Source organism: Paenibacillus sp. DS2015, assembly GCF_050433705.1.
Taxonomy (GTDB): Bacteria; Bacillota; Bacilli; order Paenibacillales; family Paenibacillaceae; genus Paenibacillus_AQ.
Map to the genome: position 1 here is coordinate 115,343 of NZ_JBNPWS010000010.1, position 47,259 is coordinate 162,601.

Genomic DNA, 47,259 nt, shown 5'->3' on the forward strand with positions numbered 1-47,259 from the left:
TTCACTTAATTGCAGCAATGCTAACAATTCATTTATTTCTTGTTCCTTGTTCTCGAAATCAATTCCATATAATTTGTCGAATAGATACACATCGCTAAATACTACTGAAACCATATCTCGAATAGCACCCGCCTCAACCTTCTCGTTGTTAACCCAAATCTCTCCGCCATCTGGAATATAAAGTCCCGATAACAATTTAATGAGTGTAGTTTTGCCGCTACCATTACCACCCGTAATGAATGTGACTTCTCCAGCACTAAATCGGCAATCTATAGGACCTACAGCGAAACACAACCCTTCATCCATAATATATTGATAAGTAACGTCTCTCAATTCTATTTGTTGTACCTTTATTTTTTCTACTTCTCCTACTTCTTCCCCTATTCCCGCACATGCTTCTTTACTCGTCTCCAATTGTTTATTCAACTCTTGAATACGCTGCCAGGCAATACGAATTTGCATAAGCTCAGGTATAGCATTCAACGTGCTTACAATTGGACCTGTCATGTAAAGGAATACAAACGCAAATCTTCTCACCGTATCAAGCTCCAAAGTTGATACCACAATCGGAAATACAAAAACAACCATCCCGATCACACCGACGAACAATAACTCTCCAATAATACTTACATTGGTGAAATTCACTTCCGCCTTAACACGATAATGACGGTACGAATCACAGTTCTCTACCATCTCATCCTTAAATTGCTTTCGTCTTTTGCGGTGCAAGGTCAGCTCTTTAAATCCATACACAAGGTCAGTAATATACTTAAAAAATATATTTTGGATGTCCCGGGAGCGCTCCCATAGCTGGTTCGATTTTTTGCCAATATACATATAAAATCCTGCTGTAATTAGGATAGCTACGACAGATAAGATTAATCCAATCCAGCTCAGATAACCCAGATAAATAAAGCAGAATAAGACGGTTAACACGTTCGTTACAACGGCCAGGATCAACCCTACGAAACGATTAATTCGCTCGGTATCATTATTTAATCCCGCTAATATTTTGCCGCCATCTATTTCTTCAATATTCTCATATGAACTCTCCAAAAGATTATGAATGAGATCAATTCTCTTATCAAAAATAATTTGATTAGAAATTTTGATCAGCTTGGTCATAATGATTTTTTGAGAAACGATATATATGAGGATACTCAGTGCAAAATACAAACCAATGCGTTCCTTACCCCCACCAAACAAAGCTTCGTTAATCAGAAAAATAATAGATGCATTTCCTAAACCACTCGTTATGCTAAGAACGAGTAAAAACCCATAAGGGATTTCCTTAGGCTTAGGATATAACCAGATTAACAGTACATTTCCATAAATCAATAATATAACTAAGGCCAGCGAATACATCGCAACCATGATGCTAGCGGGCGCCCACACCTGAATAAAGTGAATTGGCAACCCTTGAAAGAGCGTGTTTGTGACGATATAACTAAGGGTATACAAGAACACTCCCATAAAAAGGACGGAACAAGCGATTACAAACAACGCCTTAGCGCCCACTTGGAGTCTACTTCGTTTTTTTCGATAGATTTGTCGTATCGTTCTACTAGCGAAATATAGCAATACGACCACAATTAGAATGCAGACAATCACGATGATTGACGCAAGAGAATCCATCTCCGTATATTGATCTGACTGTATGAGCTTCGGTTCTTCCCCTTTCATTAATGCTGCGATACCATTGGCGATTGAACCTGTATAAGCTGAATTCAGATTTGCTAATACTGCAATACCCATACCTGCATCTGGACTTAACAAGATGGAAGAGGAATAATTAGGATTATTGCCATCATGAGAAATGAGCTGAGCACCGTCTACCCTGAAAAATCCCCAACCGAAACGATAAGCTCCGCTACTTTGATGGGACTGTTCAATAATCGCAGACAGTTCGTCGTGCTTCTTGAGCCCTAATTGGTACTGTAACCAACTCGCCATATCCGTGCCGTTCGAAATAATATATCCGGCAGGTTTATTTCCCCTGTAGATCGGAGCCTCATAGACCCTTGATTTAAAGAACGCCCTCTTGTAGCCTTGGGCTAAATTACGCTTGGCCTCTTCGTGGAACAAGTAGGTATTGTTCATACCTAAAGGTGATAGAATCTGTTCTTGCATATAGTCCTCATAGGGTACGCCTGCCACGGTCTGCACAATTAAACCTAGAATATCGTAATTGATTGTTGCATATTCGAATTGTAACCCTGGCCGATAAGCGAGTTCCGTGCCTACCAATGTTTGAACCGTTTGTAAGAGCGCATTCTCAGAGTCCGATGGAGGAATGTTCGCAATTGACTTAAAGGGTATACCACTCTTATGCTGGATTACTTGCTCAATCGTAACGCGAGCGGTTTGTCCGTTAACCTTCATTTTCAGCCAGGGCACATATTGTGTGATGTCATCATCCAGCTTCAGCAAACCTTCATTTTCCAACTTTAGAATCGCCAGCCCTGTAAATGCCTTGCTGTTTGAAGCTAGCTCAAACAACGTCTGTTTCGTTACAGCTTCACCCTTGTCCACATCAGCATTTCCGTATCCTTGCTGATATACAGCATTCCCCTTTACAAGCGTTAAAGATAAGCCAGGAATATCACTTGATTCCAACGCCTGTTCTATAAACGCATCAATGCTCTGTAGTAAGCTAGAATCTAGGGCATCACTCTGCGTCTGATCAACAACTTTCCCCGCTTCTGCTTCCATTTCTAATGTGTTAACATTTAGCGTTCCTAACAGCATGATCGTAACAACAATCGCTATAAGTACAATGCGATAAGAGCGTGTTCCGTTCAAATTATTGACCTCCAATTTCATCAACCATAGATGTTACTGCCGGAAAGAGGGACTGAACATGTGTGAAATATTTCCTAAGTCCATCGTGTATTTCCTTTAGTTCTACTTCTATATCAGCTAAATACGACGCCTGTTGTTCCTCTAAGATCATTATGCTATCGGATGACATTCTCTCCAGTGTGGGAATAAGATCCTGCAGGAAGAGAATCGAATGATCATCATTTTGATAGCCTTCGTGAAGATCAACAATTAAATCATGAATAAATAAAAGCCTATATTTCCATGCATTAAACATCTCGCTTAAGAATGGACCAAGAGCAAGCTCATACTCGCCTCTATTAGAGAAATCTCTGATCGTTTGCATCAAATGCGATATCGCATCCAGCCCTACAATTAAAGTGTATTGCTCTTCTTCCTCCTGAACTTCAGTTCTATAAGAGTGCAGATAAATATCCAGATTCCTTCTCAACAGCGCGGTTGCATACTTCAGCATGTCAAGTTGCTGCAACTTGTCCGTGTTGATTTCAATCACCTGATGGGGGACGACCGTTTTTTGCGCAGGGTGATCGATAAATGCCATTTTTCCAATCCCTGCAAACGACTTCTTGAACTCCTCCTTCTTAATAGCTCCGAAATAATTGAACGAACTGTCGTATACGATACATTCATGCTCCGTCATATCGACCAGCACATAAATATGAGACCTGCCGATTCCTAAATCTTCATCGCTTCGGTTCAATATTTCCAGCCATTCCTCCTTGGGTGTGTAGTAATCATGCGAATATGGCAAATAATACGTCGTTCCGTTTACAATCACGACTTCATTCTTGACCAGCTTCTCAGCGCACCATTCTAACGCTTCGTCTTCCACATCAAAACTAATCGAGCTGAAAGACACATTCAGGTCAGCAAAAAAGGACGGAAGTTCGAGCATTTCATCGAGATGGGGCTGCGAGGAGTGATATACGATTCGATCCTCGATGTGATTATTGTAATATTTGTAGAACAGTAGCCCATCTCCCCTAGAATTGGTAATTAAGCTTTTTGGAAATCGTAGGTTTTGCTCATAATTAAGCTTTTCCATGACTGCACCGATCGAACATGGATAATAGTACGGATACTCCTCAGGCCGAAGGAATTCTTTATTGTATTTTCTATGCTGGCTATCAAGGCTCTCTGTAGTTGCTGCTGTTTGTCCTTGCGAAGGGATGACCTTTAAGACATGCTCCGAAAGTTCATGGATTGTTCTATATTTCATCATATGTTTCAAGGAAAGTGGAAGATTATTCTGCCTTGCTTGCTCCACCGCTTGAATCGCCTTGAGAGAATGTCCCCCAAGCTCGAAGAAAGGGTCATGTACACCGATCTTCTCCACACCGAGAATGTCTTGCCATATCTGGACCAACGTTTCTTCAGCCGCATTTCTTGGACCCTCGTACACAGTAGTACCTTGCAGTACTAACTGCCCATCGGGTTTAGGTAGCGCATGACGGTCAATTTTCCCATTAAAGGTTAATGGCAGTTTCTCCAATGGCATGAAATAGGTTGGGATCATGTACTCAGGCAAGCCTCTACCCAGATAGGCCCGCAGCTCGGTTGGTGAGAGCAATTCATTCTTATAGGTGACGACATATGCACATAACACCTTCTGCCCATACGTTTCTTCGTGGGCAAGGATAACAGCCTCTCGAATTCGATCATGATCAAGAAGCTTCGATTCTATTTCGCCAATCTCGATGCGATGCCCGCGAACCTTCACTTGTTGATCACTGCGCCCAACATATTCAATCCTTCCGTCGGGGAGCCATCGCGCTAAATCTCCGGTTCTATACATCCTCTCACCAAGGATAAATGGATGGCTAATAAACTTCTCAGCGGTTAGCTCTGGTAATTGGAGGTAGCCTCTGCCTACGGCAACACCAGATACACATAACTCACCTACGATACCGATGGGCAGTAATTGAAGCTCTGGACTCACAATATAAACCTTTGTATTATGGATCGGTTTACCAATGGGAGGAATCTCCTCTATCGTCTGCTCTGGGACTATAGTATGGGTTGTAATGACATGAGTTTCCGATGGACCATAATGGTTGTGCAGCCTTATTCCGCTCTCTTTGAGATAAGTTTGTAATGCATCTCCGATGATAAGCTGTTCTCCTGCGGTAATGATGTGGGACACCGAAGGTAGAGAGGGTGTAGACGAATCTCCAAATATAAACTTCAGATAAGATGTAGATAATAGTACAACTTGAATTTGCCGTTCGTTGATATATTCCAGCAACCTACTCTTACTCATCTTGATCTCTTGACTGACAATATGTAGCTCACCACCCGCAAGCAGTGTCGAGAATATTTCCTGATAACATACATCAAAACTCATGCTTGTGCTTTGCAATACTTTTTGATGGAATGGGATATTTGCTTTCTCAATTTGGAAATTGATCAGATTGACCAAATTCCGGTGTTCAAGCATAACGCCTTTCGGCTTACCTGTTGTCCCCGATGTATAAATAACATACAACAAATGCTCCGGACCGCTTATTGCTTCTATATTGCTACCGTTACCCGAAAGAACGAAAGAGGTATTCATCTCTATCACTTCCCCCTGAAACCGGGCTGGAACTTTATAAACTAACTCTGTGGTTGTCAAAAGGAACCGTGTTGCACAATTTTCAAGCATGAACTGAATCCGTTCATCAGGATACAAGGGGTCTACAGGCACAAAAGCTCCGCCAGCTTTTAAGATCGCGATCACCCCGATGATCATTTCCAGAGATCGTTCAACGATTATCCCAACCATCGTGTCTGCTTCTACACCTTTGGTGCGTAGCATTCTAGCCAACTGGTTCGCTCTTTCATTTAATTGCCTGTACGTCAATCGTTCTTCCTCGAATTTAACAGCTACTCGATCCGGTATTCTATCCACCATGTCTTCAAACCATCCGTGGATCGTTTGTTCCCTCTGATAGTCCGCAGCTGTGTCATTGAACTGCTCAAGCAATTGCTGCCGCTCGTCATTTGATAACAGCTCCAGCTCAGATAACTTGTTCTCGGGTGCTTGCACGATATGCGTAAGTAACTGCTTGAAATGATGTATGATCCGCTCTGCCGTTTCAGGGGTAAACAATTGTGTTGCATACTCAAGCTCCAGCTCTATCGTTTCACTCTCTATCACTTGCAACGTCAGGTCAAATTTGGACATCCGATTCTCATATGGATAAGGCGTAATACTCAGGTCAGAGATGGCCTGATACTTCCCCCCTTGTTCGATGTTTTGCATAACAAATAGTACATCAAACACCGGATTACGGCTAAGGTCTCGTGGCAGATGAAGTTGCTCGACTAATTGTTCAAATGGATATTCCTGATGCTCATACGCCTGTAGCGAATCCTCCCTCACTTCCCGCAAAAATACGAGGAACGTTTTCTCCCCTTCAGGTCTGCTACGCATCGCCAAAGTATTGACGAACATACCCAGCATACTACCGAGGTCCGCATGTGGCCTGCCGGCAATAGGAACGCCAACGATCACATCCTCTTGGCCACTGTATTTGGATATTAGCACTTGGTATGCCGCTAGCAGCGCCATACTTAAAGTGACTCCTTCTCTGGCGCAGAATTGCTTCAACTCCTGGGTCAATTTCCGCTCCAGCTTAAGCCCGACGCGATCTCCTTCAAAGCTCTGTAGTACCGGACGCAAATAGTCCGTCGGCAGATTCAGCACGGGCAACTCGCCCCCAAGTTGCTGCAACCAGTACGTTTCCTGCTGCTTCATCCGCTCCCCTTGAAGCTGCTGACCTTGCCATGCCGCATAGTCCTTGTATTGAATACGTAGCGGCAGTAGCTCTTCTCTCCGGTACAACTGTAGCCATTCCCGCACAAACAGATCCATCGACACGCCGTCCGAGATGATATGGTGCATATCTACAAGTAGGATGGCTTCTTCATGAGAAATAGCGATTAACCCTACACGTAATAGCGGCGCCTGACTCAGGTCAAACGGACGAATAAATCTCGAAATTTGCGCCCGAACAGCACGCTCTTTACTCTCTGCAGCGTTTCCTTGGGTCTCTTGACTTTCCTCTCCTGATACCCAACTACCAAGTTCCATCTCCTCGATTTCAAAAGATACACTCGGGTGCACGTGCTGTACCGGCTCGCCCTTCACGATCGCAAATGAAGTACGCAGTGCATCATGTCGTCGTGTCATCTGGATAAAAGCCGTCGCGAGCCGCGTCTTATCCCAATTTCCTTTTAAACTGAAAATGCCTGACATGTTGTAGCTCGTAAACAACCCTTCGAGCTGCTCTAGCACGTATATTCTCTTTTGCGCTGACGATACCAGATAGTATGCTTGCTGGGGTACCGGCTCAATTGAGCTGTAAGCACTGCGTTCCATGCCACCCATATGCTCAGCCATCGCCTCCAGGGTAGAATAAGTAAACAGATCGCGCAATGGAATGTCCACCTTCAACTCTTTATGAATGCGGGCGGCCAAGCTCATCGCTTTCAAAGAATGACCCCCTAGCTCAAAGAAGTCGTCATGAATACCGACTCGTTCTACCCCCAGGATATCCTGCCAAATACTGGCGAGCGTTTCCTCTCGCTTGTCCCGCGGCGCGGCATATACAGCATTGGTGCTCCAGTGTTCCTGCGGACTGGGCAGCGCCTTGCGGTCAATCTTTCCATTGGAGGTTAACGGTAACCGCTCAATCGGAACGAACGCCGAAGGAATCATGTACTCTGGCAGGCTTTGAGCTAGGTATGCCTTAAGCTCCGTATGGGTCAGCGGATCTTGTCCTTGCCATGCAATATACGCACACAACGCCTTGTGACCATCGCCGTCGTCGTAGGCGATAACGGCGCACTCTTGAACTTTCATGTGCGCGAGCAACTTCGCTTCTATTTCCCCGATTTCAATCCGATGGCCGCGAATTTTCACCTGTTGATCCATTCGGCCGATATAATCCAGCATGCCGTTAGGTAGCCAGCGAGCGAGATCGCCAGTACGATACATCCGCTCTCCAACGACAAACGGATTGACTATGAACTTTTCTGCGGTCAGATCAAGCTGATTTACGTATCCTCGAGCCAGTCCATCACCAGCAATACATAGCTCACCTGCTACTCCGATAGGCTGAAGCTGGTCATGAGCATCTACGATATACACCTGTGTATTCGCTATCGGTGAGCCGATATACACTTCTTCATTCTGAAACTCATACACCGTGGACCAAATCGTGGATTCCGTAGGTCCATACATGTTATACAGCTGTGCCTCAGTTGTATTCTTTATGTCTTTGATTAGCTCCCTTGTGCTTGCTTCCCCACCAATCAATATTTTCTTCAGTTGTACAAGCCAAGTCTGATCATCTTTCTGAATGATCATTTGCAAACGTGAAGGGGTCGTCTGAATAACATCAACGTTGTTTCTTTCTACAAGATCTTGTAAACGCAGCTCTAGGGCTTCCTGTTCGCTAGCGATGACCACTTTCATTCCGTAGCAAAGTGGCAAATACAACTCAAGCGCAAATATATCAAAGGATAACGTAGTCAAGGATAAAAAGCTGTTGTCTGAGTCAACCCCTAATCTCTCCTTCATTCCTTGTAAAAAGTTTATGACGGAGCGATGTTCGATCATCACACCTTTCGGGTTCCCTGTTGAACCGGACGTATAAATGACATAGGCCAAATGCTTCGACCCATTCAATGGACCCAAGTTGGTCGCTTCTGCCTCATTCCATTCCGATTCCCTGTTCGCAACATCTATCGCTTCCCCTGTAAACCTTACCTTGTCAAGTAAGTGGGCTTGCGTAAGCAGCAGCTTAGCTTGACTATCCTCCAGCATATACTGAATACGTTCCTCAGGATATGCTGGATCAATAGGCACATACGCTCCGCCAGACTTCAGAATAGCCATGAGACCAATGACCATCTCAATCGATCGATCAACCATGATCCCTATCAACTGATCCGCTTGAACCCCCTTAGAGCACAGCGCTCGCGCAAGCCGATTGGCCCGTTTGTTCAGCTCACAATAGGTAAGTTCTTCTCCACCACTAATGACGGCCACGTGATTTGGCGTTCGTTCAACCTGCTCCTCGAAGAGCTGATGAATCGTTTGCTCCCGTGGGTAGTCGGCAAAAGTCTGGTTGAACTCGTATTGTAGGTTATTAGTCATTTCAGCGGGTAACAGCACGGTCTTAGTCACTTGACTCGAGCCGTGTTCAGTCATTTCCTGCAGCGACCTGATGAAGTAACCCAATAATTGTTGTACCGTTTCTTCCTTCATCTGTTTATAGCTTATCGTACAGCTGAGTTGATCATTTGCCGATGATATCGCGAAATCAAGCCACGTATTCGTATTTTCGTACCCATTCACATTTAGTAATGGCTGTACATCAGCCTGTTGATCAACTTGGTTATATATATGAAAGTCAGTAAAGTTAAAATAGGTATCGAACAGCGGATTATCGAATCCTACGGATGCTTTGTGCTCCAGACTATTCACAATGTCAAACAGGGGCAATCTTCCATATAGCTTTAATTCCGTCAGTTTCTTGTCTATTTGCATCACAAAGGTTTCCCATGTGAGTGACTTATCCAGCTTAAAACGAAAAGGAATCGTATTTAAAAAACAGCCTAACACTTTGTCCCCGTCTTTCATTAACGGTCGATTGTTTTCAATCAATCCTACGAGAATATCACTCTCATAGGTCAACATATTCGCCATGCTAACATACGCCGTAAAGCAGATCGCTTTGATTGAAATTTGAAGCTTGCTTGCGAGCTGTTTAACCTCATCCTGCAATGAGCTATCAAGCGTATAATGGATTGTTGTCAGCTGTTCATGATCAAGCTTGTCTATCGGAAGTTCCAATCGTTTATAGTCTTCCAGATCCTGTTTCCAATAAGAAGAAACTGCAACATTTTCCTTCAGTACCATTTGATCAATAATATAATCTTTATAAGAGCACTCAAGCGTTTCTGGTACATATGCTGCATTTTCTTTTAGCCTGAGATATGTGTTGACTAGCTCGGTAATAAACGATGCTGCGCTCCACCCATCCAGAATGGCATGGTGAAATATCCAGCAAAATGCGATATGCTCATGACCCAGGTAATACAGCTTAGCTCTCCACAAAGGGGCAGCATCCATGGGGAAAGGATGATTAAGATCCTCGCTTAGAGACTTTTGTAATAGCATTTCCTGTTCTTCCTTGCTGCTCTGTCTCAGATCTGCCTCCTCAACCTGAAGGTCTACCGTTCGATGAACGAGTTGAACGCCTACATCGCTCAGATCGAAATGAAAGCTGGTTCTTAAAATGGAATGCTTCTGTACTAACAGCTCCAGTGCCCTTTGAAAAAGGGATAGCTGAAATTCAGGTTCCTTTAGTTGATACACGAACTGCTCGTGATACATGGATTGATGACTGTGCTTTAATGAATAAAAGGCCATCCCCTGTTGAATATCACTCATTGGATAAATATCTTCGATTTGATGCTCGGCTATTTTAACCATGTAGTCCCCTCCAATAGCTCCTGTTTGAACTTATCCAGTTTATTTTTCACCTCATTAATTTGTTGAACATCCTCCATGCTGTTCGTTTGTGTTCTCTTATCCGCAATGATTTGTGATAAAGACATAATGTTAGGGGCGACATATAAGTCCATTAAGGCGATATCCACATGAAACATGTTTCGAATCGTGTCTATTAGCCGAATCGCTTTTATCGAATCTCCACCAAGATTGAAGTAATTATCTGTAATTCCCATATGCTCAATGCCCAGAACTTGCTTCCAAACCTCGATCAATTGGACCTCCATCTCATTTCGAGGCGCGTAATACGATTCAAGCTCAAGATGTTCCTGTGGCCTAGGTAGCGCGGCCCGATCCAATTTACCACTTAGATTTAATGGCATTTCCTCCAAAAGGACAATAAAGCTAGGTATCATATGAGCAGGCAGCTGATGTGCTAGTTGTAACCTTATTTCTGCCGTATTGATCTCGCTACTTGCCGTTACATATGCGCATAGATAGGATTCCTCATCATTTCTCGCTACCACAACAGCCTCTTTAATGGTGACAAGCTGCTGTAATTGAAACTCAATTTCTCCCAACTCAATTCGATACCCGCGTATTTTCACCTGATGATCCAATCTTCCTAAATACTCGATATTCCCATCCGGCAACCATCTTGCGACGTCTCCCGTTCGATACATGATTTCTCCAGGTTTAAATGGATTCGGCACGAACCTTTCTTGCGTCAGTTCAGGTCGGTTCAAGTACCCTCTGGCAAGACCTGCACCGGAAATATATAACTCTCCCGCAACCTGCAGTGGAACCAATTGCCGATGTTTGTTCAGGATATATAATTGAATATTATCGATAGGTCTGCCTATCGGGATGCTGTGGTGATTCGACTTGCGATCTCCGCAATCAAAGTATGAGACATCGACTGTCGCTTCTGTCGGCCCATATAAATTAATTAATTTCGTCCCATTACTTGCCGTTAATACATGGTGAAAGTGCTCAACAAGTTGCACACCTAATGCTTCCCCACTTGAAAACACATGCCTTACGGAGGAGAGTTGGTGAGCCTCCTGCAGAGACTCGGTATGTTCGACAAATCCCTGCAACATGGACGGGACAAAATGCAAAGTGGTTACCTTGTGCTTGGCGATTGCTCTCACGATCTGTTGGGGCTCTTTTTCCTTACGAGGTGGAAGCAAACATAGCTGTGCCCCCGCTATCGCCCACCAAAACAACTCCCATACAGACACATCAAAGCTGAATGACGTTTTTTGTAAAATGACATCAGCTGCATGTAATGGATACTTTTTTTGCATCCATTGGATACGATTAATGACGGATTGGTGCTCAATCATGACGCCTTTTGGTGTACCAGTTGAGCCAGAGGTATACATGACGTACGCTAAACGGCTAGAGGTTGAGGCAGATATCAGATTACTGCTAACACCTTGAGCGAGTTCAACATCTTGGATGCGAATGATTTCTCCTCTTGCTACTTCCAATTGGACCTCCTCTAGATGACTCAACACAAAGGCAGTTCCAGAATCCTCCAACATGTACTGGATACGCTGTGGCGGGTACTCCGGATCAATGGGTAGGTATGCACCACCAGCCTTTAATATCGCCATAATCCCGACGATCATTTCCAGTGAACGCTCAGCCATAATCCCGACAATTGTATCCGCTTCTACACCCTTGTCCCGCAGTATTCTAGCCAGACGGTTCGCTCTTTCATTTAATTGTCTGTATGTCAGCCACTCTTCCTCCAGTACAACTGCCACTCGGTCAGGTGTTCTTTCTACCTGCTCCTCAAACAACCCATGTATCGTCTTCTCCTTCGAATAATCCGCTATCGTGTCATTGAACTGTTCGAGCAATTGCTGCCTCTCTTCTCCCGACAGTAACTCTATTTCCTCCAACTTGCTCGCCGGTGTTTGCACGATTTGTTCGAGTAACCATTTGTAGTGCTGCATGATCCGTTCCGCCGTCTGCGATGCAAACAATTGGGTCGCATACTCCAGTTCTAACTGTATCGTTTCTCTCTCTATTGCCTGAAGTGTAAGATCTAACTTGGACATCTGGTTCTCATACGGATATGGGGAAATATTCAGCTCGGTTATGTCTTCCATTTTTCCCGCTTCTCCGGTGTTTTGCATGACAAACAGCACGTCAAACACAGGGTTGCGACTAAGATCTCGTGGCAGTTGAAGCTGCTCGACTACTTTCTCAAATGGATAGTCCTGATGCACATAAGCTTGTAGTGCGTTCTCCTTCACTTCCCTCAAAAAATCCATGAACGTTTTGTCACCCTCAGGTCTGCTACGCATCGCCAAAGTATTGACAAACATACCTAACATATCACTTAGATCCGCATGTGGCCTGCCCGCAATGGGAACGCCGACGATGACATCCTCCTGACCGCTATATTTGGCGAGCAACACTTGGTATGCCGCCAACAGCACCATACTTAACGTGACGCCCTCTCTAGCGCAAATCTGTCTCAGCTCATCCGTCAACTCCCGCTCCAGCTCGATCCTGACACGGCCTCCTTCAAAGCTTTGCAGTGTCGGACGCGGATAGTCCGTTGGCATATTTAGCACTGGCAGCTCACCCCACAGTTGCTTCAACCAGTAAGCTTCCTGCTGCTTCATTCGCTCTCCTTGAAGCTGCTCACGCTGCCATACCGCATAGTCTCTGTATTGAATACGTTGCGGCAGTAGCTCTTCTCCACGGTATAGCTGCACCCACTCCTGCACAAACAGCTCCATCGACACTCCATCCGAGATAATATGATGCATGTCAACAAGCAGGATCGCTTCTTCTCCAGAAAGATGGAGCAGCCCCACTCGCATGAGTGGCGCTTGACTTAGGTCAAACGGACGGATAAAACGCTTAATATGTGACTGAATGTCTTGCTGGCGGCTCTCTGTGGCCGTTCCTTGATCCACATCGTTCCAACCTTCCTCCGGTTCACCATATGCACGCTCTGGATCAGGTTCTAGATTCAGCTTTGGCTCTGTCTTCTCATCAACCAGCTCCGACATCAAATCTATTTCCTCTATCGTAAATGGAACGCTCGGATGTACATGCTGTATCGGCTCGCCATTCACAAGCGCAAACGAGGTGCGTAGTACGTCATGACGTTGAATCATCCGTTCGAAGGCCGCTGTAAATCGAGCATTGTCCCGAACTCCACTCAGATGAAAGGCGCTGGACATATTGTAGCTCGTAAACAGCCCTTCAAGTTGTTCAAGCACATACACTCGCTTCTGCGCGGACGATACCGGATAATGTGATTGCTCTGGTAACGTTTCTATTGAGCTATACACGCTAATTTCCAACTTGCCTATATGAGCTGCCATTGCCTCGAGTGTTGAATATGCAAACAAATCGCGCAGTGGAACATCCACATTCATCTCTTTATGAATACGGGCGGCCAGACTCATCGCTTTCAAGGAATGGCCCCCCAGCTCAAAGAAGTTGTCATAAATGCCTATCCGCTCTACACGGAGAATGTCCTGCCAGATGTGGACTAGCGCCTCTTCTCGCTTATCCCGCGGAGCGGCATATGTCACTCCGGTATTCCTCCCTCCTTGTGGGCTGGGCAGCGCCTTGTGATCAAGCTTTCCATTGGGCGTTAACGGTAACCGATCCATCGATACGAACGTCGAGGGAATCATATACTCCGGTAGGCTTCGAGCTAAATAGGTCCGGAGCTCAACTGAAGTCAGCGGATCTTGCCCTTGCCAAGCAACATACGCGCAAAGCGCCTTGTGACCGTTGCCTTCATCGAAGGCGATGACGGCAGTCTCTTGAACTTTCCCATGTGCGAGCAGCTTCGCTTCAATCTCACCGGTTTCAATCCGATAGCCGCGAATTTTTACCTGCTGGTCGTTTCGTCCGATATAACTTAGGTTTCCACCTGGCATCCAGCGAGCAAGATCGCCAGTGCGGTACATTCGCTCGCCAACGACAAACGGATTGTCTGTGAACTTTGCCGCGGTCAACTCAGATCGATTCATGTATCCACGAGTTAATCCATCACCGCCAATACATAACTCTCCAATTGCTCCTATAGGTAGAAGCTGGTTGTACTTGCCTACAATGTAGCACTGCACATTTGGCAGTGGACGACCTATCGGGATGTACGATTCCTGACGATCATGCTCTACACTATCCGCTTGGGCAACAACAGCTTCACGCTGCTGCTGTTCCTGCTGGAAGTCCACTCGATTAACCGGATATATTACCGCATCCACACAAGTTTCAGTCGGTCCATACACATTCCAAATCGTCAAATTCGGCTCGGGAAAGACATCCCACAGGGTGTTGACCACATGACGCGATAAGGATTCTCCACCGATCAGGAGGTGCTTGAGCCGACTTATACCCGCTGGTTCTGCTCCTTTGATGGTCTGTTGTGCGGTCAAAAAAGCAAGATGGCTCGGTGTACCATCACACACATGAATACCATGCTCTCTCATATAAGCCATAAATGTATCTGGCTCTTTTCTACATGTATCTGGTAAAACATGCAGAGTGTGCCCGAACAACAAGGCGCTTCCAATTTGCTGCACTGAGGCATCAAACACATAGGAGGCCAACAACGCTACCTGCAAATGATCAGAGGTATTCCCGTATATTTCACGCTGTAAGCCGTTAACCAAATTCATTACTTGAGCATGCTCAATCAGGACGCCCTTCGGTTCACCTGTCGAGCCGGAGGTATAAATGACATAAGCCAGATCAAGAACCCCATTAAGCGATTCAGGGTTCGAACAACTCTGCAGGAACAATGCTTCATCATCAATAAGGAGCTCTTCCATTTCCCCATCACAAGATAAGCGCCCGGATAAATGGCTCTGCGTTACGATCAGCAGTGCCTGACTGTCGTGCAGCATGAACTGAATTCGCTCGATTGGATCATCCGGATGGATGGGCAAATATGCGCCGCCCGCCTTGACGATGGCCAGCAAACCTACAATCATGTCCAAGGAACGCTCTGTCATCAGACCTACCACTATATTCGCCTTCACGCCCTTGGCGCGTAGAACATGCGCCAGCTGGTTTGCTCGTTCGTTAAGCTCTTGATAGTTGAACTGTCTGTTATCCCATACCACTGCAGTGCGTTCAGGAGTGAGCTCCACCTGCTCCTCAAATCGGTGTTGGATCGTTTGGTGCTTGGAATACGTTTGCCGGGCAGCGTTGAATGCGATGAGCTGTTCCTGCCTTTCTTCGAGTGTAACAACTTGAATATCATGAATAAGTAAGTTCGGAATATTTACAACTTGAGCGACTATTTGCCGCAGATGGTCCTCAATTCGACTTATCCTCAATGGATCGTATACCTGAGCATTAAATACGAGCTTAACCTCCAGCTCTTCGCCCGGCACAACCAACACATTGAAGTCATAGCTTGTTTGTTCGAACACTTCGGCGTCCATCATCGTGAATCTATCTCCCGACGCTTGTCCTGCCTCCACAATTTGTTGTGCAACAGGATAGTTCTCAAACACAACAATATGCTGGAACAAATTCTGCTTTAACAAACTCATCCCTTGAATTTCAGCCAGAGAGTAATAATCATAGGTGCCTGATTGTAGAGCCTGCTCCTGCACCTGCTTCACTAACGCGGCAAAGGTCGTATTGTGATCACTTTGGATACGTACTGGGATCGTATTAATAAATAAACCTACCATCGTTTCGATACCCGCTAACTCCATGGGTCTCCCCGAAACAACGCTACCGAATAGGACATCGTCCGTCCCATTATAGGCTTGCAACAGGATGCCCCAAATCGTTTGAAACACCACATTCAACGTGACTTGTTGTTGTTGAGCAAGCAGGAGGAGATGCGTTGTTTCCTTGGTACCCAGGGTGAAAGCAACCTCTTGTTTTATATAAGATGCACCCGTGTTTGGTTGCCTTTCCGTGAAATAAGGGATTGTCGCCGTCTGCTCATACCCTGCAATATAACCAGCCCAATAATTCACCGCCGCTTCGTCATCTTGGTTTTGTAGCCAATTCACATAATCGCTGAAAGGGTTAACAGCCGGCAAATGAACCTTTTTCCCTTGAATGAGAGATTGATATATGTGCAGAAAATCATTCATGATAATCGACATGCACCATCCATCCATCAGAATATGATGATGCGTCCAAATCACTTTATAGCTTTGCGCCTCTGTTTTTAATACCGATACTCGGAGTAAGATATCCTTCGATAAATTGAATCCTTTTGTTCGTTCCTTTTGTTTGCGTTCACGAACGATCTCAAGCTTTTCTGATTCAGAATAGCTTAATAGGTCCTCGAAAGGCACCGCCAGTTTTCTTTCTTTGAGGACAACCTGCATGTTTCGCGACAGTTTTTTGTACTTAAAAACTGTTCTTAGCACCTCATACCGTTCGATGAGAAGATTTACGCTATCTTCAAACCGTTGCAGGTCCACATGTCCGTGCAAGGTGAACACAAACTGCTCTATATAAGCCTCGGCATTGTCCCCTTTTACATAAAAGTAGAGCATTCCTTCCTGCATATTGGTTAAAGGATATATTTTATGAATGTCTTGTTTCTTCATTATCTATCTCCTCCAAGCCCGTCTATTCTTCCAACAGAAGCTCCAATTCATCTAAGTCCATTTGAATGCCGTAGTCACTCGGAGTAAGTTCCGCATCTTCTTTGCCCACACAATGAATGACCACTTCCTGCAAGCTTTGCTCCATATACACCACGAGCCTCTGCATCGTGGCATCATCGTACTCGTAACTGTTATATTTCAACTCCATTGTTAACTGTCCTGAAGCGACGATTGCCGACACATCTAAAGCGTAGAACATTGCAGCTAGCGGACTTACGGTTTCTCCCACAGATATTGAGGAAGCAGCAAACGTATTCCGCTCGATATCCTGATCCATTTGCCCCAGGTAGTTAAACAGAATTTCCGGTTGTCTGTCCGATCCGAAATGGTTCCCTATATATTTGAGTATCCCGTAACCGATCCCTTTGTTAGGTACCCTGCGTAACGTTTCCTTCACCTGTTTAAGAGTGACGGATAGTGACTCATTATCATGTGCAACGAGGTTAACCGGATACAAGCTTGTAAACCAACCTACCGTCCGGTTAATATCCACGCGTTCTAACACTTCTTCGCGACCATGACCCTCTACATGCAAACTAATCTGAGATAGACCCGTCCATCGCTGTATGGCAATGGCTAATGAAGCCAATAGCAAATCATTGATTTCTGTCCGATAAGCCCGATGGGATTTTTTCAACAGCTGATCTGTCAGCTCAGCATTCCATGTGACAGATTTCTTGCGCTGATCGGCCAGGAACCTGCGCTCGATCCAATGATCTTTCGGCAGAACGGGAGCGGCCGACTGCATCGCTTCCTCCCAGTACTTCACTTCCTTCTTTAACATGTTACCCGCTGCGTATGCTCTCAGATTGTTTGACCAAGTCCGATAGGAATCCGTTTTGGCAGGGAACGTGATCTGTTCTCCTCTGCCCAACTGTTCATAACCTTGCGTTAGGTCTTCCAACACGATGCGCCATGAGACGCCATCCACAACCAGATGGTGGATGACAACAAGCAGGTGATCTCCACCTTGCGTCTGGAATAAGCCTAGCTTTACCAACGGTCCGTTATCCAGATGTATGCTCCTTTGTATACGCTCTGCATCATGCAGAATACGCGTTTCGAATTCGGACTCATCACTCAGATCAATAATGTCCAGCGTATACAGCTGTCCTTCTCCCACATTCCGGTACGCTTGCTCTACTTGTCCTTCCACCATGCGATAACGCATCCTTAACGCGTCATGATGTAAGACGATCCGCTCGAATACCGCACTTAACTTCTCCACATCGATGCCCTCGGGATGATGCAGCATAACGGCCTGATTATAATGAAAAGGCTCTTCTTTGTACCCTTGGAAAAACCAATCCTGTATCGGTGTAAGCGGTACATTACCTGTCACAGGACCCTGCTCCACCGGTTGGTAATCCTTCGCTTTCACATAGGTGCTTAACGTTTCAATGGTGGGATTACTGAACAAATCCTTCATTTCAAACGTAAACTCATAGCTACTTAGACGAGATGCTACTTGAATGGCCTTGATAGAATCTCCGCCGAGCTCGAAAAAGTTATCGCGAATGCCGATACTTTGGACACCCAGCACTTCGCTCCATACGTGGACGAGTGCTTCCTCGATCTCATTTGTGGGTGCAGCATATTCCGTTTCGGTATGCAAACTTCCGTCAGGTAAAGGCAGTGCTTTACGGTCTATTTTTCCGTTGGACGTTATCGGGAATTGCTCGAGTTGGATAAAATAGGACGGAATCATATAGTTAGGCAATTGCTCTGATATAAAGGAACGAAGTCCACTGATCGTCAACTCTGCTGGATCACTTGCTACATAGTAGGCGTATAGGCCTCCTGGCTGACCCGGATTCTCCTCTCGTGCTACAACGATGGCTTCTTGAATGCAATCGTGCTGCAGTAATCTGGATTCGATCTCCCCTAACTCGATCCGGAAGCCCCTAATTTTCACTTGATGATCCATGCGACCGAAATATTCCATACTTCCATCAGGTAGCCATCTTGCTAAATCACCTGTACGATACATTCTTTCTCCAGGGCTATTCGGATCGTCGATAAACTTCTCAGCAGTAAGTTCCGGTCTGTTCAAGTATCCTCGGGCAAGCCCATTGCCACTAATGTATAGCTCGCCCCCAACCCCAATCGGAACTTCATGCTGCTGATCATCCAGAATGTACGCTGCTAGTGTTGGAATAGGGCTTCCGATGTTGCTCTGATTCGATGCAATTTCTTGCTCACGAATCTCTTTGTAAGTAACATGCACGGTCGTCTCCGTAATGCCATACATATTAATAAGTTTGGTTTCAGGATATTTATTTCTCCACTTCTGCAGAAGAGCTGGCTTTAACGCTTCTCCACCAAAAATAACGTATTTCACCTTCAAATCATGATCTTCCACCGCATCCGCCCCGATGAGCTGATAAAAGGCAGTTGGTGTTTGATTCACAACCGTAACCTGTTGTTCTTTCAACAGCCGGACATACGCCGAAGGGTTTTGCGCTGTGCTTTTAGGAACCACTACTAACTTACCGCCATATAGCAAGGCACCGTACATTTCCCATACGGAGAAATCAAAGCAGTACGAATGGAACATCGTCCATACGTCACGACCCGAGAAATCAAATTGAAATTGATCGTTGTGTAACAAGCGAATCACATTATGATGCTCGATCATTACCCCTTTGGGTGTACCTGTTGAGCCTGAGGTATAGATCACATAGGCTAAATCAGACGATTTATTCACAAGTGCTAAGTTTGAAACGTCCCCTCGATACAACCTAGCGTCGCTGATATTGATCATTTTTCCTGTAAACGCAGCATACTTGATGTCTTCCCCTTGAGTAAGAAGAATTGAACACTGGCTGTCTTGCAGCATGAATCGAACCCGCTCTTCCGGGTACTCTGTATCGATTGGCGCATAAGCTCCTCCTGCCTTTAAAATAGCCAGCAAGCCAATAATCATTTCCATGGAGCGGTCAACTATAATCCCTACGATGCTGTCAGAAGTCACACCCTGATCGCGCAGCACACGAGCCAGTTGATTAGCTTTCTCATTGAGCTCTCTATAGGTTAGTTGCTCAGCTTCATACACAACTGCGGTATGATACGGAGTACGAGTCGCTTGTTCTTCGAAGATTTCATGAATGATCTTCTGTTTAGGATAAGATACATGTCTCATCCTGTTGAACTGCAACAGTTGCTTCCTTTCAGCTTCAGTGATGAGCTGTAGCTCTTGGATTGTGCCTGATGATTGTTCTAATACTTGACGTATGATGTTTTTTACATGTTCGCCTATTCTGTTTATCGTATCCGCTTCATACACATTTGCGTTATATTCAAACCTAATTTCGAGTTGTTCACCGGGTATTATTTTTACAACCAAATCAAAATGCGTCTGCTCGAACACTTCAACGTCCTCAACTGAGATCTCACTGTCACGCCCCGGAACGGCTTTCATTAATTCCGCTTCAATCGGGTAATTTTCGTAAGCGACAATATGATGAATTAAATTCTGCTTCAACATCGTTAGTGCCTGTATGTCTGCTAAAGGATAATAATCATTACGTCCAGATTCCAGAGCTTGCTCCTGCACTTCTTTTAACAACTCCGTAAAGGTCATGTCAGGCCTACTCTGAATGCGTACTGGAATCGTATTAATAAATAACCCTACCATCGTTTCGATGCCTTTGATCTCCGCAGGTCTTCCTGAGACTACGCTACCAAACACAACATCGCTCGTCTGGTTATATTTCTGTAACACAATGCCCCAAATCGTTTGCAGCACCGTATACAAGGTAACTTGATTGCTTGCAGCCATACGTTGCAATTGTTCTGTAACCGCTTGTTCCAATTGAAAAGAGCTTTGTTGCTGGATATAATCTGCATCGCTACTGGATATTTTCCGTGGCAGGGTCACCTGCTGCTCGTACTCTTGCAAATATTCATCCCAGTAGGACATGGCCTCATCGCGGTCCTGATCTTCCAGCCAATTTATATAGTTTCCGTATGGAATAACAGGCTGTAGTTGCAACGGACTACCACTGACTAATGAATGGTAAATAGCTAGAAACTCACGCATTAAAATTGAAGTACACCAGCCATCCATCAACATGTGGTGGAAGCTCCAGATCAATTGGCTTGCGTCGTCTTCTGTCCGAATGAGCGTTATCTTAAGCAGATTGGTGTCTGCTACGTTAAAGCCTGTGTCCAAGTCCGCTTTGATGAAGGCTTTTATACGATCCGTTTTGTCCTGATCATTGAAGCGACGCACGTCAATTAATTTCATTTGACGGGTGTTTTCTTTTCGGACCACTTGAACAAACTCTTTCATGCGATCAAACACAAACTGTGTGCGCAGAATATCGTATCGATCTATTAGTAGATTTAGCGATTGTTCCAATACAACCTCATCAATACGTCCCCGTAGCTTCACTATATTTTGTTGGAAATAAGCTGCTGAATCCGGGTCCATGATGCTGTGAAACAGCATTCCTTGCTGCATCGGAGTCAGTGAATAGATAGCTTGAATGTTGAACCTACCTACAAGATTCTCTATATGCTCCAGCTCGACTATGTTGACTCGCCTCAATCCGTAATCACTCGGTGTATGTTCCGCAATTTCCTTGTCCACACAATGAATAACAACTTCTTGCAAGCTTTGCTCTATATATTTCGAGAGCTTCTGGATCGTGGCATCTTCGTATTCGTGACCATTATATTTAAGATCCATCGTTAACTGTCCTGATGTGACGATTGCCGATACATCTAAAGCGTAGAGCATTGGAGCTAGCGGACTTACCGTTTCACCAACAGGTATAGGGGAAGCAGCAAACATATTCCGCTCGATATCCTGATCCACTTGCCCCAGGTAGTTAAACAAGATTTCAGGTTGTCTATCTGATTCAAAATAGTTCCCTATATATTTGAGTATCCCGTAGCCGATCCCTTTGTTAGGTACCTTGCGTAGCGTTTCTTTGATCTGTTTGATGGTGGCGGACAATGACTCATTTTCTCTGGCAGTGAGGTGGACCGGATACTGACTTGTAAACCATCCTACCGTCCGGTTGATATCCACTCCAACCAGCACTTCCTCCCGACCGTGACCCTCTACATGCAAGCTGATCTGAGAGTGCCCTGCCCACCGCTGTATTGCAATGGCTAGTGAGGTCAGCAGCAAATCGTTGATTTCCGTATGAAAGGCCCGGTGGGATTTTCTCAACAGCTGATCTGTTGTCTCGATAGACCAAGTGATGGCCTGAGTGCGCTGATCGAACAGGATCCTGCGTTCGACATGATGATCCTTGGGCAGAGCAGGCGCGATTGAATGATCCGCTTCCTCCCAGTACTTCGCTTCCATCTTTAAGCTCTTGCCTGCTGCGTATGCTTTCAGATTGCTCGACCAAGTCTGGAAGGAATCGGTTTTAGCAGGGAAGGTGATCTGCACTCCTCGATTCAACTGTTCATAACCCCTCGTCAGGTCTTCCAACACGATACGCCATGAGACGCCGTCGACAACCAGATGATGGATCACAATAAGGAGATGATCTCCCGCTTGCGTCTGGAATAAGCCTAGTTTTACAAGCGGACCCTTCTCCAGTTGTATGCTCCGTTGCAGACGTTCCGCGTTATGCAAAATAAGCGTTTCGACATCTGACTCTTCCCTGAGATCAATAACGTCCAGCGTATACAGCTCTCCTTCTCCCTCATTCCAGTAGACTTGCTCCACTTGTCCTTCCACCCTACGATAACGCATCCTTAGCGCGTCGTGATGCAAGACAATACGCTCGAATACCAGGCTTAACTTCACCGGGTCGATGCCCTCAGGATGTTGCAGCATAACCGCTTGGTTAAAATGAAACGGTTCCTCCTTGTACCCTTGGAAAAACCATTCCTGAATGGGTGTTAGCAGAACGGGTCCATTTACAAGGCCCTGCTCCACCAGCTTGTTATCCTTCGTTTTCACATAATCACTTAACATTTCAATGGTCGGATTGCTGAACAAATCCTTCATTTCAAATGTAAGCTCATAACTGCTTAGACGGGTGGCAACTTGGATGGCCTTGATGGAATCTCCGCTAAGCTCGAAGAAATTGTCTCGAATGCCGAGTTTTTGCACACCAAGCACTTCACTCCATACGTTAATGAGTGTTTCCTCGATCCGGTTTCTAGGCGCAACGTATTCTGTTCCTGTGTGCAGCTTGCCGTCTGGCAAAGGTAGCGCTTGACGATCAATCTTTCCATTAGACGTTAATGGGAACTGCTCCAGCGGGATAAAATAGGACGGGATCATATAATTTGGCAACTGTTCAGATACAAATGAACGAAGCTTAGCGATGGATAGCTCGGCCGTCTGGATAGCGACATAGTAGGCGCATAGCACTGGTTGTCCCAGCTTTTCCTCCTGAGCCATTACAACAGCTTTTTGAATATGTTCATGTTGCAGCAATCTCGATTCGATTTCTCCTAGCTCAATACGGAAGCCCCGAATCTTCACTTGATGGTCCATGCGCCCCAAATATTCCACGCTTCCATCAGCTACCCATCTCGCTAAATCACCTGTACGGTACAGTCTTTCTCCAGCGATAAACGGATGGTTGATGAACTTCTCCGCAGTCAGATCCGGCCTGTTCAGATAACCCCGAGCAAGCCCGTCGCCACTAATACATAACTCGCCTGGTATGCCAACAGCCTGAAGCTGTAATTTATCGTTCATAATATAAAGTTGTGTATTATGGATCGGCTTGCCTATTATTGCCCCTGCGGTATCCTTCATATTTCTTAAAAAGCTCGTGACGACACTATTTTCAGTTGGACCGTATTCGTTGATCAGTTCAAGCCGCGCATTTAGTTGCTTCGTTAGACGGATAAGCTCTGCTGATGCCTTTTCTCCCGCAAGTGTCACCTTTTGGATAAAGCGAGCTTCGTCTTCGGTTAAGCATTCCAGAACGGCCGCATACAAGCTCGGCACACATATGAAATGATGAATTTGATAGCTGATAATCGCTTTCCTAATTTGAACAGGATCTTTAGCCGAGTCTTCACTCAACAAAATGACTGTTGCACCTGAAATAAGCGGTGTGAACAAGCTTGTTACAAACCCATCAAACGAGTATGAAAATAGCTGAAGCACATTTTTTTCATTCAGCTCATATTGCTGCTTCCGCCACCATAAGGCATTCACCACACCTTGATGCTCCACCAGTACACCCTTAGGTTTCCCTGTCGTTCCCGATGTGTAAATAATATAAGCAAGGTTGTTGGATTGCCTTGAAGGAGGAGCATTCTTCACATCGGCTTCATCTACGGCATATAACTCAGGAGCATTCAGATCAAATATAGCTCCAGCAAAATGAAGAGATTCATGATCAGATAGCGAAGTGACAAGATGCCTTGTCCCTGTATCCTCTAGCATGTATTGTATGCGCTCCTGCGGATATTCTGGATCAATAGGTACGTACGCTCCACCAGCCTTTAAAATCGCTATGATACCGAGGATCATTCCCAATGAACGCTCCGTCATAATCCCGACGATCGTGTCTGCTTCCACGCCCTTGGACCGTAGTATTCTAGCCAGCCTATTCGCTCTTTCGTTCAATTCCCTATACGTCAGCCGTTCTTCCTCAAGCACAACCGCTACTCGGTCCGGTGTTCTCTCCGCCTGCTCCTCAAACAATCCGTGTATCGTTTGCTCCCTCGGATAATCCACCGTCGTGTCATTGAACTGCACCAATAATTGCTGTCGTTCTTTCGATGACAATAACTCCAGCTCCAATAGCTTTCGCTTCGGCGATTTCACGATCTGCTCAAGCAATTGGCTGTAGTGCTGGATGATCCGTTGCGCTGTCGCTGGGGCAAATAATTGGGTCGCATACTCCAGCTCTAACTCTATGTTTTCCATCTCCGTCGCTTGCAACGAAAGGTCGAATTTGGACATCCTGTTCTGAAACGGATACTTGGAAATGTTCAGGTCAGAGATCTCCTGCAACATGTCCCCTTCTCGTGTGTTTTGCATGACAAACAGCACGTCAAACACGGGATTTCGACTAAGGTCTCTTGGCAGATGAAGCTGTTCGACCACTTGCTCAAACGGATAGTCCTGATGTTCATATGCCTGCAGCGCCTGCTCCTTCACTTCCTGTAAAAACGCCAGAAACGTCTTATCCCCATCGGGTCTGCTACGTATCGCCAAGGTGTTGACGAACATGCCCATCACGCCACCAAGATCAGCATGCGATCTACCCGCAATCGGGATGCCTACAATCACGTCTTCCTGGCTACTGTATTTGGACAGCAGTACCTGATATGCCGCCAGCAGCACCATGGTCAAGGTGACACCTTCTCTTGTGCAAAGTTGCTTCAGTTCCCCAGTCAGCGTCTGCCCCAGATCCAACCGAACACGGTCTCCTTCGAAACTTTGCAGCGCTGGACGAAGATAGTCCGTCGGCATATTCAGTACCGGTAGTTCTCCACCCAACTGCCTTAGCCAGTAGGCCTCCTGCTGCTTCATTCGCTCACCTTGAAGCTGCTGATGTTGCCATGCCGCATAGTCCTTATATTGAATACTCAGTGGTGGGAGTTCTTCTTCGCGGTATAGCTTCACCCACTCCCGCACGAACAAGTCCATCGACACGCCGTCCGAGATGATATGGTGCATATCTACAAGCAGAATTGCTTCTTCTCCGGAGTCATAGATCAATCCCACGCGTATTAGCGGTGCCTGACTTAGATCAAACGGACGAATAAACCGCGCGATATAGGCTTGAATAGTTCGCTCGCGCTTCGCTGCGGACATCATCGGTCCATCGTTATCGTTATCTACGGCGAAACGTCCCGATGCCCCACTAAGACCGATAACCTCTTGCTTGGAATTCAACTCAAGTTCCATGCTATCCATCGCTATTTCCTCAATTTCAAACGGAACGCTTGGAAGCACGAGTTGCACAGGCTCACCATCCACAATCACAAATGAGGTGCGTAGAGCGTCATGACGTTGAATTAACTGATTAAAAGCCAATGTAAACTTTGTCTTGTCCCAAACTCCGCTTAGACGAAAGACACCAGACATGTTATAGCTCGTATGCAATTGTTCAAGCTGTTCCAGCACGAACAGTCTTTTTTGCGCGGACGATACGGGATAATACGCTTGCTCGCGCACCACCTCGATCGGGCTGTATGCACTGCTTTCCAATCGTCCCATGTGCCCAGCCATCGCTTCCAGCGTAGGATGTACAAACAGATCATGCAGTGGGACCTCTATGTTCAGCTCTTTATGAATGCGGGCAGCGAGACTCATCGCCTTCAAAGAATGGCCACCAAGCTCAAAGAAGTTATCATAAATACCGATCCGCTCAACTCGGAGAATGTCCTGCCAGATTTGGGCAAGAGCCTCCTCCCGCTTGTCTCGTGGAGCAACAAACGTAGTGCTACCGCTCCATCGCTCTTGCGGAGTAGGTAGCGCCTTACGGTTAAGCTTTCCATTAGGCGTCAACGGAAGGCGCTCCATCGATATGAACGCGGATGGGACCATATACTCTGGTAGGTATCGAGCCAAATAGGTTCTTATCTCCGCAACGTTCAGTGGCTCCTGCCCTTGCGAGACGACATATGCGCACAACGCCTTTTGACCGTTGCCTTCATCAAATGCGATCACGGCGCTTTCTTTCACCTGCGGGTGCGAAAGTAGCTTCGCTTCGATCTCACCAGTTTCGATCCGATACCCTCTTATTTTCACTTGCTGATCGATTCGGCCCATGTACATCAGGATTCCCCCAGGTAGCCAGCGAGCAAGATCCCCTGTACGGTACATCCGTTCACCGAGAACAAACGGATTCGCTACGAACTTGAATGCAGTCAGTTCGGGTTGGTTCAAGTATCCACGAGCTAAACCCTCGCCACCAATACATAGCTCTCCAGCGACTCCAAACGGCTGTAGCTGGTTATTCGCGCCTACGATATAACAATTCACATGGGGTAGCGGACGACCAATCGGAATTGACAATTCCAGAAGTTCACGTTCATGCTCTGCACGGCCTACTTGGTCGATCATTGCTTCCTGTTGCCGCTGTTCCAGCTGAAAGTCCGTTCGATTGATCGAGTGATACGTCGCAACCACGCAGGTTTCTGTGGGTCCGTACGCATTCCAGATCTTTAAGTCCGGCTCAGGAAATGCCTGCCATAGAGCTTGTACGATGTGGCGGGACAAGGACTCTCCACCTACAATGAGATGTTTAAGCCTACTTGTTGCGGCTGGTTCTTCTCCATTGGCATTCTGCGCCCCAGCCCTCTCCTGCGCGGTCAGAAAAGCGAGATGGCTTGGCGTGCCGCCGCAGGCATCAATTCCGCGATCTCTTATATACGCCATAAACATCTCGGGGTCTTCTATGCATGTCTCTGATAAAATATGAAGCGTATGCCCAAACAATAGAGAGTTTCCTATTTGCTCCATGGAAGCATCAAATACGTAAGAGAACAGTAGTGCAATCTGTAACTGCTCGGTGGTGTTCGCAAATATTTCGCGTTGTGAACCAGCAACCATATTCATCACTTGAGCATGCTCGATCAGGACTCCCTTCGGTTGTCCCGTTGAGCCGGACGTATAGATGATATAGGCCAAATCCTGTGCCGCGTTTATTGGTTCTAGGTTCGTTCCGCTCTGTTGAGCTAATGCTTCATCGTCAATAAGAAGCACTTCCATTTCCCATTCACATGGCACAGTGTCGATCAAGTGGCTCTGCGTCATGATGAGTAACGCTTGGCTATCGCCCAACATGAACTGAATTCGTTCAATGGGATCATGCGGATTGATCGGTAAATATGCACCTCCCGCCTTAACAATGGCCAGCAAACCTACGAGCATTTCCAAGGAGCGCTCCGTCATGAGTCCAACTACCGTATTCGCCTGCACACCCCGAGCACGCAACACATATGCCAACTGATTTGCTCGTTCATTAAGTACCTGATAGCTGAGATGCCTGTTTCCGCATACGACGGCGGTTCTTTCGGGAGTACGTTCCGCCTGCTCCTCGAACAGACCATAGATCGTTTGGTGCTTCGGATACGTTTGCCGAGCGGCATTGAATTCAACGATTAGACACTGTCTTTCTTGGGGCGATAACAAATCCAGCTCGCAAATCTTTTTCATAGGTGTATCAACGGCTTGCTGCACAACATTTCTTACATGCTCAGCGATATAACGGATCGTCTCGGGTGAGAGAATTGTCTCATCATATTGAAAGTGAACCTCAATCTGGTCATGTGGAACTACGGCTAGCGTCAAGCCGTAGTTCGTTCTCTCCTTGACCGAAAAACCTATAGGCTGTAAACCTTTGATTTCCCGGAATAGCTTCAGATCGAGCGGGTAATTCTCAATAACGACAATACTATCGAACAGAGGATGGAGATGTCCGACCTCTCCATACTGCATAATGTCAGTAAGTGAAGCAGCATCGAACCCGCCTCGCTCTTTTAGTAATCTATCCACTTTTAAGTTAAGCGCTAACGAGCTATCCTCATCGCATCGCTGCACCCGCAATGGTACCGTATTGATAAACAAACCCACCATCGTCTCGATCTGTTTAATTTTCACATCTCGTCCTGAGACGGTGGTACCAAATACGACATCATCGCCGGTATTATAGGCTTGTAAGCAAATGGCCCACATACTGTAGAAGAAGGAGGCTAGCGATACTTTATGTTTCGATACATAGTTGTTGATTTGCTCATGTAACGTTTCTGAAAGAGTTATCGAATGTTGTTGTCCAGCGGTAGGTCGATCCTGTCGACGCATTATACCGGGCAGCACCGTCTTGGATTCAAGATCCGCAAGCTGTTCCTTCCAATATTGGCGATGTTTCGCTTTATCCCCGCTCTGAAGCCATTTGATGTACTCTTTATACGGTGTCTTTCTTTGGAGCTCTCCGATACCCCCTTCGTTTCGTTTGTTGTATAACTGAAACAACTCCTTGAGCAGAATACCATTGCTCCACCCGTCATATAGAATGTGATGATAGCTGATCATCATCTCGTGCAGATCTGTGCGAAAAGAAACTAATCGAATTCGAAAAGACACTTCCAGCAGGCTATGCGATTCCTGAACATCCTCCTGCTGAATTCGCTCCCACTCGAACTCTTTCTCCTTCTCTTGTAGCGAAGTCAAATCAATGTAACGGAAATCCACTATATTTGATTTCTTAATCATTTGAACAGGTTTTTCTAACCGTTCCCAGCGAAACACCGTTCTTAGGGCTGAATTTGTATCTGTGATCTGTTGCCATACTTCCCGAAATAACGCCGTGTTCACCTCACCCTGCAATTGCACAGTCAGTTGTTCAAAATAGGCATTACTAGCTGGGTTGTGTAAATAATGAAAGAGCATTCCTTCCTGCATCGGACTTAAGGATACGATATCTTCAATGTTATTTTTATCGATCTTTGCCATTGTTCATCACCTTCTTCTTTATCTTTAATGAACACGTATAGAATTATAAGAACAAGCTATCCAGGTCCTCTTGATTCATCTGTATCGTTTCAAAATCTGAAGGGGTAAAGTCGGCCCCATCCTTTTCACAGCAATGCTTAATGATCGTCTTTAAATTTTCTATATATGTGCTCAGAAGCCGGTTCATTGTCACCTCTTTATAAGCTAGCTGATTATAGTGAAATTGAACTCTCAGCGTGTTATTTACAAACATGCATATTACATCCAAGGTAGCTATTGCTGAATTTGACAAGGATACGTCTGGACCCGTTTTTATATCGGATATAGAAAACCAGTCGTTCTCGATTTCGTGATCAAATTGTCCCAAATAGTTAAATCGAACCTCTGCCCTTGTATTCGAATTCGAAGCTAACCGCTTATCCTGTCCGGTGTACTTTAACACCCCGTAACTTAAGCCCTGATGCGGAATCCCTCTCAATTTCTCTTTGATCTGCTTGATTTGTTCTGCAATTCCATGAGTGGGTGCAGCTAGCTTCACAGGATACATGGCCGTAAACCAACCTACTGTCCGCGAAACATCTATACTATGCAAATTCCGACCATGCCCCTCCAGTTCAATGACGAATGAAGTTTGCTCCGTCCACTGTTGGAGTGTTTGAAAGAGCGCTGTTAATAACACATCTAGAATATTCGTGTTGTATGCTTTATGAATGGAAACCCTTAGCTTTTTCGACCATTCAGGATCTAAATCATATTGTTCGTATACCACATTCTCCATTAACCAGTGTTCAGGCTCGAAATCAAGAGGTAATGCTTCCGTCAAAATCATTTCGTCGCTCCAATAAGTAAAACTTGAAGCAAACGTTTGCGCATAATTCGATAATTCCCCATACCACTCTGAAAGTGCCGCGGTTTTCTTCTTTAAGACGGGCTCCTGTCGCAAGGTCAAGCTCTCATAGATTTGAATAACATCCTCTAAAATAATTCTCCAGGAAACACCGTCGATAACGAGATGGTGTGCCGTTATGAACAGTTGCTGTTCTGTCCCGCTGAATTTCACCAAGGCCGCTTTCAGTAGTAAATCCGTCTCTATATGGAAGCTCGACTTTATTTCAGCACCCATCTGCTGCATGCTTTCCTGCTTCAGTTCCTTAGATAAGGAAGAGATATCGTATTTCAACAGCTTGAAAGGTGCAAAAGCATGACTTTCATTAAAAAATAAACAATGGCCTACGGGATCATAGTTCATTCGCAAGCCGTCGTGGTGCTGGACAACCTTTTCAAATGCCTGCTCCAGCAGTACTTCATCAAAGGGTTGCTTTAATTGTAGAAGAATAGATTGCTGATAGTAATGTGGATTGGCAAACTGTTGTTCAAAGAACCATTCTTCAATCGGAAATAGTTGTTTCACACCGCTGACGAGTCCTTGCTCATACTGATTTTGTTTAGTCGTGGTATGGACGACATCACTGATCTGACCGATCGTTTGATAGATTAATAGATCTCGTATATCCACTTCGTATCCGTATTCCTGAAGCCTAGAGCTGACTTGTATTGCTTTAATAGAGTCTCCTCCCATAGAATAAAAGTCATCCTCGATGCCTATATGTTCCACGCCAAGAACTTCCCTCCAGACCTCCACCATCGTCTGTTCCAGTTCTGTCTCAGCCTGTCTTTGCGTGTTCTGCAATTGGACGTTCATGGGTACGGGAGCGGGAAGAGCAGCCCTGTCAATTTTTCCATTGGCTGTTAAGGACAATTCTTGTACTTGCATGAAATATTGCGGTAGCATATACTCCGGTAAGTATTTTAATAGATAGGAACGTATATCTGACGACAGAACAGCTTCTTCCGACACAAAGTAAGCGCAAAGCGATTGTATACCCTGATGGTCGGTGGTATCGATAACGATACATTGCTGAATTCCAGGAAACGCTGATAGACAGGACTCGATTTCACCCAGCTCAATGCGGTACCCGCGAATCTTCACTTGTTGATCTCTACGGCCGACATACACCATATTTCCGTCTGGAAGCATTTTTGCCTGATCACCTGTAGTGTACATTCGTTCTGTCGTAGAAAAGGGATTAATTATAAACCTATCAGCACTGATTTCAGGCTGATTCAAGTATCCCCGAGCCACGCCGTCTCCGGAAATATATAGATCTCCGACAACGTGATAGGGAACAGGCTGCAAAGCTGAATCTAAAATATAAATTTTCACATTGTGCGCAGGTTTGCCGATGGGTACATACGCGGACCTATCCTTTTCCGCTGAATAACGGTAAATCATACATCCGACAACCGTTTCTGTCGGTCCGTATTCGTTGTAAATATCCACCTCGTGATCAAAGCGGCGAACAACCTCAGCAACCCATTGGGTATCCAGCTGTTCTCCCCCGACAATGATGCGTTTAATGTTCGAATGTCGTAGATCCATATTCGCAATCAACTTTAAATGAGACGGAGTGAGTTTCAGCACGGTCACTTCATTTTGCTGTATGACATCGTGAATAACGAGCTCCTTCTGCGATCCTGGGTAAATGACCACCTGATTGCCTGCAATGAGCGGCGTAAATATGGAAGTGACCGTTAAATCAAAAGCGATCGAGGAATATAGTGGAAATACAGCCTGTTCACCCTGTACATACATCTTGTTCGCCCACCAAATGTAATTGACTAGGCCTCGATGCTCAATCATCGTACCTTTGGGTTTTCCTGTAGAGCCCGAAGTATAAATTACATAGACCAAGTCGTCCGGATCATTCCGTGGCTTGGGATTACTCCGACCACGATCCTGATTGCCCTCCGGACTATCGTTCAATACAACATCTACATTTGATATCTCACCACTGAAATGAATCGCGCGTGTCAGTTCAGGTGTAGAGATGAGCAATTCTGCTCCGCTGTCTTCCAGCATGTATTGGATTCGTTCCTGTGGATACTCCGGATCGATGGGCAGATAAGCAGCACCTGATTTTAAAATTCCGTACAATACAATCATCATATCGATCGAGCGATGCATCAATAAGGCGATTATCCGATTACGCTTTGCTCCTTTCCGAATTAGTACGTGCGCAATATGATTAACCTGCTGATTGAACTGCTCGTAAGTCACCTGCCTATTTTCATACCGAATCGCTACGTTATTAGGCGTTCTTACGACCTGCTCTTCGAAAAGCTGAATGATTGTTTTATCTTTGGGGTAATCATGATGGGTAAGATTTGTTGTATATAGGATGTCGTTGCGTTCATCCTGCGATAGCATCTGAAATTGCGAGATCCGGATTGTGGGATGAGCTATGATTTCATGCAATAAGTTCACATAGTGGCGCAGCATGATGCGCATGGTGTCCTTTTTGAATAGACATGTACGATATTCAAGCTCCAGATCCAGTCCAGCATCCGATTCATATCCAAACAACGTCAGTTCAAACTTTGAGGTTTTGTTGTGGTATTCAAGAGGAGTCAGTTCAAACTCATGGGTTTGGGGTACAAACGTTTTCATATTTTGCATCACAAATGTCGTATTATAAAGTTGATGGTGTCGATCACTCTTTTGCCAATCGTCCATCCATTGTTCAATCGGATGATCCTGATACTCAAATGCTTCTAAAAAGTTGTCTTTTACCTCCTGCAGAAATTGGGTGAAGGTGTGATCTCCGACAGGGCTGCTTCGTAATGGTACGGTGTTCACGAACATCCCGATCAAATGTTCCATCTCTGACCTCGATCTACCTGCCAGCGAGGTACCTATGACAACATCGTTCTGCTGCGTGTACTTGTTTAGTAAAATGTAAAAAACACTTAGACAGATCATATACAGACTCGTATTCTGCTGAATCGCCAATTGCCTCAACTGATCGACGAGCTTCGGCTCGATGGGCACCTTCACGGTATCACCACGGTAATCCACATCCGCTGTTCTTGGGTAACTCGTAGGTAGATCCAGCATTTGATGACCACCCACAAGCTGGCGGGTCCAGAACTGCTGACTCCTATCATGGTGCTCTATTAGCTCCATTTGCTCTGTTTGCCATACGGCTACATCCTTAAATTGAAGCTCGTTAGGTGCTAGTTCCTGTTGATCATAAATCCGAGTCCAATCCATCATGAGATTCGGGATGGATACACCGTCAGCAATGAGATGGTGAACGTCGATGATAAGCATACTTTCACGATCAGAAAGGTCCAACAATCCAACTCGTAGCAATGGAGGTCTAGATAAATCAAAAATGGCTGTAAATTGTTCGATAATCGCTGGTTCAGACGCCCCATCTTCCATCATTTCGATGTGGAATGACACTTCGTCATTAATCATTTGAACAGGTTGACCGTCTCTCATCTCGAATCCCGTTCGGAATACATCATGTCGCTTGATTAGCTTCTGAAATGAAGCTTCAAGCTTTTCTTTATTGATCTTCCCTTTTACCCTGAAGGCATTTACAATATTGTACGTTTTATCCTGGTATATTTGATGATGTGCATAAATCTTCTGTTGTCCCACAAGGGTAGGATACCAATGCTGTTCCTCTGCTCTAGATATAACGGAAGGATGAAATGCTTCTAATGTAGAGATATAGCTTGCCATACTAGAAATGGTAGGGTACTCATAAACATGCTTCAGTAACAATTGTACATGAAGGCGGCTCTGAACCTCAGAGACTAGAAGGGCGGCTTTTAAAGAATTGCCTCCATGTTCAAAAAAGTGATCCTCCATGCTTCGAGCATCCTTACTCAGTGCACAATTCCATATCTGAACGAGCTCTGCTTCAATTTCGTTAGCTGGTTCTAACTTGATGTTATGAAGCTGCTCCACGGATAACTGCTGTAATGTAGAAATGATATCTTCAAACTCGCGATTCTCATATCGATCTCTCAGGGCATATCGTTGAGGTTTTCCGCTTGTCGTTTTTGGGATCGATCGGACCGGTATCACTTCTTTCAGCTCAATACCTAACCCCCGATTAATCATTGATTTTAATTGTGAAGATCGAGGAACCAGCTCGTCCAACTTTTTTCTCCAGACGATAAATAACAATACATCCTCTGTCATCGTATCTTTATTGTAAACACCGCATGCTGCGAGCTTTCCTAGTTCCATACCAGCCACTTGTGCGGCCATACGTTCAATATCATGAGGATATACATTGATCCCATTCATAAAAATAATGTCTTTCGCTCTTCCTGTCACAATCAATCGGCCGTTGCGCATAAAACCTAAATCTCCGGTATTAAGCCAGCCTTCAGAATTGATTGCGTTCAGGGTAGCTTCTGCATCGTTATAATAACAGGACGTAACATTGTTTCCTTTGATCTGGATATAGCCAATATGAAGCTCGTCCATAACCTGACCATTCTCATAGCAAATGCGAAGTGAATCTGGTTCGATTGCATAACCAACATCCACAAAGGTAGCAACTTCTGGGTACGCTTGTTTCTGCATTTCCTGAATCTGTTGGCCCACTAACATCTGCTTACGGTCAATATGAACCGTTGCGATCGTCTCGTGAATGGGGGGGAACGTAACAGCGAGACCAGCTTCGGCTAATCCATATACTGGATACATGCTGTCCCGACGGAGGCCGTAGTGCTCCATTTGATCTATGAATTTCTCAATTAATTCAGCAGAAATAGGCTCAGCACCATTGAAGATTAGCCTCACGCTGGATAGATTCCAATGGGTTAGATTATGCTCTTTCAGATGTTGAAGTATATAATGATAGCCAAAATTGGGAGAGGATAAAAGGGTTGCTTGATGCTCACTTGCTTTGTCAAACCATACTAGAGGACGTGTAATAAATAAGGAAGTTGGCATTAACAATTGCTGGATATCAGCTACCAATGGAACAAGATGATTCCCAATGAGCCCCATGTCGTGTGTCAATGGCATCCAGCTTAGAATCGAGTCGCGATCATCAATTTGAGAGCATCGAATGATTGCTTTTATATTGGTGATAACGTTTGCATGAGTTAAAACTACTCCTTTGGGTTCGCCGGTAGATCCTGAAGAAAACTGAATAAAGGCTACTTGATCTGCATGAGCAGGACATAACGTTCCGTATTCATTATCCGCTAACGTGTCGTCCAAGAGAATAGTACGAGCCTTCATTTGTTGAAAAGAGCCTGCTTTCATCTCTGTAGATGCGTATTTTTGAAGTAAATCCCATCTTTGTTGTGTCGTAATCAGACAAGGTTGCCGCAACTTTCCCCAAACTTTTACGAATTTGAGTTTATGCTCATCATACTCGCCCACGGAAATAGGAACAGGAATGATGCCTCCAAGTAGACAGGCCCAAAAGACCGTGATAAAGCTACGATTGTCTTCGATTTGAAAAACCGCTTCCTCTCCGGGTTCTATACCGGCATCTTGCAGTCTTTTTAATAATTTCATAGAGTTATCAAATAAAGCTTCATACGAGACGAACTGTTCCTTGTCCCTACCAGAAATAAATAGAATTCCTTTACTACTGTGGCTTCGATCCTGTAACAGAGCACTTAATGTGTACATCCTCAGCACCTCTCCATCGTTAACATACTGAACGGTAAGATTTAGCGACCTAAATATACCACCGATTCCACTAATTGTGAAGTTGCTACAAGAATGTAATGGCATTTTTCCTTAGAATTCTCTACCAAACTGATCTTCAAAAAAAACTCTTATATGTCCTTCAAATTCAGGATTATTCTTGTAATATATCTTATTCATTTGATGGGGTCCAAATCCAAATATCTTGTCATCTCCGTTTATTAAACTTATGCCAAATATAAATCCAGTTCGCCCTTCTTGATTTTCATCGGGTGTTAATTCTATATCTTTGATTAATTTTATCCAGCTTTGAATTTCGGCTTGGTTTTTAATGATTTTCCTTTCACCTGAAGATCCATCTAGTAATTCAATTTTATTTACTTCTAAGATATCCCCGGGATAGGCTTCAGACAATGTGATTTGTTTTAAGATTATAGGTTCAGTTTGAGCTTGACAACCTGTTATACACAAGAGCAAAAATATCACAAATAAGGATTTCTTCATGCTGAGCCCCACCTTTCCTTGATATCAAAGCACGAAATAACTGATGTCAGACTTAACCGTAGATAAATATTTCCCATAAAATGTTTTTGAATGTCCTGCACGGTATTTCTCCATTCAGCTAACGTTCGAGTATTCAAAAAACAACCCAGCCTTAGATAGTTCTCATCTTAGGTTGGGTTGCGTGTTGTCCGTGCTTATTCCATTAATATACATCTAAGAACATAGTGGAGATAGCCCCGTTGCATAAATAAATGATACTTTCAACGACGGGCTCTTGAGCTCACATTCACTAGCTTTTCATCAGAAATCTTTTACTCAAAGCACTTCAGCAGTGCCAAAGCCTCTTCATGCTCAGGTTCGACAACCAGCGCTTCGCGTGTGTATTCCAGAGCCTCTTCTTCCAGCCCCAGCTCGTAACAGCATATAGCCAAACAGTATAAGACAGTTGGTACAGGCTCATCTTCATCTGCGTGTACGGATATTTCCAGGAAGAGCTTCGCATCCTCGTACATGTCCATCTCGAACAGTAATAGTCCGGCGTCCAGTGCTAAATCATAGCGTTGTTCCATCTCATAGTAGGATGACCACATGATGTTTATGCCTCTATGGATGTCCAATATTTCTTCATCGCTGGCCTCGGATAGTAGGCTCGAGATGCGTTTCCCGCTCTGGATGAATAACTCTGCATCATATCCGCCTAAACGCCAAAAGGCCAAAATTTGCTGTAACCCCATGGTGTCAGATTGCTGGTCAACCCATTCCTTCATACTAAAGAAATCATCCGGTCCAAAACGTTCGATAAACCGCCGGTAAGCCAACCTGGTGTTAGCATAACTCATCGGTATTTGTAGCATGAATATACAGCCAACATTTATATTTTTATAATGATGCGTGGTGAAGAGGGTCTGTGCACCTTTTTGCTCAAATACATGTTGAATCGCATGATAGTTTGCCGTTAAAGAGAAGCTACCGTGATGAATTAACTCGGGTGGCTCCGCGAACTTCCAGTTATCCAGCCGGTGATCTCCTTTATCCGCGGTGAGCAACAGGAACCCAGCCTGTGACAGCTTATTCAGTCTCTCAAGGCATCTCAATCCAGCCACTGGAAACAGGATATGTGAATCCTCAAGCTCCTGCTGATAAAGCGCGATCAGATCGCGATATGGGTATGTTTCTTCTTCGTATTCGGATGCCCGGCGATGCTCGTAGCTCAGTGACATATTCTCCAGTGCTTCAGACGGATCAAGCAGTTCGAAATTCTCCGGAAACTCAATTAAAACATCGCATTCATAAATTCTGCCATCACCCACATAGATCAGTTCTTGTGGAATACTGTCAAAAAAATAATTAGCGACGATCAGTAGCGGTTGCTTCAGATCACCTGCCTGGATAGTCGTATCGGATACAACCAATTTCAGCTCCGTGTCATGCACGGCATCAAATCGTGCGAAATCCAGCATCCCATGCTGAATATAAGATTGCAAAGCGGGATGATTTCTCCAACCAACAACGTTTTTTAGCGCCAAATCAGTCATCACATAGCGAAAAGGGGGTAGCGTAATCCCCGCATAATCTCTCAACTCACACAGCTTATGCAATACATGAAATGCGAGGCGTCCTGCTCCCGCTCCAAGCTCCAGGATCATAACGGGTTCAGATATGTCGCCCTTTCCTGCCCGATCTTGAAGAAATCCAAAAATCATTTCCGCGTAGGATGTGGCAATCATGGGGTTACTCGTTATATATTGCGGTACCTGATCATTATTCCAAGCCTTCATTCCTTGCTCTTCAAAATAAGTCCGCTGCAAATCCCAAATAGGTGCTTCGCTGAAGCGGAAGCTCTGTTGTCTATTTTTTGCCATTCACTATAAACCTGCTCTCTGTGTCTCATTAGGGACAATCTTCTAACACGTGAAGGAAAAGTATACGTGCTTCAAACGACTGTCAACAAATAAATGCCTTATGAATCGTACCATATAAATTCCATGTACCCAAACCAATGGATGTTTAAATTCTACTGTTTTCTGATTTCATTATCAAAGATATTATTTCTTCTTCCCAAAGATATATCTTAGTTTATAGGTTCTTATTGTATTGTTCGTGTATTCAAAATCTTCTTGTAGTGTTCCAGTTTCAAAAATCACAGTATCTTTGAAATGATTTATTAAATCATCTTCATTAAAGAAATGTGATACCTTATCCTTTTTATATTCAAAGGTATTCTCTTCTATTTCAACGCCATTTCCGTATGAGGCATCCTCATTAGAAAAGCACGTAAAATAATATATTCCTTCCTCATCCAATAGTTCGATACATGTACGAACAAGACTCATTCGATCTAGTTTAGTGAATAAGTGAATAAGGTCATAACAATATACGGCATTATATTGCTTATCCCTGAGTGGTATTTCAAAAATAGATCCTTCAATAAAACAACTCCTATGATCCCATTGTCGTGCAAGTAAAACCGCTTCGGTTGAGAGTTCGATAGCATCGACTTGAAAAGTATCCGAAAGTATCTTAGTATTTCTACCATATCCTGCTCCAGGTACTAAAACGGTCTTAACATTATTCTTAGCAAAGAATCTCTTGGCGTCATACACGGTTTGACTTGGTTGTTCTCCCCAGATAAGGCCTTCACTAATAAATCTATTATTCCAATACTCTTTCATTGAATAACCTCTTTTATCTTTTATATTAAAAAGAAGGAACTTCAGCTAATATTCTGAAGATCCACGATATCTATATCCATTGCTCTTCATCAAACTCCATTGATAATGTTAGTATCTATATACATCAATGAATATAAAGCGGCTATTCCTATTATTGTCATATAGACTATTGAGAACAGTTTAGAGCGCTTCCAAGAATACAATAAAATGCAAACATTGCTAATGAGAAAGAGCGTGAGTACCTGTTCCATTGATAAGCTCGCTTCTACAGAGTAAAAATCGGCACGTCCTGGCATAGTTGTTTCATACACGGTTATACAATAGGTCCTAATTATTGTCACAAAGATTAGGGAGTATATACATGCTAATAAAAATGCGAACAAACTTGTCAGTAACTTTCTTTGATTAGAGCTTTGTCTTCGATTAGACTCTATTATTCTCATAATTAGCAATCTCCTGATCATACAAAACCGTAACGGAATTGGTGGTTCTATTCTTTTTATAACATATCTAACTGAATAATGACCAACCAACAAGCTTAATCACTTTCAATACGCTTATCTATCCATGATATCTTTTAATAATTGCTCTTTTTCTTGATCCGCCCCTTTATAAATATCTAAATAATCGAATATTTCAAAAGAAAAATCAACAAATGCACGTCCTTTAGCAGTAATCACATGTTCATCTCTGACTACTCGCTTATCCATGTAATTCTCACGTGGGAATGGATCCTCTACTCCTAGTTTATTTATTCTTTCAATAGAACAAGAAGTGGTGAAATTCCTTCTATTTAAAATACCAGATACCCCCAGGTATTGTGGACCGTTACATATTGCAGCTAACATCTTCTCTTCTTGATCAAGTTTAATAATGAGTTCCGTTAATTCTTTCCGTTGGCTTCGAATCGGTCCGCCAGGGATAATAAGTCCTTCAATATCTTCAAGTTCCATTGCTTCATAAACAGTCAAATTAGGTTTATAATGCAGTCCAGATTCGCTAGTTACGGGTTCATAATTATATCCTATGGATACTATCTCCTTTTTCCCAACATTCTTAATTTTATGTAACGCTAAGGTGATCTCAAAATCAGCAAAATCTTTTGAAATGAAACAAATAATCTTCCCCATTAATTACACCCCGTTTAATTTCTTCCATTTACGAATCTTAGAACGAAATGACTTGAACGGCGCAACTGAATTAATATGAATCCATTTGACCATCGTCCACCTCGGATTAGTACCTGTCCACTGTCGCACACCTTGTGTAAAAAGTTCTTCTTCATTCAATGAATCAATCCAATTCTGCCATTGTTCTTCTGTTTCTTTGAATAAAGATCTCAATTCGTTTAAAGAGTAGTGCGCATACGTCTGATAAGAGGATTGATACAGTCCGCCAAGTTGATTCCATTTATAGTTCGGAGCAGGCATAATTACGCTTTCACCAATTTTTTCATCCCTGTCCCATCCCATAACAAGATTCATCCAGCCAAGTTGATAGGCAATAATTTCTGCAGGCGTGCGATCTACCTCTGGTATACGTATGTCTTTTTGAGCATCATCAATTCCATCAAATTCAATATCTAGAGACAAATAGCCAATATGAATGGCACTTTTCAATGCATGTTTAGATTCATAATCTTGACTTGGCATAATATCCACTCCCTATAATTTCAATAATAATCTTATTTCCACCTCCTAAAAGGAAATCCTAAATTAGGCATAAGTAAAGGGCATACAGGAAATCCTAAATCCAGTAACTTCATGAATTAACAGACCGAGGAGGTTGGCTTATGGTAAAGTTTATCGTATTAGCAGTGTTACTGATTGTGACTGGCTGTTCTGGCAATAACAATATGACGCAAAAGCAAGTGACTCCTAAGCAAACACGGATTTCAAGTCATGCTCATACTGCTACACCAGACTCTGTCCTAACACAGGCATCATCAACAGCTACGTCTGAGGCAGGGAGATCCTCTATTACAACAAAAGAAGCACCAAATGGAATCACTTCGGATTTGTTGGATCTGATTCAAACACCGGCTGGAAATCCAGCAAATCAGACACCGACCGGAAATATCGAACAAAAAGAGCCTACAAATTCAACAGGACAAGCACAGGAAGCTAAAAAAGAAACTACGAATAATAATGATTCATCCCAATTCGGGCAGCAAGTTCTCGATCTAGTGAATCAAGAAAGGTCCAAAGCAGGATTAAGTTCCCTGAGTATGAGTGAGGAATTGTCAAAGATGGCTATGGTCAAGGCACAGGACATGTACAACAACAATTACTTTGATCATAATTCTCCAACACATGGATCCCCCTTCGATATGATGAAGGAATTTGGGATCACATTCAATTCAGCTGGAGAAAACATCGCCAAAGGGCAAACCACCCCTAGCCAGGTTATGAAGGATTGGATGAATAGCCCCGGCCACAAAGCAAATATAATGAGTAATACTTATACCGATATCGGCATTGCTTATTATAACAATGCATGGGTCCAGGAATTCAAATCATAACGACATTCATCACCCACCAATAAGTTATCAAAAGAGCCGCAATTTATACGGCTCTTTTGATAATCATTTAGACGGTGAGTCATACCAAAATATCTTATAGTTAAAATTAAGTGACATTCCTACACTCTCCGCCAACCTAATCGAACCCGTGTTCTCAGGAGAACAGTCCCAGTAAGGGACTATCCCTTTGATTTTACATTCTTCCACAAACGCCCTAGCTACTAAGGTAGCATAATTTTTTCTTCTATATCCTTCTAAGGTTTCTATATCTAAGGCATGGGTTTCATCAGCAACAAATGCAGAAAAACATGAACTCACGATCTCATTGTTTTGCATTGCAATATACCCAAAGCCCTGTTCTAAAAAGTCGTCTATGGTTTCCCAAAACCGAGAAATCTTATCTTCTAAGTATTTCTTGTTACCAAATCTTCTAGACTGTAATAGCTCTTTATCTATTCTTTGAATACTGACACTATCATCTTGGGTTTCACTGGATTCCATGTCCCCCGTAAGTTTAAACACATGTTGAATATCATTAGAGATATTGTGCTTATTAAATATGGTTTGAATCATCTCAGCCCAACTTTCGTTTCCCACGCTAATTTCAACGAAGTTTATATTCAATTTCTTTAATTTGGGTTCAATAACATTTGACATGTATGTGTTCAATCCATTTATAAAATTTATACTTTTTGAATTCCCAATAACATGAAAACCCGTCTGCCCACAAATCCAGATTAAAGCTGCTGTAACCTCAATTGGATGATCTACATAGACCCACCCAGGGTTAATCCCGCTTACCACTGCTCTTACCTCTAGATTATTACACTGCTCAGTCATATGCATTACTTTATAAAAGTCTTGTTTATTAAGCTCTGTGATCATATCTACACCTCCGAATCAACTATTAAGTCACTGTTGTATCTGTTTTATCTGCTGCCGCTGAACAGTTCATTTCAGGCGTCTTAGCAAGAGTGCAACCGCCGTAGATATTCCAAATGAAATGAAAGCTATTATGATCGATCCAATCAGAAAATCACCTACGAGAAACATAACGCCATACCATTGCCCCAAGAGGACAATGACAAATGGTATAGCCCAATTAACAGTAGCTTCTGTTACATTTATATATATAGTTAACATCGCGAAGAGAAGCGTTGCAATCCAAAACCCCAAACAATACATCATTATTATACGACTCTTGTTTTTGGAAGCGAGTACTAACACAAGTATCCAAATAGCTATGTATGCCAATGTGACAATCACATTTTTGGTGGTGGCCGTGTTTCCCATTAGGAACTCTTGAAAATTCAGAACTATACCGCCAATGACAGCCACAATTGATAAAGAAACTACTGTTATAGCATTATTCTTCATTATCGAACCTCCCATTTGGTAAGTGATCCATAAACAGTATTAATTATCTTTTAGCATTTTCACCTCGCTGAATCTCCCGAAAATCCTCTTCTGGACCAAAGGTCCGATTGAGATACCGGTGCCTTCAATGCTATGTTATAGGAAGTATTAACTCCCCTGATCTACCTTTCAAAGTCATCATACATATTATTGTCTTTGTTCTTCATTAAGTTTACTAGACAAAAATCCAAGTTACCAGAGTTTTATTTTATCGGTGCTACGGCCTAACTCACTCAACTAGTGCTCCTTATTAAGTAAACATGTTCCGAAAAAAAAGTTGCATTACCCATCGTCTATGTTTAGCGCGAATTAACGAATGAGGCACACATTCTTTTCAGTTGACTTTGCCCTTAGGGTAAGGTGTATATCTAGAATTGAACAAAGCCATATGAAAGCATTTAGTTCGTATACAAATAGAAGAATGGAGGTGACCTCTTGCTATCGATTGGAGAATTCTCAAAGATATGCGAAGTATCTTCAAAAACGCTTCGATATTATGACGAAATTGGATTAATTACTCCTGATGAAATTAATCCTGAAAACGGTTATAGGTATTATTCCATCAGGCAACTAAAAAAGATGCTCTCTATTAACCGCTTGAAATCTTATGATTTTTCTCTGGAAGAAATCAAAACCCTTTTGGAATTAGAAGAGGATCAATCAGACGAGATGCTTTGTTCTGCTCTTCATCGCAAGAGAAGGCAGTTACAGGAAAAAGTAAATACTTTTGAATATACCCTAAAGGAAATGAGTCATGATATTTTAAATTTAGAGAAGGGTATACCCATGATGTCATACCTTGACAACATCGAAGTACAACTTGTTGAAACCCAGCCCATGAATATCCTTTATATTCATCAGATGATGAGTAGTGATGACTATGTTGCAGGATATGGACAGTATTTTAGCAGGTTATTTGATAAGATTGCTATCGAAAAACTCACCTTGCTTGGTACGCCAATGACTATTTATCACAGCCCTGAATACAATCCTGCCGGCAATGATACAGAGTTTGCCATCCCGATTGAGGAGATAGTAAAAGGAACGAGAGATTTCCCTGGAGGTCTTTGTGCGAAGTCTGTATTAAAGGGGTCATATCCAGAATTGACATCGGTATATGCTAAGCTGAGGGAATGGATAGAAAATGAAGGATATGAATTGGTAAAACCACCCTATGAAGTATATGTAACCACCCCCAATCAGACCACCGGGCCTGAGGATATGGTTACCGAGGTGTATTTTCCTATAAAGAAAAATAGTAGAAAGAGCTAACAATTCTTTCCCCTAACGCACGCTAAACAAAACAAATAACGTCTTTTAAAGGAGATATCTACCATGCCAAGAAACTACTGGCCAACTACAGAATGGCAAACCGTAGACCCGGCAACCCTAAGAATGGACTCTGAAAAGCTTTCAGAGCTTGAACCTACGATAAAATCCGAGTACAGCAATATAAACGGTATTGTTGTTGTGAGAAATGGATCTATTGCTTATGAAAGATATTATAATAGCTACGGCCCGGATGATACGCACCATGTGGCATCGGTAACGAAAAGCATCATATCTGCCCTCATTGGTATTGCTATAGAAGCTAGATATATTAATAATATAGACCAGAAGGTGCTGGATTTCTTCCCCGAATATGTTCCCAATGTTGAGGATCGGCAGAAACGGGAAATCTCCATACGCCATCTTCTCACGATGACAGCCCCCTATTCATTTGAAGACTGGCAAGAACCGCTAGACAAGATGTGTATGCAACCTGACTGGATCAAGTATACTCTCGATATTCTGGGGCAAAAAGGAAGTGTCGGTACTTTTAAGTATTCCACCGCAGGGGCGCACCTGCTGTCAGCTATCATCACTCGTAGCACAGGAAAAAGTGCCCGTGAGTTTGCTAACGAACGCTTATTCAAACCTATCGGTATGAACGAAATCCCGGATTATGAAATGACATCATTTGGGTTTGAGGATTTATTCGGGAACAATGTGAAAGGATGGGTAAACGATCCCAACAGTAACTCTACTGGAGGGTGGGGCCTTACGTTAACTCCTCGTGACATGGCACGTTTTGGTTTGCTATATCTGAACCGTGGCATTTTGGACAATAATCAGATTATTCCCAGGACATGGACCCTCGAATCAATAGCGATGAACTCCAATAATTACGGTTATCTATGGTGGTTACGTGAAGAGGACGGCGTTTTTGCATACTCAGCACTAGGCGATGGCGGTAATGTCATTTGTTGCATTCCAGAAAAAGACCTAGTCGTAGCCATTGCATCCGAATTCATCATTAATCCTCGTGATCGATGGACACTGATTAAGGAATATATTATCCCGGCTGTAATAGACTAAACTTAATCCCACCAAGTCTGGTAAAAAGGTTGAATATATCGCCTGAATTCACGTCTCCGAAAATCCCTCATGGTTTCATAGGTTATCATCTGTCCATCATTTGATCTCGATTTGCCAATTGCTCTTGCTGAGTTTATAAACATTATAGTTCTCATTTTCAATGTCTATAATGTTTTCAAACTCGAAATTACACTTTTGTATTACTCTATTCGAGGGTAAGTTACGTATAAGAGATATAGCATTGAGTACCTCCACGTTCGTATTCTCAAATAAGTACTTGATTATCCCTTGAGCTGCTTGCGTCGAATAACCCTTACCTCTATGATCTTTTGATATTGCATACATGATCTCTCTGTTTGGAGGCGGCAATTCTTCTTTAATTCCCGTACAGCACCAACCGATAAACTCTCCTGATTCTTTCAATATAATCCCCAAACGAAGACGGAGTTCATCAATGTTACCGCCTTCTGATACAACTTTCAGAAAATTTTTATTTTCTTTGGTTTCATAATTCATTAGCCAATCTAACCTTTGTTCTTTAGAAACGTTGTACCCGGGCAAAAACTCATGTATCTCAGGTTGCCAGGTTAGAGAATGAAACTCTTCTAAATCATCAATTATATATTCTCTTAAAATAATATCCGTACAGTCAATCTTGAAAATATGTTCTTCCGAATTGGAATGAGTATTTGAGTTCATTATTTATCTCCCTTATACATATTACGTAGAATGCTTTACCACATATAATACTAAACCGTAAGAGGTCATGGCTGGTAAAGATTTATTATAACTAAACTAACCTGCCATAATTCTGTTCTTATACTTGTGCCAAAAAGTCTCGATATTTACGGTAACTACTGATCTGATAATATATGCCAACTACAAGATGTGTAACAACTATAGGTAAAATGATTGTTACAGTTTTAACATTAATTTTCTTATCCTTAAAGTAATAACTCCATTGGATTACCAAAATTAAAAAATAAAATCAACAATGGAATCAATAACAATATGGCCGGGTTACCATTGCCCGAACTACGCCCTGGAGTGGTTGTCATCAAATTTCCAAAGAAGAATAATAAAGATATAAGCACCAAATTTATAAGTAGTAATATCTTAGTTCTCATATCCATATTTCCTCCTCGAGTTACTTTCATGCCTCATGCAGTTGTTTCGGATAACATTCTTGTATTCACGAAATGAGCCAGCCTTAGATAGCTCTAATCTTAGGCTGGCTCATTTGTTGTCTGATCTTCTTCCATGATTATACACCTGACAAGCTAGGGGTGAGAGTGACCAAGGTAGCGTAGCGACCGCTGTGGCAATGCATTATTATAGGATATTATTGCCCTCTTCGAATATACTTTTATTCTACTAATTCCACCGAATTAGATGTACTTGTAAGCTCTTCATTGATAGTCTTTATGTATATCTTCTGACCCGAATTGTTATACGTTATGATGTCAAATTTTTGCCCTTGATTTGAATCAATAAACACAAAGTACAAATTAAATTTATCCCGAATGTTAATAATCTGAGCTTGTCTTTCTATGCCTCTTTTATAATCTTTAACAACTACGCGCTTGATATCCGGATTTAGAGTTATCCCATGAAGCATTGAAAATGGAGTCCCTCCTATCTCATTAATGCTTAGATCCTTGGAAAAATGATAAGTAATGGGCTCACCCAAGACTTCACTTGGTTCGTTTAAAGATATTCCCGATCCAGAATGTCCTCCTCCGGATATCCATTTCCAGCCCCTCAAGGACTTCTTAATATATTCATATCGGTAGTTGTCAAGACAGTTGTCGCGATTCCATAGAATTTATGTAGTCATTTGAATTGTTCTTCATCAGCATCTATGACTCCATCTTTTTCGGGA

Annotated in this window: 17 protein-coding genes (1 of these 17 running past the window's edge); 3 read left to right on the plus strand and 14 right to left on the minus strand. The window is 43.6% G+C overall.

Annotated elements, in window-relative coordinates; translation table 11 throughout:
- The 10 genes from J2T13_RS11390 to J2T13_RS11435 all read right to left on the minus strand — a co-directional run.
- Positions 1-2,802 carry the 5' portion of a cyclic peptide export ABC transporter gene (locus tag J2T13_RS11390; RefSeq protein WP_429371291.1) on the minus strand. It extends 282 nt beyond the left edge of the window, so 2,802 of the gene's 3,084 nt are visible here — the first part of the coding sequence; its start codon is at positions 2,800-2,802; the stop codon falls past the left edge of the window.
- Between the two features lies 1 nt (position 2,803).
- Complete coding sequence (locus tag J2T13_RS11395; protein WP_429371293.1) at positions 2,804-10,327, minus strand: amino acid adenylation domain-containing protein; 7,524 nt, start codon at positions 10,325-10,327, stop codon at positions 2,804-2,806.
- Positions 10,315-16,917, minus strand: coding sequence for an amino acid adenylation domain-containing protein (locus tag J2T13_RS11400; RefSeq protein WP_429371295.1), 6,603 nt, complete (start codon positions 16,915-16,917; stop codon positions 10,315-10,317). The genes J2T13_RS11395 and J2T13_RS11400 overlap by 13 nt, the downstream gene beginning before the upstream one ends.
- 22 nt (positions 16,918-16,939) lie before the next feature.
- Positions 16,940-29,377, minus strand: coding sequence for an amino acid adenylation domain-containing protein (locus J2T13_RS11405; protein ID WP_429371297.1), 12,438 nt, complete (start codon positions 29,375-29,377; stop codon positions 16,940-16,942).
- Between the two features lie 43 nt (positions 29,378-29,420).
- Positions 29,421-35,888, minus strand: coding sequence for an amino acid adenylation domain-containing protein (locus tag J2T13_RS11410; protein WP_429371299.1), 6,468 nt, complete (start codon positions 35,886-35,888; stop codon positions 29,421-29,423).
- A 111-nt stretch (positions 35,889-35,999) separates the two neighbouring features.
- Positions 36,000-36,410, minus strand: coding sequence for a hypothetical protein (locus J2T13_RS11415; RefSeq protein WP_429371301.1), 411 nt, complete (start codon positions 36,408-36,410; stop codon positions 36,000-36,002).
- Positions 36,411-36,721: 311 nt separating this feature from the next.
- Positions 36,722-38,272 carry a tetratricopeptide repeat protein gene (locus tag J2T13_RS11420; protein ID WP_429371302.1) on the minus strand — a complete coding sequence of 517 codons (1,551 nt, stop codon included), beginning with the start codon at positions 38,270-38,272 and terminating at the stop codon, positions 36,722-36,724.
- 183 nt (positions 38,273-38,455) lie between these two features.
- On the minus strand, positions 38,456-39,082 hold the full coding sequence (locus tag J2T13_RS11425; protein WP_429371304.1) for a class I SAM-dependent methyltransferase: 627 nt from the start codon (positions 39,080-39,082) through the stop codon (positions 38,456-38,458).
- 557 nt (positions 39,083-39,639) lie between these two features.
- Complete coding sequence (locus tag J2T13_RS11430) at positions 39,640-40,212, minus strand: DJ-1/PfpI family protein (protein WP_429371306.1); 573 nt, start codon at positions 40,210-40,212, stop codon at positions 39,640-39,642.
- Positions 40,213-40,215: 3 nt separating this feature from the next.
- Positions 40,216-40,734 (minus strand): ClbS/DfsB family four-helix bundle protein, encoded by a 519-nt coding sequence (locus J2T13_RS11435; RefSeq protein WP_429371308.1) that lies wholly within the window; start codon positions 40,732-40,734, stop codon positions 40,216-40,218.
- A 140-nt stretch (positions 40,735-40,874) separates the two neighbouring features.
- On the opposite strand from J2T13_RS11435, the gene J2T13_RS11440 reads away from it, so the two are divergent.
- Positions 40,875-41,603, plus strand: a complete 729-nt coding sequence (locus tag J2T13_RS11440; RefSeq protein WP_429371310.1) for a CAP domain-containing protein — start codon at positions 40,875-40,877, stop codon at positions 41,601-41,603.
- 63 nt (positions 41,604-41,666) lie between these two features.
- On the opposite strand, the gene J2T13_RS11445 is transcribed toward J2T13_RS11440, so the two are convergent.
- Together J2T13_RS11445 and J2T13_RS11450 are read right to left on the minus strand one after the other, a co-directional pair.
- A complete protein-coding gene (locus J2T13_RS11445) occupies positions 41,667-42,488 on the minus strand; it encodes a GNAT family N-acetyltransferase (protein ID WP_429371312.1) in 822 nt (273 codons plus the stop codon).
- 66 nt (positions 42,489-42,554) lie between these two features.
- Positions 42,555-42,980 carry a hypothetical protein gene (locus tag J2T13_RS11450; protein WP_429371314.1) on the minus strand — a complete coding sequence of 142 codons (426 nt, stop codon included), beginning with the start codon at positions 42,978-42,980 and terminating at the stop codon, positions 42,555-42,557.
- A 474-nt stretch (positions 42,981-43,454) separates the two neighbouring features.
- Between J2T13_RS11450 and J2T13_RS11455 the strand changes: the two genes are divergently transcribed.
- Together J2T13_RS11455 and J2T13_RS11460 are read left to right on the plus strand one after the other, a co-directional pair.
- Positions 43,455-44,291, plus strand: a complete 837-nt coding sequence (locus tag J2T13_RS11455; RefSeq protein WP_429371316.1) for a MerR family transcriptional regulator — start codon at positions 43,455-43,457, stop codon at positions 44,289-44,291.
- A 63-nt stretch (positions 44,292-44,354) separates the two neighbouring features.
- Positions 44,355-45,377 carry a serine hydrolase domain-containing protein gene (locus tag J2T13_RS11460; protein ID WP_429371318.1) on the plus strand — a complete coding sequence of 341 codons (1,023 nt, stop codon included), beginning with the start codon at positions 44,355-44,357 and terminating at the stop codon, positions 45,375-45,377.
- A 96-nt stretch (positions 45,378-45,473) separates the two neighbouring features.
- Here J2T13_RS11460 and J2T13_RS11465 read toward each other — a convergent pair whose 3' ends face one another.
- On the minus strand, positions 45,474-46,076 hold the full coding sequence (locus tag J2T13_RS11465; protein WP_429371320.1) for a GNAT family N-acetyltransferase: 603 nt from the start codon (positions 46,074-46,076) through the stop codon (positions 45,474-45,476).
- Positions 46,077-46,743: 667 nt separating this feature from the next.
- Entirely contained in the window at positions 46,744-46,995 is a 252-nt protein-coding gene (locus J2T13_RS11470; protein ID WP_429371322.1) for a hypothetical protein, read from the minus strand.
- Between the last annotated feature and the right edge of the window lie 264 nt (positions 46,996-47,259).

Excerpts from the sequence above, each read along its gene's own strand:
- J2T13_RS11395 (WP_429371293.1), bottom strand. The coding sequence starts at position 10,327 with ATGGTTAAAATAGCCGAGCATCAAATCGAAGATATTTATCCAATGAGT.
- J2T13_RS11400 (WP_429371295.1), bottom strand. The coding sequence starts at position 16,917 with ATGAAGAAACAAGACATTCATAAAATATATCCTTTAACCAATATGCAG.
- J2T13_RS11405 (WP_429371297.1), bottom strand. The coding sequence starts at position 29,377 with ATGGCAAAGATCGATAAAAATAACATTGAAGATATCGTATCCTTAAGT.
- J2T13_RS11410 (WP_429371299.1), bottom strand. The coding sequence starts at position 35,888 with ATGTACACATTAAGTGCTCTGTTACAGGATCGAAGCCACAGTAGTAAA.
- J2T13_RS11415 (WP_429371301.1), bottom strand. The coding sequence starts at position 36,410 with ATGAAGAAATCCTTATTTGTGATATTTTTGCTCTTGTGTATAACAGGT.
- J2T13_RS11420 (WP_429371302.1), bottom strand. The coding sequence starts at position 38,272 with ATGGCAAAAAATAGACAACAGAGCTTCCGCTTCAGCGAAGCACCTATT.
- J2T13_RS11425 (WP_429371304.1), bottom strand. The coding sequence starts at position 39,082 with ATGAAAGAGTATTGGAATAATAGATTTATTAGTGAAGGCCTTATCTGG.
- J2T13_RS11430 (WP_429371306.1), bottom strand. The coding sequence starts at position 40,212 with ATGGGGAAGATTATTTGTTTCATTTCAAAAGATTTTGCTGATTTTGAG.
- J2T13_RS11435 (WP_429371308.1), bottom strand. The coding sequence starts at position 40,734 with ATGCCAAGTCAAGATTATGAATCTAAACATGCATTGAAAAGTGCCATT.
- J2T13_RS11440 (WP_429371310.1), top strand. The coding sequence starts at position 40,875 with ATGGTAAAGTTTATCGTATTAGCAGTGTTACTGATTGTGACTGGCTGT.
- J2T13_RS11445 (WP_429371312.1), bottom strand. The coding sequence starts at position 42,488 with ATGATCACAGAGCTTAATAAACAAGACTTTTATAAAGTAATGCATATG.
- J2T13_RS11450 (WP_429371314.1), bottom strand. The coding sequence starts at position 42,980 with ATGAAGAATAATGCTATAACAGTAGTTTCTTTATCAATTGTGGCTGTC.
- J2T13_RS11460 (WP_429371318.1), top strand. The coding sequence starts at position 44,355 with ATGCCAAGAAACTACTGGCCAACTACAGAATGGCAAACCGTAGACCCG.
- J2T13_RS11465 (WP_429371320.1), bottom strand. The coding sequence starts at position 46,076 with ATGAACTCAAATACTCATTCCAATTCGGAAGAACATATTTTCAAGATT.
- J2T13_RS11470 (WP_429371322.1), bottom strand. The coding sequence starts at position 46,995 with ATGCTTCATGGGATAACTCTAAATCCGGATATCAAGCGCGTAGTTGTT.